Origin of the sequence: Streptomyces sp. NPDC048057, from assembly GCF_040653095.1 — a bacterium.
GTDB lineage: Bacteria > Actinomycetota > Actinomycetes > Streptomycetales > Streptomycetaceae > Streptomyces.
Genome location: NZ_JBEZNF010000029.1, coordinates 56,918 through 114,588, shown reverse-complemented (window position 1 = coordinate 114,588; position 57,671 = coordinate 56,918). Strand labels below are relative to the sequence as shown.

Annotated in this window: 39 protein-coding genes and 1 pseudogene (2 of these 40 running past the window's edge); 26 read left to right on the top strand and 14 right to left on the bottom strand. The window is 69.1% G+C overall.

What is annotated here, in order from left to right; genetic code table 11:
* On the bottom strand, window positions 1–1,442 hold the start of the coding sequence (locus AB0E05_RS29250) for a WD40 repeat domain-containing protein (RefSeq protein WP_361968877.1). The gene continues 3,040 nt to the left of window position 1, outside the view; 1,442 of the gene's 4,482 nt are visible here — the first part of the coding sequence; it begins with the start codon at window positions 1,440–1,442; its stop codon lies off the left edge, out of view.
* Window positions 1,443–1,486: 44 nt separating this feature from the next.
* Window positions 1,487–2,299 carry an alpha/beta hydrolase gene (locus tag AB0E05_RS29245; RefSeq protein WP_361968875.1) on the bottom strand — a complete coding sequence of 271 codons (813 nt, stop codon included), beginning with the start codon at window positions 2,297–2,299 and terminating at the stop codon, window positions 1,487–1,489.
* A 459-nt stretch (window positions 2,300–2,758) separates the two neighbouring features.
* Between AB0E05_RS29245 and AB0E05_RS29240 the strand changes: the two genes are divergently transcribed.
* From AB0E05_RS29240 to istB, 3 genes are all read left to right on the top strand, one after another.
* Window positions 2,759–4,348, top strand: coding sequence for a protein kinase (locus tag AB0E05_RS29240; RefSeq protein WP_361968873.1), 1,590 nt, complete (start codon window positions 2,759–2,761; stop codon window positions 4,346–4,348).
* A gap of 313 nt (window positions 4,349–4,661) precedes the next feature.
* A complete protein-coding gene (istA, locus tag AB0E05_RS29235) occupies window positions 4,662–6,203 on the top strand; it encodes an IS21 family transposase (RefSeq protein ID WP_361968871.1) in 1,542 nt (513 codons plus the stop codon).
* 73 nt (window positions 6,204–6,276) lie between these two features.
* Window positions 6,277–7,116: an IS21-like element helper ATPase IstB gene (gene istB, locus AB0E05_RS29230; protein ID WP_361968869.1), complete on the top strand. Its 840-nt coding sequence runs from the start codon at window positions 6,277–6,279 to the stop codon at window positions 7,114–7,116.
* 336 nt (window positions 7,117–7,452) lie between these two features.
* On the opposite strand, the gene AB0E05_RS29225 is transcribed toward istB, so the two are convergent.
* The 3 genes from AB0E05_RS29225 to AB0E05_RS29215 all read right to left on the bottom strand — a co-directional run bounded on the left by AB0E05_RS29225 (window position 7,453) and on the right by AB0E05_RS29215 (window position 13,076).
* Window positions 7,453–8,013: an XRE family transcriptional regulator gene (locus AB0E05_RS29225; RefSeq protein WP_361968867.1), complete on the bottom strand. Its 561-nt coding sequence runs from the start codon at window positions 8,011–8,013 to the stop codon at window positions 7,453–7,455.
* Window positions 8,014–8,023: 10 nt separating this feature from the next.
* Window positions 8,024–10,279 (bottom strand): helix-turn-helix domain-containing protein, encoded by a 2,256-nt coding sequence (locus AB0E05_RS29220; RefSeq protein ID WP_361968865.1) that lies wholly within the window; start codon window positions 10,277–10,279, stop codon window positions 8,024–8,026.
* A gap of 463 nt (window positions 10,280–10,742) precedes the next feature.
* A complete protein-coding gene (locus AB0E05_RS29215) occupies window positions 10,743–13,076 on the bottom strand; it encodes a Helicase associated domain protein (RefSeq protein ID WP_361968863.1) in 2,334 nt (777 codons plus the stop codon).
* A gap of 203 nt (window positions 13,077–13,279) precedes the next feature.
* Between AB0E05_RS29215 and AB0E05_RS29210 the strand changes: the two genes are divergently transcribed.
* From AB0E05_RS29210 to AB0E05_RS29190, 5 genes are all read left to right on the top strand, one after another.
* Window positions 13,280–14,254: a TniQ family protein gene (locus tag AB0E05_RS29210; RefSeq protein WP_361968861.1), complete on the top strand. Its 975-nt coding sequence runs from the start codon at window positions 13,280–13,282 to the stop codon at window positions 14,252–14,254.
* 165 nt (window positions 14,255–14,419) lie between these two features.
* Window positions 14,420–19,450 carry a hypothetical protein gene (locus tag AB0E05_RS29205; protein ID WP_361968859.1) on the top strand — a complete coding sequence of 1,677 codons (5,031 nt, stop codon included), beginning with the start codon at window positions 14,420–14,422 and terminating at the stop codon, window positions 19,448–19,450.
* 530 nt (window positions 19,451–19,980) lie between these two features.
* A complete protein-coding gene (locus AB0E05_RS29200; RefSeq protein ID WP_361968857.1) occupies window positions 19,981–20,727 on the top strand; it encodes a TnsA-like heteromeric transposase endonuclease subunit in 747 nt (248 codons plus the stop codon).
* A 21-nt stretch (window positions 20,728–20,748) separates the two neighbouring features.
* The gene (locus tag AB0E05_RS29195; RefSeq protein ID WP_361968887.1) at window positions 20,749–23,112 is read left to right on the top strand and encodes a transposase; all 2,364 of its coding nucleotides are present in this window, start codon (window positions 20,749–20,751) and stop codon (window positions 23,110–23,112) included.
* 184 nt (window positions 23,113–23,296) lie between these two features.
* Window positions 23,297–24,355: an ATP-binding protein gene (locus AB0E05_RS29190; RefSeq protein ID WP_361968856.1), complete on the top strand. Its 1,059-nt coding sequence runs from the start codon at window positions 23,297–23,299 to the stop codon at window positions 24,353–24,355.
* Window positions 24,356–24,391: 36 nt separating this feature from the next.
* Here the strand turns inward: AB0E05_RS29190 and AB0E05_RS29185 are convergent, their stop codons facing one another.
* Window positions 24,392–24,775 carry a hypothetical protein gene (locus AB0E05_RS29185; protein ID WP_361968854.1) on the bottom strand — a complete coding sequence of 128 codons (384 nt, stop codon included), beginning with the start codon at window positions 24,773–24,775 and terminating at the stop codon, window positions 24,392–24,394.
* Between the two features lie 81 nt (window positions 24,776–24,856).
* Between AB0E05_RS29185 and AB0E05_RS29180 the strand changes: the two genes are divergently transcribed.
* From AB0E05_RS29180 to AB0E05_RS29160, 5 genes are all read left to right on the top strand, one after another.
* Window positions 24,857–25,672 carry an SAVMC3_10250 family protein gene (locus tag AB0E05_RS29180; protein ID WP_361968852.1) on the top strand — a complete coding sequence of 272 codons (816 nt, stop codon included), beginning with the start codon at window positions 24,857–24,859 and terminating at the stop codon, window positions 25,670–25,672.
* 613 nt (window positions 25,673–26,285) lie between these two features.
* Complete coding sequence (locus AB0E05_RS29175; protein WP_361968850.1) at window positions 26,286–27,656, top strand: Wadjet anti-phage system protein JetD domain-containing protein; 1,371 nt, start codon at window positions 26,286–26,288, stop codon at window positions 27,654–27,656.
* The gene (locus tag AB0E05_RS29170) at window positions 27,649–28,929 is read left to right on the top strand and encodes a hypothetical protein (RefSeq protein WP_361968848.1); all 1,281 of its coding nucleotides are present in this window, start codon (window positions 27,649–27,651) and stop codon (window positions 28,927–28,929) included. Before AB0E05_RS29175 ends, AB0E05_RS29170 begins: the two co-directional genes overlap by 8 nt.
* Window positions 28,919–30,196 carry a hypothetical protein gene (locus AB0E05_RS29165; RefSeq protein WP_361968846.1) on the top strand — a complete coding sequence of 426 codons (1,278 nt, stop codon included), beginning with the start codon at window positions 28,919–28,921 and terminating at the stop codon, window positions 30,194–30,196. The genes AB0E05_RS29170 and AB0E05_RS29165 overlap by 11 nt, the downstream gene beginning before the upstream one ends.
* Complete coding sequence (locus AB0E05_RS29160; protein ID WP_361968844.1) at window positions 30,193–33,345, top strand: hypothetical protein; 3,153 nt, start codon at window positions 30,193–30,195, stop codon at window positions 33,343–33,345. Before AB0E05_RS29165 ends, AB0E05_RS29160 begins: the two co-directional genes overlap by 4 nt.
* A gap of 509 nt (window positions 33,346–33,854) precedes the next feature.
* On the opposite strand, the gene AB0E05_RS29155 is transcribed toward AB0E05_RS29160, so the two are convergent.
* Window positions 33,855–34,421: a helix-turn-helix domain-containing protein gene (locus tag AB0E05_RS29155; RefSeq protein WP_361968842.1), complete on the bottom strand. Its 567-nt coding sequence runs from the start codon at window positions 34,419–34,421 to the stop codon at window positions 33,855–33,857.
* 66 nt (window positions 34,422–34,487) lie between these two features.
* Between AB0E05_RS29155 and AB0E05_RS29150 the strand changes: the two genes are divergently transcribed.
* From AB0E05_RS29150 to AB0E05_RS29130, 5 genes and pseudogenes are all read left to right on the top strand, one after another.
* Window positions 34,488–36,107 (top strand): bifunctional NAD(P)/FAD-dependent oxidoreductase/class I SAM-dependent methyltransferase, encoded by a 1,620-nt coding sequence (locus tag AB0E05_RS29150; RefSeq protein ID WP_361968840.1) that lies wholly within the window; start codon window positions 34,488–34,490, stop codon window positions 36,105–36,107.
* A 139-nt stretch (window positions 36,108–36,246) separates the two neighbouring features.
* Window positions 36,247–36,541, top strand: a pseudogene (locus AB0E05_RS29145) (transposase); the annotation flags it as partial.
* A gap of 514 nt (window positions 36,542–37,055) precedes the next feature.
* On the top strand, window positions 37,056–39,812 hold the full coding sequence (locus AB0E05_RS29140) for a DNRLRE domain-containing protein (RefSeq protein ID WP_361968838.1): 2,757 nt from the start codon (window positions 37,056–37,058) through the stop codon (window positions 39,810–39,812).
* 28 nt (window positions 39,813–39,840) lie between these two features.
* Window positions 39,841–40,374 (top strand): hypothetical protein, encoded by a 534-nt coding sequence (locus AB0E05_RS29135; RefSeq protein WP_361968836.1) that lies wholly within the window; start codon window positions 39,841–39,843, stop codon window positions 40,372–40,374.
* Window positions 40,375–40,814: 440 nt separating this feature from the next.
* Entirely contained in the window at window positions 40,815–41,237 is a 423-nt protein-coding gene (locus AB0E05_RS29130) for a hypothetical protein (protein ID WP_361968834.1), read from the top strand.
* Window positions 41,238–41,418: 181 nt separating this feature from the next.
* Here the strand turns inward: AB0E05_RS29130 and AB0E05_RS29125 are convergent, their stop codons facing one another.
* On the bottom strand, window positions 41,419–42,585 hold the full coding sequence (locus AB0E05_RS29125) for a serine hydrolase domain-containing protein (protein WP_361968832.1): 1,167 nt from the start codon (window positions 42,583–42,585) through the stop codon (window positions 41,419–41,421).
* 742 nt (window positions 42,586–43,327) lie between these two features.
* Here AB0E05_RS29125 and AB0E05_RS29120 point away from each other — a divergent pair.
* Together AB0E05_RS29120 and AB0E05_RS29115 are read left to right on the top strand one after the other, a co-directional pair.
* Window positions 43,328–44,344 carry an SGNH/GDSL hydrolase family protein gene (locus AB0E05_RS29120; RefSeq protein ID WP_361968830.1) on the top strand — a complete coding sequence of 339 codons (1,017 nt, stop codon included), beginning with the start codon at window positions 43,328–43,330 and terminating at the stop codon, window positions 44,342–44,344.
* Between the two features lie 219 nt (window positions 44,345–44,563).
* Entirely contained in the window at window positions 44,564–45,583 is a 1,020-nt protein-coding gene (locus AB0E05_RS29115; RefSeq protein WP_361968828.1) for a carbon-nitrogen hydrolase family protein, read from the top strand.
* 30 nt (window positions 45,584–45,613) lie between these two features.
* Here the strand turns inward: AB0E05_RS29115 and AB0E05_RS29110 are convergent, their stop codons facing one another.
* A complete protein-coding gene (locus AB0E05_RS29110) occupies window positions 45,614–46,798 on the bottom strand; it encodes a HAMP domain-containing sensor histidine kinase (RefSeq protein WP_361968885.1) in 1,185 nt (394 codons plus the stop codon).
* Window positions 46,795–47,457 carry a response regulator transcription factor gene (locus tag AB0E05_RS29105; protein WP_361968826.1) on the bottom strand — a complete coding sequence of 221 codons (663 nt, stop codon included), beginning with the start codon at window positions 47,455–47,457 and terminating at the stop codon, window positions 46,795–46,797. Before AB0E05_RS29105 ends, AB0E05_RS29110 begins: the two co-directional genes overlap by 4 nt.
* 191 nt (window positions 47,458–47,648) lie before the next feature.
* On the opposite strand from AB0E05_RS29105, the gene AB0E05_RS29100 reads away from it, so the two are divergent.
* From AB0E05_RS29100 to AB0E05_RS29085, 4 genes are all read left to right on the top strand, one after another.
* Window positions 47,649–48,935: an ABC transporter permease gene (locus tag AB0E05_RS29100; RefSeq protein ID WP_361968824.1), complete on the top strand. Its 1,287-nt coding sequence runs from the start codon at window positions 47,649–47,651 to the stop codon at window positions 48,933–48,935.
* 57 nt (window positions 48,936–48,992) lie between these two features.
* Complete coding sequence (locus tag AB0E05_RS29095; RefSeq protein WP_361968822.1) at window positions 48,993–50,372, top strand: ABC transporter permease; 1,380 nt, start codon at window positions 48,993–48,995, stop codon at window positions 50,370–50,372.
* Window positions 50,373–50,378: 6 nt separating this feature from the next.
* On the top strand, window positions 50,379–51,086 hold the full coding sequence (locus tag AB0E05_RS29090; RefSeq protein WP_361968820.1) for an ABC transporter ATP-binding protein: 708 nt from the start codon (window positions 50,379–50,381) through the stop codon (window positions 51,084–51,086).
* A 252-nt stretch (window positions 51,087–51,338) separates the two neighbouring features.
* Window positions 51,339–52,133 (top strand): SAM-dependent methyltransferase, encoded by a 795-nt coding sequence (locus tag AB0E05_RS29085; protein WP_361968818.1) that lies wholly within the window; start codon window positions 51,339–51,341, stop codon window positions 52,131–52,133.
* A 159-nt stretch (window positions 52,134–52,292) separates the two neighbouring features.
* Here the strand turns inward: AB0E05_RS29085 and AB0E05_RS29080 are convergent, their stop codons facing one another.
* The 3 genes from AB0E05_RS29080 to AB0E05_RS29070 form a co-directional block, all read right to left on the bottom strand.
* Entirely contained in the window at window positions 52,293–52,766 is a 474-nt protein-coding gene (locus tag AB0E05_RS29080) for a hypothetical protein (RefSeq protein ID WP_361968816.1), read from the bottom strand.
* A 161-nt stretch (window positions 52,767–52,927) separates the two neighbouring features.
* Window positions 52,928–53,431, bottom strand: a complete 504-nt coding sequence (locus AB0E05_RS29075; protein ID WP_361968814.1) for a dihydrofolate reductase — start codon at window positions 53,429–53,431, stop codon at window positions 52,928–52,930.
* Window positions 53,428–54,225 (bottom strand): thymidylate synthase, encoded by a 798-nt coding sequence (locus AB0E05_RS29070; protein ID WP_361968812.1) that lies wholly within the window; start codon window positions 54,223–54,225, stop codon window positions 53,428–53,430. The genes AB0E05_RS29075 and AB0E05_RS29070 overlap by 4 nt, the downstream gene beginning before the upstream one ends.
* Window positions 54,226–54,599: 374 nt before the next feature.
* Between AB0E05_RS29070 and AB0E05_RS29065 the strand changes: the two genes are divergently transcribed.
* Window positions 54,600–55,874, top strand: a complete 1,275-nt coding sequence (locus AB0E05_RS29065; protein ID WP_361968810.1) for a right-handed parallel beta-helix repeat-containing protein — start codon at window positions 54,600–54,602, stop codon at window positions 55,872–55,874.
* A 201-nt stretch (window positions 55,875–56,075) separates the two neighbouring features.
* The gene (locus AB0E05_RS29060; protein ID WP_361968808.1) at window positions 56,076–56,984 is read left to right on the top strand and encodes an NUDIX hydrolase; all 909 of its coding nucleotides are present in this window, start codon (window positions 56,076–56,078) and stop codon (window positions 56,982–56,984) included.
* Between the two features lie 205 nt (window positions 56,985–57,189).
* Here the strand turns inward: AB0E05_RS29060 and AB0E05_RS29055 are convergent, their stop codons facing one another.
* Window positions 57,190–57,671: the 3' end of a hypothetical protein gene (locus AB0E05_RS29055; RefSeq protein ID WP_361968806.1), read on the bottom strand. The gene runs 1,702 nt beyond the window's last position; the window shows 482 of its 2,184 coding nt (coding positions 1,703–2,184); the start codon falls outside the window, past its right edge; its stop codon occupies window positions 57,190–57,192.

Sequence of the window (57,671 nt, the reverse complement as noted above, 5' to 3'; positions counted from 1 at the left end):
TCCCGGCGGGCGATCCACTGGGGATCGTCCAGGTCGAGGAGAGCTACCGTTTCGGACCCAGTGCTGTTCTCGAAAGCCTCGGGGCGCGCTCCTGCGAGCACGCGGAAGTACGGTGCATGGTGCGTCGCCCGGCCAAGAAAGCTGTCGATGTTCACGGCCTCGTGGGCACCACCGGTCCGCGCGGCTTCGTCGAGGGCGTCGATGACGAGGGTGAAGGGTTGGCTCAGTGCCGTAAGAGCCTTCATTACGTCTGCGGTGTCGGCCGTGGGCGCTTCCAGGGCGTCGGCGAGTGCGCCAAGGACGTCGGTGAGCCGCTTGCCCGCCGCGTGGACGGCGAGATCGACGGTGCCTGGGGGCACGTCCGTGGAGACGATGACAGTGTCGTCGGGAATCCGGTGGCGGGTGGCAGGGTTCGAGCGGGTGACAAGGCGCCCCAGCACCGACGACTTTCCGGTTCCCGGTCCTCCCGTCACCCGGAAGAGGCGGACGTCCCGCTCTGAGTCGCCGCGCAGCCATCCGGCGAGCCGGGTGAGAACCGCGGTACGGCCGGTGAAGTAGTGGCCGGTCTCCTCAGGGCCGTGCGCCCCGACGCCCCGGGGCGCGAAGTGCTCCACCAGATCCTTGCGTCGCAGGCGGTGCTGCTCGGAGGCCACGCGCTGTTCGGCCAGGTCCAGGTCCTCGTCGAGTCCACCGACGTGACGGGGGTTGGGCAGAAAACCCGTGCCGTCGTCGTGGACGACGGCTAGGTCGGCGCGTTGGGTGAGGGACCGCGCCGACATTTCCCGGTTGACCTCTCGAACGACGTCCGAGAGGTGGATGTACGGAGGGCGTTCTCCCACGAGGACACGGTCCTTCTCCACCGCCCGCCCCAGCACCGCCGCCAGCGTCTCGGCGAACGCCCCGTCCTGTGCCTCCTCGCCGCTCCGGGCGGCGCTCAGCACAGCAAGGGACTTCCAATGCATCCGCTGGTCCCTGCGCGAGGCGCAGACCGAGAGGAGGTGGCTCTTGGCCGTCTGTGCAAGCACGTCGGCGGCACCGTCGCCGGCGTAGCAAGCGTCGATGACGACCAGCAGGCGCTGCACCCCGGCGTCGGCAGCCAGCTCGACCAGCCGAGCGGTCGCCAGGGCTGTCACCTTCAGGGCAGCGGGATCAGACTCGGTATCAGAACAGATCAGGTAGTGGTCATACTCCTCAACGCCGTGACCGGCGCAGTAGACAACGAGAACGTCGTCCTCGAAGCCGAAGTGCTCCCGCAGCCAGCGCAACATGGACAGTTCCACGTCCCGTGACTCCAGGGGATCGAGCATTCCTGTGAGGTGGGAGGCGGCCGGCGCGTATCCGAAACGGTCCAGTGTCTGGATGACGGTCGCAACGTCCGGGTGGACCTTGGGCAGGGGGGACCAGTACGCGTCCTTGTACTCTGCCGTACCGATGGCGAACACGTGGCGCCCGGGACCGCGGCCGTCGGCAGAAGGCCCTGGCTCCGTCACCGGGTCCCCGGAGAAGGGACGTCCGTGAGGCGCAGCGCCGAGACCATCGCCTGGCCGGTGCTCGCGTCGGTCAGATGGCGCCCCAGGTCGTGCACCTTCCATCCGTTGTCCACCACTCGGTCGTCGACCGCGCGCCAGCCGCCCGGTACGTCGAACAGTGGCCCGATTCGCTTGACCGACGCCACGACGTCGTGTCCGTCGCACAGGTTGGTCCAGGATCGGACCCCCTTCGGCCAGGCGCCGCGGCCGTCCACGGGCGCCGGGTCCAGGCGGTCGAAGACCAGCTTCGGCATGCCCAGGGGAGAGCCGAGCGTCACCAGCGCCCGCACGTTCCCCGGGTCCGCGCAGAGGGCCTCGTACGCCACCACTGATCCCAGGGAATGGCCCACCACCACCGCGGTGTCCGGACCGATGCGCGAGGCGACCGCGTTCCGGGCGTGGCGGCGGACGGCGTCGTCCTCCAGGTACCTGCGGACCTGACGCAACGTCCCCAGGAGGAAGCGTTCCGCGACCGCGCCCGGCATGCAGCGGGACCGCAGGAGCGCATTCATGGCCCGCTGGACCGTGAGAGGCGTGGGCGCACGCGTCCCCTCGGCCGCAGGCGCGGCAACACGGTCAGGTTCCGCCGTAGCTGCCGCCTCCCAGAGGGCCAGCAGAAGGTCCTGCTCCAGTCCTTCGTCGAGGTCGGCAACCCGTCGCGGCTCGTCCGCGCCCCTGGTCTGCCGGGGCACGGCCCTAAACGCGTCGCCGTAGAAGGCGATGTCCACATCCTCCGGTGAGAGCAGCCCCTCAGCCCCTGTGCGTTCCACACCGTCTACCACGGCCGCCGCAAGAGCGGTGTGCAGGGACCAGCGTCCCAGGTACTGCTTTCCCACACCATGTACGAGCACTACTCGCGCCATACGTCTTCCACCCCCGAACATCGGCAACTCCCCGAGCTTAGAGCTTCTCCGTCAACGAACACCTCCGTCTGGCCCAGGTGGCCCGCTCCGCCGTCGCCTGCACCCAGAAGGTCGCTGGCGGACGCTGCGTCTGCGGAGCGTCGCACTTTCTCGGCCCCAAGGGTTGCCCAATAGATGACCTCGAGAAGACGTCCCCGCACCTTGTGGCTCCAGCCAGCTGGAAGCAGTTTTCCGCTTCCTTGCTGGCGCCAGCTGCGGGTGGCGGGACTGAGTGGAAAGCATCAGGACCGCAACTGCTGGTCCATCACGGAGGCTCGGTAGCATTCATCGCCTCTCACCCGAGCCGATCACACGTAAGGAGCGGTCGTGTCCAGCCGTATCCAGCCGCTGCTCCCTGGCGATCCGCGCCGAATAGGTGCCTGGCGTGTCATCGGCCGGCTCGGGAGTGGCGGTATGGGCGTCGTTTATGCGGCTGTCGATACCGTCGGGCTACGCCTGGCTGTCAAGGTCATCCACCCTGCGCACGCTACGAACGATGAGTTCCGGGCTCGCTTCCGTCGCGAGGTCCAACTCTCCCAAAGGGTGACAGGACCGTGCCTGGTCTCGGTCCACGATGCCGACACCGATGGGGCTGCTCCATGGCTCGCCACCCTCTTCGTGCCTGGGCCTACACTCGCCCAGTACCTCGATGCAAACGGCCCTGTACAGGACACACATCTGTACGCGCTCGCTGCTGGGACCGTGGCCGCGCTCGCCTCAATGCATGAAGCCGGGGTTATCCACCGGGACATCAAGCCCGGCAATGTCATCCTCTCTCCGTCCGGCCCCAGGGTGCTGGACTTCGGCATCTCCCACGCCCTGGACGGCACGTCGGTGACACGGACCGGGGCCGTCACTGGCACTCCGGGCTGGATCAGTCCCGAGCATTACCAGACGGGTGCGGTGGGTCCTGAAGGAGACATCTTCGCCTGGGGCGCACTGGTTGCTTATGCGGCCACAGGCCGTCTCCCGTTTGGCACTGGTGCTCCAGATGCCGTGGCTTTCCGCGTCATGTCCGCCCGGCCCGATCTTTCAGGTCTTCCTGGCGACCTTCTGCCTCTGGTCCAGCAGGCTATGGCCAAGCAGCCTGGAGACCGGCCTACTGGGGCAGAACTCACCCGTGCATGCTCAGCGCTGCTTGCCGCACAGGCCACTACAGTCACACCCGCAAGCAAGCAGCCAACCCTGGCTTCCGACCTGGCGAGCGTGTCTTGGGGTGTGGCGCAAGAGAACGATCCCGCCTGGCGGTCCGCTGGCTCGCGGCGAAAGCGTCCTGGGGTTGTTGCGATGGCCGCCGTGGCCTCCCTCGTCGCAGGAACCATCGGCGGAGCTGTCGCCGTGAAAGCCACCGGGACGCCCAACCAGGCACCGGCTGCGGCGCCAAGCGAATCGATCGCGCCACCTCGCACGGTCGCGCCAGCAGCTCAGCCACCCGCGGAGGAGGTTGTTCGCCCGATCCCCTCGCCCACCTCTCTGGCTGCTGCGGCGTCTTCAGCTCCGGCCGAGGAGGCGAAACCGTCCCCTTCTCCTTCGCTGCAGCCGCCGCCGTTCACCTACGTGCCTGCCGAGGTGGACTGCGTTCCGCGGAAGCAGGCAGGAGTCGAGGGGGCGTGGCAGATTTTTGTCCCGGGTGAAGTTCGGGCTGGGGACGCGGTGGAGCTCGCGCTGCGTAACAAGTACGGCAATTTCGATCCCGTGCAACCGGAGATGAACGTCTTGGCCCGCGTGTATGTGCCCGATGGAACGTCACGGCTGGCTCGAGGCAGCCTGCAGTCCGACACCTCAGCAGTCGTCACCTGGCCGGGAGACTTCTCCGGGGCTGATGCCTCCTACGCCCCAGGCACGTATACCGTGGTGTGGTCGGTCGGCGACGGCTCACACCGCTACATCGCCTGCACCGGATTCCTCGCAAGCTGACCTGCCCGGTGAGCAGGAATCGGGTGTCCTCACGCTGATGGATCAGGCAGGTGCACAGCGCGTCAGGCCTGACTCGCGCACTGCCGAATGTCCGCCTCAATTTCGGCAAGGCTTCGTAAAGTTGAGAGCGGACAGCGCAGAATCCCTATAAGCGGACAAGTCGGATCCTGCTCTGCGGACAGTTGATCTCCCTTTCCGTGGACCCATTCGTGTCGGTTCCGAACAGGTGATCCCTCCGGGGGTTGGCTCAGTGCTGCCTGGCATTGAGATCAACCGATCCGGAGGGACCGTGAAGAAGTCTGACAGGGAGATCATGGAAATCTTCGAGGCTCTCGACGCCACCGATTGCGCGCATTCGGCGGCTGCGCTGGCGGGGGTCGATCCGAAGACCGTGCGCCGGTACGCACGAATGAGGGACGCGGGTCGCCCCACGGGTGGTCCGGTGAGCCGGCCGAAGGTGATCGACCCGTTCATGCCGAAGATCGAGGAGTGGGTCGAACGGTCGCAGGGCACGGTGCGGGCCGACAAGCTCCATGAACGCCTTCAGCTGATGGGGTTCGCCGGGGACGAGCGGACGACCCGGCGGGCAGTCGCCCGGGCGAAGGACCGCTGGCGGGCCGGCCACCGCCGTACTTACCGGCCGTGGATCACCGAGCCCGGTCTCTGGTTGCAGTTCGACTGGGGATGGGGCCCGAAAGTGCCTGGTCCGGGCAGTGGTGATGAGCGCGAGACGCTGTTGTTCTGTGCGTGGCTGGCCTGGTCCCGGTTCCGTGTGGTCATCCCGGTCTGGGACCGGACCCTGCCCACCGTGATCTCGTGCATCGACTCCACGTTGCGGGCGATCGGCGGAGCACCGACCTATGTGCTCACCGACAACGAGAAGACGATGACCATCGACCGGGTCGCCGGGATCGCGGTCCGTCATCCTCAAGTCGTCGCCGCGGGACGCCATTACGGCCTGCAGGTCCACACCTGTGTCCCGTTCGATCCCGAGTCCAAGGGCGGCTCGGAGGCCACCGTCCGCATCGCGAAGGCGGATCTGATCCCCACCTCGGCGAACCTGCGGGAGAAGTACGGCAGCTTCGCCGAACTCCGCGGGGCCTGCGCGATCTTCTGCCAACAGGTCAACACCCGCGTCCACCGCGAGACGGGCAAGACCCCGGCCTCCGCTCTGGACGTCGAGCGCACCCGGCTGCACCCGCTGCCCGAGGCCCCCCACACCCTCGCGCTCGGCGAGTCCCGGCAGGTGCTGCGGGACCAGACCGTCCGCTTCGGCTCGGTCCGGTACTCGACCCCGCCGGGTCTGGTCGGCCAGGAAGCCTGGGTCCGCGCGGACGGCGAGGAACTTGTGGTCGTGGTGGACCTGTCCCGGCTCGCGCACCGGCCGGAGTGGATGCAGGGCCCGGCCGGGCTGATGGAAGTCGCCCGGCATCCGCTGTCGCTGCCCGGACGTCCCGTCATCGACCTGGCGCACTATCCCAACCATCCGCAGGAGATGGACGGCTCCCCGCGCCAGCCCAGACCCAAGCCCGTCAACGACGCCGAGGAAGCCTTCCTCGCGCTCGGCCCTGGGGCGAAGTCCTGGCTGATCGAGGCCGGGGCCGCGGGCACCACCCGGATCCGGGTGAAGATGGCCGCCGCTGTCGAGCTCGCCGCCCTCATCGGCCCCGCCGAAGTCGACCTCGGTCTTGGTCTCGCGGCGACCGCGGGACGGTTCGCCGAGGACGATCTGATGTCCATCGTCCAGCACCGCCGCCACGGCACCCGGCCCGCCGACCTCGTCGTCGCGGACGAGGCGCACTCCGTCCAGCCCGGCACCTCCGCCTGGGCCGACTTCGGCCGCCCGCCCACCTGACCCCCGGTCCCGGGCCGCTTCGCGGCCCGGGACCGCCAAGCCCGAACAGTCCACCGCAGAAAGGCAGTCGATGATGAGCACCACCGCCGTTGCTGATCCGCCCGAGATCGTTCCCGCCCCGTCCCCGGTCCCGCCGTCGCCCACGCCGCCGCCCATCCCCATCGAGCTGGAGACCGTCCTGAAGCGGATGCGGTTTCCGTACTTGCGCCGGGCGGCACCCGAGATCCTCGCGACGGCCCGCTCACAGCGCTGGGACCCGGCCGAAGTGGTCCGGCTCCTGCTGGAGGAAGAGATCAAGGGCCGGGACGAGGCGACCCGCCGCAATCACCGCCAGCAGGCCCAGCTCCCGTCGGGCAAGACCTTCGACTCCTGGCGTGAGGCCGACTCCTCCATCCCAGCCCCTACCCAGCAGGCCCTGATGACTCTGGAATGGGTCGGCCGCGCGGAGAATCTGGCGGTCGCCGGCCCCTCCGGCACGGGCAAAAGCCACCTCGCCGAGGCCCTCGCGAACAAGGCCATCGACGAGGGGATGAAGGTCTCCTGGTTCACCCTCGAATCGCTCACCGCCCATCTGGGGCGGGCGACCGTCGACAACACCGTCTCCAGGGCCGTCGCGAAGATCACCCGATGCGACCTGATCATCATTGATGACATCGGGATGCTGCCCTCCGGACAAGCCGCCGCCGAGGCGTTCTACCGCGTCATCGACGCCGCCTACGAACGCCGGTCCGTGATCGTCACCTCGAACCTGCACCCCTCAGGGTTCGACTCGATCATGCCCAAGACCCTGGCCACCGCCGCCGTCGACCGGCTCCTGCACCACGCTCACATCGTCCTCACCGAGGGCTCCAGCCTGCGACTGACCCAGGCCACCACAGGCCAGGGCGTCGTCCCCCTGAGCCCATCAACCTGACTGAGCCAACCGAGCTACGAAAAGTCATACCGGACAGGGAGATCAACTGTCCGCCCACGAGGACCTGAAAAGTCCGCTCACCCGGACGGCCCGCTGTCCGTGGACAAAAGTCCGGGCTCGCAGCTCGTCAAGGGTCCTCAACGTCAACAGTGTCTTTGCGTCGGTCTCGAGGAAGCCGCGCACCATCAGGCTCTCGGTGACCTGATGAACCGAGTTGAGGGCCAGGCTGGCAGGCTCCATGAGGCTTTCGTTGGTCTTGCCGGTTCGGAAGTAGGTGGTTCCCTGAGAGGAAGAAGTGTTGAGGAGCAGTCCGTGGGCTCCTGGTCCGGGGCTGGTCTAGAGGCCGAACTCGATGTGCTGGACGTCGAACAGGCGCACTTCCTCCAGGCTCCCGGCCCGCGTCCCTTGGTTCTGGAAGTACGTCTCCTTGAGTCCTTCGGCAGCAATCTGCTGGAGTTGGTACTCAGAGGCGCCCTGCTCCTGCGCGGCGAACAGGCGCTCGGCGAAGCGCGGCGGCAGCGCTACGGTGAGGTGGCGTTCGCGGGCCTCGTCCGTGGTGCCGACGGGCGCACTGTAGCCGAGGCGGCCCTGGACGTCGATGATGAGGCCGCTGCTCGTCCCGGCGGTCTTCTTCGCTTGCGCCTTCACGCGGGGCTGCCATCGCTTTTTCACCTCGCCGGACAGCCGGTCGGCGAGGTCCGGGCGCGGTTTTTTGAGCTGGTTCTTCATGTACCGCTCAACGGTGCGCTGGGAGATCCCGAGGGCCTGGGCGGCGGCCTTGGTTCCTTTCAGTTGCTTGACCAGGTACCGCATCTGCGCGCCCGCGCTCTTGGGCGCTGGGCGTGTGACGGCCTGCTCCAGTGCGTTGTCGAGTCCCTCGCCGACGGACTTGGTCATCTTTGGTGCCCTACTCCTCTGTGTCGGCGGTGGTGACGTCGCCGGTCTTGATGTAGCGGGCCAGGTTCAGCTCCGGGGCCTGAGCCCGTTCGCGGAGCTCCTCGGCCCACAGAGTCGTCTGGGTTCCTTCGTGCTTGACCATCCCGGGCGACACCCCGAGCCGGAACGACCCGGGTACCGTCTTGCCCGCGTCGTCGTAGGGCAGGACGTCGAGTGGTGAGGGTCCGTCGGCGGCGTAGACGGCGCAGTCGGACAGCACGGCGACCGGGTAGCGGCCGGTAGCGGCGGCCAGTGCCACCATCTTGCGGTGCATGCCGATCCGGGCGCGGGAGATCACGACGGCGCGGATGTCCGGGCGCCACGTGGGGCGTGCGAGAGCCGGCCAGGGCTGTCCCGGCCGCCAGCCTCCGCCGCGTGCCCTCTCCTGGAACTTGCCGATGCCGTTCTTCACCGTCGACTTGATCGCGTCCAGGACGATCGCCGTCTGCGGGTCACGCTGCTTGTAGCCGTCCATCGCCGCGAGCAGTCCTGGTGGCGTCAGGTTCTCGGTGACGCCGAGGTCGGTCATCGTCGACACGTAGGCGTCGCGCAGCCGCTTGTACCAGCCGTCGAGGTAGCGGCCCGACTCCGGGCGGATGAAGGCCTCGAGGGGGGCGACGTCGTAGCCGAGTTCGGCGGCGTAGGCGACGGTCGGGGTCGCATACCAGGCAGGCCCTGCGGGGCGCTTACCGGTCGGAGTGAAGGGGCTGGGCAGCAGGTCGCCGTCGAGGGTGTGCCACTGCTTGCCGACCTTTATGCGGGACAGGTCGACATGGGAGAGGTCGACCAACCACGAGCCCGGTGTCTTCGCGTCGAAGGCGGGGTTGGTGACGTGGACCGGCGCCGTGGCGAGGCCGACGACCGCGCCGTTGGCGCTGGCGGCGAAGGCCATGTTCACGTCGATGCCGACGAGATGGCGCCGCATGCACTCGTCGTCGGTGAGTGGGCGCGCCCAGTCGTACGCCTCCTCGAAGAGCTTCTCGGCCGGCGTCCGGACATGGAAACGCGGCAGGTGAGCGAGGACCGGGTGGCCGTCGGTCGCCTCGCACGGCGGTGGGTCCATCGGTTCCTTGCCCAGGGAGCCGGGGTTGTGTTCGCTATGCCGCTTGCCGCTCTCGTCCGGGGCGGAGGCCCGGGTGGGCGGGTGCAGGGCGGTCATCAGTTCCAGGCCGGTGACGGCGGTGGAACCTCGTGGGGTCATGACCCGCGTGGCGTACGTACCGAGAACAGCCGCAAGTTCGGCAGGAGGGAGGTCTGCGGCGTGGCCCCAGCTGCGGGCATCGAGCGCGTTCCAGGACGGAATGCACAGCTGGACGCAGGAACGGCGGCCGCCCTGAGCGGGGCGGTAGATCCGCGCCCAGGGGCCGAGACCGCGCTTCGTCAGCTGCCACTGCGCCCGGGTCAACTGGGCGATCGCCTTGTGGGCGTCCGGCAGGCGCCCGGCCAGACGCTCCTCGTCGGTCAGCTCGACGGGCAGGCCAAAGCGCTCCAGAGCGGTTTTGGTGAGGACGAGGAGCGGGTCGGCGTCCTTGCCCGAACCGTTCAGCCGCTCCGCACCGAGCTGCGCCTCCGCCAGCGTCCACTCCACCAGCGAGGGCAGTGTCTTCGCGGGCACGTCCAGGACCAGACCACCCACGCAGTACGCGTAGACCTGGCCCTCATCGTCGACGTCGACGACGGCCAGCGGCCCATTCACAAACCTCGGGTCGCCAGCGATCGGTGCAGTGGCCACAGGCTTCGAAGCGGCGGTCTTCTTGATGCCCGGGCGCCGCACTGTCGTCGGATGGGCGGGGGCCGCCGGGCTGGGCGCTGCCTCGAGCCGCGGGGGCTCCTCGGCCGCCGGAGCAGCAGGTGCCGGGGCCGCGGTCGTCTCCGGTGCTGAGGCGCTTGCTCCTCCCGCGAGTCCCGGAGGCTGCTCGACTGCCGGAACAGCCGGCGCTGGGGACGGAGCCGGGGCGGCGAACATCTCCGGTGCTGGGGCGGGATACTTCTGCGCCCATCCCTCCAGCAGCCGCTGATACGGCGCGCGGCGCGGGGCCCTCGGCTCGCTGCGGCCCGCCTCCCAGTTCTTCACCGTCTGCGTACTAGTCTCCAGAACCTGCGCGAGCCGCGCCTGCGTGACCCCGGCCGCCTCACGCAGCCGCGCCCGCTCCGTCGGCGGCGGCATCGCCGGCTCCCCCGCCAGCAACGCATCCACCGCATCGAACAGCTCATCCTGGGTCGACATACCTCAGAACCTAGCAGATTTATCTGCAGATTTATCCTCTAATTTACCCTCGTTCGAGTGATCCCGCCGGTTCGCTTTCGCTGGCCAGGACCGCACGACGACATCCACGCCCCATGGGGTGCCGCCAGCGGCGGGTCCACCGCATCTCGAGGGCCTCGCGCGCTGAACGTTGCCGGTGAGCCAGAGCTGAGAGGCACTCGGCTCCTGCTTCGGCGGCACTCCAGTCATCAGCTGTGATCTCAACCTTGATCACGCTCTGGCGGTCACGATGGTCGGTCATGAACCGTTCAACGGTGCCGGATCCTGAGTAGCGGGTGCTACGGGCCATCCCAGGGCGCGGGAATCACCGCAGCGCTGCACTCAGGAAGACGAGCACAACAAGCAACACGAATCGTCTTCAGGCTCAGCTGCAAAGACAGTTCGGCATGCCCTCGGGCCGGCTTGATCGCAGGCCACGTACCGGTCAGCGGATCCAGCGGAAGTCGAGGGCTTCGAGTGCGTGGCGTTGTTCGGGGGTGAGCCGGAGCGGGTCGCGGCGTTTGTCGGCGATCCAGGAGGCGAGGTGCAGCCCGGTGTCGGGGCAGAGGTAGTCGGAGGGGACGTCGAGGTGCTGGTGGCTGCGCCAGAAGGCACGTGCCGCGAGCAGTCCTCTGGCGAAGGCCCATTGTGCATGGCCGCGGGGGCGGCGCAGGAGCAGGGCCAGGGGGTGGCGCAGCGGGAGGGCGCCGAGGAGTTCGTGCTGGTCTTTGTGGAGGGTAGGCAGGGCGTCGATCTGGTGGTCGAGCCAGCGGGTGAGGGGGGTCTCGTCGATGTCGGGGCGCAGGTCGGGGAAGGGCAGGTTGCCAGCGCGGGCGGCCGTAAGGACCTGGGCGTAGGTGTGGTGCCAGTGCTTGGGCCAGCGGGTGTTCCACCAGGGGTAGATCTCGTTGAGGGCGCGCTGGTAGCCGTAGGGCAGGGTGCGTTTGTTTGCTTCGCGGCGGCGGTCGGCGATCCAGCGGCCGAGGCGGATTCCACCGAAGGTTTCTTCGCGGTGCGGGGCGAGGTGGCCGTGGCGGTCTTTGTAGTCGCGGGCGATCTGCAGCTTGTGTTCGATGCTGTGCGGGGGGTGGGGCCAGATCATGCCGAGGGTGTCGAGCTGTTCGATGCGTTCGGGCAGGAGCATGCGGTTGATGCGCAGGGAACGCTGCCGGCCGAGCCACCAGCCGAGGTAGAAGTGGTCGGGGCCGAGGTAGCGGCTAGGGACGTTGAGGTGCCCGTAGGTGTCGAAGAAGCGCTGGGCGCTTTCAAATCCGATCCGCCATACCCGGTTGGGCGCTCCGGTGGCCTGGAGGTCGAGCAAGGGGATGATCTCGTCGGCGCGTTCGGGCCGGGCGGCGACTCCCGGGTTGTCCTCGGAATCGTCGGAGATAGCCCAGTCGACACGGTGGATGACGTGCTCGTCGTAAGTGCTCAGGGCGATGAGGACCTGGTAAAGGAGACGGTAACGGGTTCCTTTGACTCCCTCTTCCAGTTCTTGGCCGGGTTCCATGAAGACGGGGACGATGATGGTGGAGATCTTGTCGTCGCCGGGGTTCTGGCGCAGTGCGCGGCCGACGGCCTGGGTGATGTCGAGGGAGCTCTGCTTGGAGTCGGCGAAGAGGATCGAGTCGGTGCTGGGGAGGTCGATGCCCTCACCCAGGCAGCGGCAGTTGGTCAGGACCGCTCTTTGGGGCGCGGCGTCGGGGCTGGGGCTGTTGATCGGGACGGACCCGAAGGTTTCGATCATCTTCCTGCGGACAGCGGGGGCCTGGTCGGCGTTGACGGTGCCGACCAGGAGAGGCGCCTGCGTCCCGGAGGGCATGAGCGCCGCTGTTTCGTGAAGGGTCTCGGCGAACATGCCGGCGGAGACGATGAGGCGATGGAAAGTCAGGGTCCGCCGCAGGTCGTATCGCTCCTGGGCACGCAGCAGGGCGATCTGGGCGGCTGCCACCCGCAGGGCTTCGGCGCCGACGGAGTCGATGGAGGCGTATCTGAGGACGCGGTGCAGTTCGGCGTCGCTGATCTCGACCGCGACGATGCGGTAGTCCGCGAGCAGGCCCTGGTCGATCGCCTCGGCGAGGGAGATGCGGTAGACGACGGGGCCGTAGAGGCTGGGGTCGTCCATGGAGGCCACTTCGCAGCCAACTGCGACCTGGGAGCCGGCTTTCTCGTCGAAGACGCGCGGGGTGGCGGTCAGGTAAAGGCGGTGGCGAGCGGGCAGGGCGTCGTTGTCGTGGATGACGCCCCAGGCTTTGTGACGGTTGCCGGCGGTGCGGTGGGCTTCGTCGCAGATCACGATGTCCCAGCGCGGCAGGTGGTGGTCGCGGTGGGCCCGGGTCAGGTTGTTCAGCGAGTGATAGGTGCAAAAGACGTTCACCGGGCCGTCGGCCAGCGAGGCACGGCGGGCGAGTTCGCCCGGGTCGCGGATCATGGTGAGAACGCCGCGCAGCGGCCGGACCTGGGGGCCGTCGCGCCCGCAGTAGCCCAGGTAGATTCCCTGACGGCCTTCGCTCTGCCAGACGGCGGCCGTCTGCTCGAGAAGATCCAGGGTGGGCATCACGATCAGCGCATTGCCCTGGGGGGCGGTCTCCTGGACGGTGTTGAGGGCGACGAGGGTCTTGCCCGTTCCGGTGGCCATGACGACGCTCACGCGGGGCGCGCCGTCGGTGAACTCGTGGACGCAGGCGTCGACGGCGAGTGTCTGGTGGCCGCGTAGCGGTGTTCTGAGGCCGTTGCTCATCAGCGTGGCCACGATGCCCTCCCGGCAGCGGATCGTCACGTTGCGGATCAAGGTTCAGACCCGTGCCGTGCAGGCTGTTGGGGTGTTGCCGTCGGGTTCACCCGAAGGAGTTAAGGGACCTTGACCGGGCTGCGGGGCGGCTGGCGACGATGGAAACGCAGGTATGCGGGGCGGTCGCGGAAGAGGGGGCTGGGCTGGTGCTGCAGATGCCGGGGCCCTACGGTCCGCGTCAGCCTCTGCCGATGCGCATTTCGCCGCTGCCCGGGGAGTCGACGGGGTCGTTCGTGAACCGGCTGGCGCACGCCAACGGGCTGGGCCTGGCGGACTTCCTCCAGCGCGTGGGCCAGGGCACGGGATCGTCGTCGCAGGGTGCTGCCCGGGTGGCGAAGTACCCGCAGTGCACCGAGATGTACGTGAACGGACCGGGCCTTGAGTATCTGGCCGTGCTGGCCGGCCAGTCGGCGGCCGTGCTGCGGCAGGCACTGCCGGCGCTGGCTGCGCGCCACCTCCTGCCAGGTGACGGGGACGCGGTGTGGAAGTGGCCCTGGCAGCCGTCGGAAGGCCATCTGGTGCGCTGCTGCCCCGGGTGTGCGCAGGGCCTCGGGGTCAGGGAGCCGGCGTGGTGGCTGGTACCGAACGGCTGGCGGGTATGCGCCCGGCACGGGCGGTGGTGCGACGACTCCAGGACGCAGCCGGAGGGCGGGCTGTCCCTGCAGGAGCTTCCCGAGGTCGTCGACGCGCACCGGGAGCGGGTCCGGCTGCAGAGACGGTTCGGCCGGTCGGGCGAAGAGTTGTTCGCCGACGCCTTCCAGGTAGCGGCGGAATGGTGGCGGACGATGCCCATGGTGCCGCGCTGGGGCCACCGGGCGTGGGCCTGCGGGCTGGAGGACCGCAGCAGCCGGGTGATGCCGCTGGTGATCTACCCGGAGGCGGCGCGGCTTGCGCAGCTGATGGCCGGGTTCGAGCAGTCGGACGTCCGTGACGCCCAGGCCCGTGGCCGGTGGCTCGGCCAGGCCGAGGCGCTGATGGAGGCGTGGGAGGTGGACGCCCAGGCGGGCAGGGCCGCGTTGCTGGACTGGCTGCACCGCCACCGGACACGGGCCGCCCCCGCAACGCAGCCTGCCGTCGGGCGGCGGGGGCGACTGCCGCTTGCCCCGGGGCACCGCCGGCTCGCCTCGCCGACCGGGCCGCTGGAACAGCGCTCGTGCCTGTCCTGAGGGTCTTGGCCTGCCCGCCGGCGGCCGGGACGCAGCAGGAACCCGGCGGCGCCCTGCGCCGGCCTGGTTCCCGGTCGAAAGAGCGGGCCCCGCTGTCAGTGCGGGCCTTTAGGCTGGCATCCGGCGCGCACGCTGTGGGGCGGCGGAACGGGTCAGAGGGCGGCAGTGACAGCGAACGACAGCAGGGCTCACAACTGGCGGAGCATCCGGGAGTGGGACGGAAGCCAGCATCGTGCCTTCGAGGAACTGTGCTTCCAGCTCCGCCTCGACGCCCCCGCGGGCTGGGAGACGATCAAGACCGCGGCTCCGGACGGCGGCGTCGAATGGTACGACCAGGCCCCCGACGGCAGTGCCGCACACGGATACCAGGTCAAGTTCGTCGACGACATCGACGACCTGCTCCCCCAGGCGAAGAAGAGCGCGGCGACGGTCGGCGAGAACATCGCCCACCGGAAGATCGTCCGGCTGGAGTTCCTCACCCCCATCGACCTCACCGACCCCACCCCATTCACCCCGGCGGGCAAGCGGCGTAAAGGCGGGCGGGAGCGGTGGAACAGGGCCGTCGCCTCGTGGAAGAAGACGCTGCCCGGTCTCGCTGATGTCGACATCCGCTACATCGGGGGCGGGGATCTGCTGACGCGGCTGAACCGGCCGGGAAACGAGGGGCGCCTGTGGTTCTTCTTCGAAAAGCGCGCGCTGGGCAGCCAGTGGCTCAAGGAACAGGTCACGCTGGCTGAGCGTCTGGCTGAGTCGCGCTACACCCCCCAGCATCATGTGCCGCTGCCACTGGCCCAGGTGGCCGACGCGTGTGCGCTGCCCGCGGAGTTCGTGCGGCACAGCGCCCAAAGGGCCCGGGACCTGCAAAGCGACACCGAAGCGTTCCTCACCCAGCTGACACAGTGGGACGTCTCCCATCCCCCCTCGCCCAGCAGTCCGGCACACCAGGAGCTGTCGCGGTGGGTGCGGTCGTGGGCGCCTGCGATACGACAGGGCGCACAAGAGGCCGTTGACGGCCTCTCCGCCGCGTCTGCGGCATCCGGCTTCCCTGCCGAGGAGACAGCCGCTGTCGCTGAGGACATGGCGCGCCTGCTGGATGACTTCGCGCAGCTGGCCGACCGGTTCGTCACGCATTCCCGGCACGCCGAGGCTTCCGCTTCGCCTGCGATGCCGGGGCACAAACGGCCGGCCTGGGAGGGCATCAAGGCGCTGGCCGAGGGTCCTGTGGGACGTGCGCACAGCGCCTGCGAACGGATGACGGCGCTGATGCGGGACACGGCGGCCCAGGCGGCGCAGAAGGGAACATGGCTACTGAAGGGAGCGGCCGGGCAGGGCAAGACGCATCTGCTGGTCGACGCCGCACGCCGGGCCGTGGACGCCGGCCGGCCGGCGCTGGTGGTGTTCGGCCAGGAGCTCAGCGGGCGCGATGCGTTGACCGAGATCGCGCAGAAACGCGGACTGGGCGCGATCGCCGAGCGGGACTTCCTTCAAGCGATGGACGCCGCGGGAGCCGCAAGCAACTGCCGCTTCCTGTTGATCATCGACGCACTCAACGACGCCGACGATGCCACGCGCTGGAAGGGCGAGCTGCTCGCCCTGCAGGGGCGCATCGCCGCGTTCCGGCACATCGCCCTGGTGGTGTCCTGCCGCTCGACCTTCGCACCCCTGGTCGTACCCGACGGTTTTGAGGGTCCCGCCTCGGACCATCCCGGTTTCGCCGGTCGGGAGATGGAAGGCCTTGAGAGCTACCTCAAGGGAGACCCTGCGGCTCTTCCCAGCACTCCCCTGCTCTCCTCGGTCTTCACCAACCCGTTGTTCGTGAAGCTGTATGCGGACGGTCTGGAAAAGAGCCGAGGCCGCGGTTCAACCGACACCGCCGGGCAGGCCCGTGACCGCAGCACCGTCTTCGACGCCTACGTCGAGCACCGGGCAGAGGTGATCTGTGCGCGCCTTGGCCTGGATCCGCTGACCCGGCCGGTCCACCGTGCGGTGGACGCCCTGGCCGCGCACATGGCCGCCACCGGGGTGTCCGTGCTGGGCCGGGAACAGGCCCGTGCCCTGGTCGACGCGTACGCGCCTGCGGCCGCGAAGTGGCCGGACACCATGCTCGGGGAATTGCTCCTGCAGGGCATCGTGTCGAGCGAGCGGACTTACCGGGCCGAGGAGGAGACGGGGATCGGTTTTCCCTACCAGGCGTTCGGCGATGACCGCGTCGTGCGGTCGGTGTTCGCTGCCCACCAGGGCGAGATCGACCGCTTGCGTGGGGGCCGGGGACTGGGCGAGGACTCGGCTGTGCGGGCCTGGCTGGCTGCGGCCGCCCCGAACTACCAGGAAGCCGCCTCGATTCTGCTGCCCGAGCAGACGGGAACGGAACTCATCGATCTTCTGGTCTCCCCTCCCCCGCCGCTGGCGGGGGAAGACAGGCCCACCGGCCGGGCGGAGGTGCGCAGCCGTCAGCTGGCCCGGAGCTTTGTGGCCACTCTCCCGCTGCGCAGCACCCGCAGCGTCAACGAGCGCACCGTCGAGCTCCTCAACGAGACGGCAGCCCGTCACGGACGTGTCGGCGATGTGCTGGAGGCCGTGGTGGCGGTCACCGCGGAGCCGGGGCATCTGCTCAACGCCGACCGTCTTCACGCGACGCTGGCGAAGATGCCGCGGCCCGAGCGTGACGCGTGGTGGGGTGTCGAGACGTACAACCTGCTGGGGGAGGTCACCGCGCTGCACCGGCTGCTGCGCTGGGCCGAGCAGTACCCCACGCCACCCCATCTGCGACCGGCCTCGCGCCCTGCCCGGCCCCGTCTGGGCCTGCGGGCCCGCCCGCAGGCTAAGGCGTCGGGTCCAGCGCAGAAGGAGGCTGTCCGCCTGGCGGCCACGACCCTGGTGTGGACTTTGACGTCGTCCAACCGGTTTCTGCGGGACCGGGCGACGAAAGGACTGGTGCAGCTGCTCCTGGGGCACGGAGAGGTTCTGGAGTCCTTGCTGGACAGGTTTCTCGATGAGGACGCGGAGAAGGTCGACGACCCCTACCTCTTCGAGCGCCTGGTGTGGGTCGCCTACGGGGTGGTGGGCCGGAGCGGGCAGGGCGAGGACCAGGATGCGCTGGTGGGCCGGATCGCCCGGCGGCTCATCGATCACCTCTATGGGGACGTCGGTTCGCCCGCCCACGCCTCACGCAACGCGCTGCTGTGCGATGCGGCCACGCGCCTGGTCACCCTGGCGCACGGCGCCGGATGCCTCACCGATGAGGAGGCAGCCACCGTCCGGCATCCGCACACCTGTGCCGAGCTCGGGCCGGCGCCTGCGCAGGAGGAGCTCGATGTGCGCTTCCCCCGGACAGAGCAGCCGGAGTCCTCGTGGGGGGCGGTCCTCTCTTCTCTATCGTCGCTGGGCGACTTCGCGCGCTACGAGGTCCAGCCCGCAGTCCGCCACTTCAGCATGCTGCCGTTGCCCTGCGCCTATCCCAGCCGGCCGTCGTGGAAGCGGAGACATGATCCGGTCGTGGTCGACCCCGCTGGCATCCCGGCTTTCGCCGAGAGCCTCCCGCCCGACGTCCGGACCGCTTTGAGCACGCCGGAAGCAGTCGCGCAGCTCCTCGCCGGTGGGGAGGGCAGGCGGGTCCTGGAACAGGATCAGTACGCACTGCTGCAGGGCTGCCAGGTGCCGCCGACCAAGGACGAACGCCTCGCGCAGGACCGCGTGGATGCCGAATGGGCGTCCCGGTGGGTTTTGGGCCGCGTCGCCGAACTTGGCTGGTCTCCCGAGCTCTTTGCCGAGTTCGACACCTACCGGCGTCGTCTGCCCAGCTCCCCTCTCTCCCACAAGGGCGAACGGATCGGCAAGAAGTACCAATGGATGGCTCTGCACGAGCTCGTGGAGCGCCTGGCGAATCATCACCACCCTCACCGGACCAATGAGCAGGACCCTGCCAGGTATCCCGGTGCGGCACAGCTGTTGCTGCTCGACATCGATCCCTCCCTGCCTCCGGCCCGGCACCCGTTCTCCGTCATGGACGACGACACCAGCCCCGACGAATCCGACACCGCCACGTTCCCGCCCGCGGATCCCTCGCACCCCCTGGCACCTGCCGTGCCGGCTCTGCCGGACGACGACGGCGCGGCCGACTGGATCACCGCCGGGGACCATCTGCCCGATCTGGAGGAGCTGGGCCTCAGGACCGACGGTGAGGGCAGGCAGTGGATCGTCCTCCACGAGCAGTCCACGGACGACCACGACGGCAGAGGCTGGAGCGCCGGCCGGGGCCAGGCCGAACAGTGGCACCACCTCTACAGCTGGATCGTGCCCGACCAGCAGTCCGCGAGCCTGCTCGCGTGGCTTGAGGGCCGCCCGTGGACGAACCGGCTGTTGCCCGAGGGCCCCGACCGTCACAGTCTGCTTCTGGCCGACTTCCCCACACCTCCCGGCCCCTGGACCGATCCCGAACCCGATACCTGGCATGTGGCCACATTCGTCTACGAAGAGGACGAACCCGTCCAGCAAGCAGAACCCGCCTTGGACAGCCTGCTTGTCCCAGGCAGCGACGAGGAATCCGATGACGATGCACAGACGCTGGATCCCGATCCTGAGCCCGCTGACCTGAGCGAGATCGGCGACGTCTACACCCGCTGGCGTGAGCAGCAGGCACGGAGGAGGGCGGAGAGGCTCGCCGATCTCGCGCGGCGGTGGGCGGAGGGTCCGGTCGAGGACAATGACGAATGGGCGGAGCGGCTGCTCACCACGCCGCAGGGCCGGCACGACCGCGCCACGGACACCACCGGCAAGCCCGTGACGGCCATCCCGACCGACCAGACCTACCAGTGGAGCGGACAGGGGCCGGACTGTTCCCTGAATGCCTCCGTCTGCGTCACCCTGCTCAACGACCCACTGCTGAGAGGGGCCGGACTGCGACGCGACCCCGACCAGCCCCACTGGTACGACGCCGACGGGCTGCTGCGGGTGCAGTACCTGACATGGGTCCGTCCCAGCGGCAAGGCCAGCACCCTGCTGGTCTGCCAGCAATGGCTCGAGCAGCAGCTCAAGCGCCTGGGCTGCGACCTGATCCACGCTCTGCGCGGAGAACGGCAGACGCTGTCTGAACACCCCCGTTCCTGGCGAGAGTTCAGCCAGATCAGCGGTCACAGTGCCCAGGGGAACCGAACTGCAGGAACGCCTGTGACCGCCCTGAAGAAGAGCTTCCGGTAGAAGCGCGGGGCCCGGCAGGCAGGTGTCTGTTCTCTGGGCCCCGCCCCTGTGGCGCCGGGGCGCTTCGACGTGGCTGGACGTCCCGCCATATCCGCGGTGCGGCATAGGGGTGCAGGGGTTGCCTTGCCCGGACAGGCGGCAGCGAGGCATCTTGCGCGGTGGCCCGGCTGCGGGCCGGGGTAGCCGAGGCGGCCTCCTTCTGAAAGGCAGGATCGCTTCTTGTGCGTGGGCGTGTAGGTCACGGGGGCAGCCGACGGCAGCACACCGGCGCGTTCACCCTTTCGGGCGTATCGGGCCGCCGGGCAATCCTGTGCGCACCGGCACGGAGCAGTATGGCTGCCTGGGCTTTTGCGGTACTTCCAGCCGTCAGAAGAGGGGCAGGGCAAGGGCGTGTTGCGAACCTGTCGGTCCTCGCCTGCTCCGTCGTGGTCGGCAGTAAGCCGACCGGGATGGGGGCGCGCCACCCGTATGGCGCCCGGGCGGGTGCGAGAAGAGCCGGCGGGACACGTACGCGGCGGGCGGTGGTCTGCGTGAGCGCGGCGACGTCCTCTGGTGGGCTGCTGGACAAGCAGGCGGGCCCAGGTGTCGTGGCGCTGTACCGCGAGCCGTACGGGCCGGTGCGCGCGTGCCCCGCGACAGCGCTGCGTGGGTTGGCCCTGGAGGAGTTCGGGCCGGTGAGCGAACCGGTGCCATATCGGGGCCGCAAGGGCATCATCACGTACTGGCCGATCGCGACGCGGGAGCAGACGGTGGTGTGCGGCAGCCTGCGGCAGTGGCGGCTGGCGATGGAGCTCGACTTCGAGCCGCAGTGGGTGGCGTTCAGCGCCGGCCCGGTGGAGCTGAGGTGGCGGGCCGGTGGGCGCGAGCGCCGCTGGCGGCCGGATTTCGTGGCTCGCAGAGCCGATGGGGTACGCGAGGTGCTGGTGCTGAAGCCGCCCGGCAAGCAGGACATGCCTGCGTCGAGGTCTCAGGTGCTTGCGGAGGTGGCCCGGGAGGCCGGCTGGCGGGTGCAGCAGGTCCGTGAGCCCTCGGGGGTCCGTGGAGGGAACCTGGCCTGGCTGGCGGGCTACCGGTTTGCCTCGGGCGAGGAAGAGGGTCACGGATGGGCTCTGCTGGAGGCTTTCAGGTCGGCGAGGGGGCTGCGGGCGGGGGTGGCGGCAAGCGGGTTGGACAAGCTGTCGGGGCTCGACCTTGCCTATCGGCTGCTGTGGCAGCAGCTGCTGCTGTTCGACAATGCGCGACCGCTGCTGCCCGATGCCGAGGTGTGGACAGCCTGAAGGCCGGAGAGGGGCGTGGCGATGACGGGCAAGGGCGGGCGTGCACAGTCACTGTCCATCGGGGCACAGGTGCGCTGGCAGGGGCAGGAGTGGGAGGTGGCGGAGTGGCGGGGGCCTTTGGTCACGCTGGTGGGGCAGAACGGCGAGGAGCCACCTCGCGCGGTGTCGTACCGGTGGCTGGTGGGAGCGGACGACTTCGCCGTTCTCACCGGTGGTGCGGCGCAGGCGACGGACGGAGCGGCCCTCAGGACGACGGGACTGCAGGAGGGACGGGAGGAGGAGGCCGCCCTCTGGCAGGCTCGCATGGTGGAGATCGACACTGGTGTGGCGCCGGGCTGCAGTGAGCGTGCGCAGGGGTTCGGGCCGGAAACGACGCTGGCCCAGAGGTGTGCTGCGATGTCGGCGCGGCTGGCGGGCGAGGGGCTGCGTTACTCCGCCCATACTCTCGCTGACAAGCGGCGTAAGTGGAAAGCGGCCGGGGAGAACCCGGTCGTTCTGCTGCCTGCGGCGCGGGAACGACGGCCGGGAGGGTTCACTGATCCGCGCTGTCTGACCGCCATGCAGGACGTGGTGGCGCGGCGCGCGAACGATTCGGACGTGACCATCGACCTGATCCGTGAAGAGGTCGAGGACCTGCTGCACGCGCGCCATGGCAAAGAGCTCGGCGGTCGGGCGGCCGTGGCGGATCTGTTGCCTTCCCGGTCCACGTTCTATCTGCGGATGAAAGAGTCCGGGCTGGCTGATGTCCTGGACCTGCCGACTCGCGGCCGTGCCGCTCTGGCCTCCACTCCGCCGCTGCCTCATGGCGGGCGTGAGGCTGTGCTGCGGCCGGGGCGGGTGACGCAGGTCGACACGACACCGCTGCGGATCCTGGCCCGCGGCGACAGCGGCCGGCCCACCGCCACGGAGATGACCACGCTGATCGACGTGGCCAGCCACAGTCTCTGCGCGCTGATGATCACTCCCAGCCGTCCCAGGGACGCCGAGACCGGGCAGGCAGGCCAGGCGACCCGCGCGATCGATCTGACCTTAATGCTGGCCCAGGCTTTCGCGCCCTGGCCCGTCATGCCCGGCTGGGACCCTCTCAGCGCGGCCGCCACCTCGAGTCTGCCGTTCGAAGCGCTGGCGGCGGCGGATGAACGGTTCACGGAGGCGACCGCCGCCCGCCCGGTCATCCGCCCCGAACTGATCATCTACGACCACGGCAGCCCCTATGTGAGCCAACACTTCACCGAGGTCTGCGACCGGCTGCGTATCGCCCGTCGCCCCGCACGCAAGAGGACCGCATCCGACAAGCCGATCGCCGAGCGTTTCTTCATCACCCTCGCGGTCCGCTTCAGCCAGTACGTTCGGCACGGCTGGCAGGGCCGCAGCCACAAGAAGCGCGGCCGCGGCATCGACCGCATGCCGCTGTTCACCATCGCGGAGCTTCAGCAGATGGCCCAGGAATGGGTGGCGCTGGAGTACCAGCAGAACCCGCACTCGGGGATGCGTGATCCGTTCCGCCCGGGCATCATGCTGTCCCCCAACGACATGTATGCCGTCCAGGTGGCCCGCAGCGGCTACCGTGCCGTACCGCTCTCCCCCGCCGAGAACCGCTTCTTCCTGCTGACGCGGTGGGTTACTCCCGGCAAGGGCGGATTCATGATCAACCGCCGGACGTATCAGCCCGTCGCGCAGGACGCCGGGCACTACCGGGAGATCCTCCTGCAAGGCGGGTCGAAGCTGCCCGGCCGCAACGGCCAGTGGGAGTGCCGCTTCAACCCGTACCGTCCCGAGCGGGCGTGGCTGTATGACCACACAACGGACACCTGGGTTACCTGCGATTTCCGACTGCGGCACCTGCTGACCGATCCGTGGACGGCGGACATGTGGCGCGAACGCGCAGAGCAGCACCTCGCATCCGGCGACAGCAAGCAGGACGAGGAAGCCATCGCCCTGTCCCTGGCGCAGCGCGACCGCCGGCGGCGCTCCTCGAAGCCGCCGCCCAAGCGCACCGGGAAAGAACCGATCTTCCAGGGACTGGAGCTGGAGACCGAGGAACCATCCCGGGATCCTTACGCGGGGCTGGAGGAGTTCGACCTGTCGACGCTTCGGCCCTATCCGGCACAGCCCATCTCTCCCTGGTCGCCTCCGGCCGCGGACGCTTTGCCGGCGCTGCCCGCAGGCGCAGGTGGCACGGAGGCGTCACAGGACGGGCAGGCCCCGCATCCACTGGCAGCACTCTTCTCCGACGACGAAGACGACGGCTACGAACCTGCGGACGGCGCCGTGGCCCAAGAACCAGACGATGTCTACGAGGTCGTCGAGGCGGAGCTCGTCGACTACGTCGATCCGGATGGTGATGTCGGTGAGGAGAGCGAGGGCGACGCGTGGGAGGCGTAGACGACCTGCGGCAGCCGTGCACAACGCGGCACCACGTCAGCCGGCGCCCCGGGCAGGACGTCCTGCTGCGGGCCGGTCTGCCGGTGCAAGGCCGGACCGCGATGAGAGAGGTGTGATGAAGGCATCCGTCGAACTACGCAACAAGCGGGAAGCACGTCTGCGCCAGCAGCTGCAGGACACCCCCATGCGGCCCCTGCCTCTGTTCCAGCTCACCGGCTGGACGCACTTCGTCGACGAGGACGTGGTCCCGCCCGCTCTGGCGCCGGACAGTCCACCCGCCGCGAACAGGAAGGAGGATGAACAGGCCATCGCCTACCACCGGCATCTGCGCATGGTGCCCACCGACGCGATGACCCACATGCAGGAGATGGTCGTCAAGGCGGTCCACGGCAACAGCGGGCGCCGTGACGGGCTGATGGACCACGTCATCGACGGCCCCTCGGGCACAGGCAAGACGTGTCTGCTGCGGGCGATCGGACGAACCGCCCAACGAGAGATCGAATCCGCCATGGGCGGCAGGCAGGCGAACACCATCCCGGTCGTGCACATCACCACCCCCGCCGACCCTGAACAAAGGGTGAACTGGATCTGGGAAATCGGCTCCTACCTGGGTCTCAACCCCGAGCCGAAAAGCCTGACCGAGGTTCTGGAGATGCGCCGCCACCAGGACGTGACCCTGTCGGTCAACTACGTCCTGGAGACCGCACAGACCCGCCTGCTCCTCATCGACGACATCGACCGCGCCTCCCCCCAGCACCTCGCCAACGTCCTCCCCTACTTCGACTACCTGCGCAACAAGCTGGGCATCTCGCTCATCTTCTGCGGCACCGGTGCCAGCCACCGCCTGCACCAGGCCCGCATCCTGGCCCAGGACCTCACACGGGTCAGTGAGGAGAACAGGATCCGGCTCGAACAGGCAGGACAGCCGGCCGAGCCCGTCTCGTCCTCCCCCACCGCCCTGCTGCCGGTGACCTGGCTGCACCCCCTGCCCCTGGGCGCCAAAGCCGAGGAACAGGAGCTGTTCCGGCGCGTGCTGACGAGCTTCGAGGCGGACCTGAGCCTGTACCGGCTGGAGGAGAACGCCCTCAGTCAGCACGCCGCCGAACTCCACCGGCGTACTGGCGGCTACTTCAAAGCCCTCACCTACGTCGTCTCCACCGCCGCCGTCCTCGCGATCCAAAGCGGCAGCGAGAACATCACTATGAAGGAGATCGACGCCGCAACAGCCCAGATCCGCTACTGAAACGAGCCAGAGCGGGCAGCGGGCCGTTCACCTTGTTCAAGGAAATACCCGGTGGATCTGGTCTCGCCGCCGCCTGCACAGGTGCCATTTGCCGGAACTTTTGGTGCAATCGACGTCAGGAAAGAACCGGACGCGACTCTCATCGACGCGGGTTCTGGCTGGCTGCGGAGCGTCGACCGAGAGGCGGCACAGCACGTCCGCTTCACGGCGGCCGTCCCTGGTGGTGTGCCAGGATCGGAACTGGCCGAAGCGGCGTTTCCGGTCGGCGGTCTCTACGAGCACGGGCGGGTCCGGTGCGCGTCCCGATCCCTCGGTGGCCTGGGCGAAGAAGGCTTCCTGGCGCAGTGGGGTGCACAGATCCACCAGCGAGGATGCCTGGGTTCTTCCCAGTTTCATGCCGATCTCGAACTTGGCGTGCATGATACCAGGGTTGGCCCCGGTCCGCCGATACAAGGACCCAGCATCACGACAGCGATGGGATGGCATGAGAGTGGGGCACCTGTGCGGGAACTACAGTATCTGACCACGGCCAAGCTGGACGACTTCTACGAGCCGCCTCGCAGGGGGCTGGTCAGCCGGTCCATGGAAGCGGAAGCCGGCGCACTTGGTATCAGTGCCCGCCTTGCGCTCGGCCTGGGGAACGCTGTGGAGCCCACGGTCACTGAGAGGGATGCCGAGCGGCTGGAGAAGGTCCTGAGGCATCTTCGGGAGAAAAGCACGGCTCACACTCAAGAGCCAGCAACGTGCGAGGAGCTGGGCGCGGGCGCCTGGCTGGAGTTCTGCGGGCGCTTCCTCTATGGCGCGGCAGCAAGAGATCTCGGGCTCCGCGACCACGGCGTTTTCACCTGGAGGTCGCTGGAAGAAGGCCACTGCCAGCACCGTGACGACGAATTCTGCAGCCGTATCCAGCTGTTCCTCTGCGGTTCGATCCAGCACGTGCGGGACCACCGTGACCATCCGCCCAGCAGGATGGGGTCCGGCTCGGACTGGCTGCACGACCTGGCAGCGGATCTGGTCGCCCGTGAGGCCCGGGACGATACGTCGCTGCCGAGCCTGTTGGACTCCACCGGGATCAGTGACCAGGAGTTCGCGGCTCGTTCCGCGTTCGCGATGCTCTCCGACCACCGGACCGCCGGCTATCTGAGCGGGCACGCGCGGGTACTGTGCAACTTTCCGCCGGAGCGCCTGCGGCACCGGCTGATCGTCGCGACCCCCTTGTACGTGGAGACCGGGCTGCAGCCTCCGTCGGTGGGGGTGACCTCGGCCGCGCCACCCACGACGGGGTGGTTCGGACGCTGGCGCCGTCGGCGCGCATGACTCCTGCAGGCGCGAAACGGGCCCTGGCAGCTTCGCGGAGCAAGGAGGGAGACTCCTCCCCCAGCAGGATCACGACCTTGACGCTGTGACCAGTCCGGCCCAGGCTCCCGGGGTCTCCTCCCGCGTGAGGGGTGGCGCAGTGCGGGGCAGCGGCCTCTCTGGGCGAGTGATGACGAACCAGGCGGAGGAGGCGTCTGTTCGAGGAGGGAGCTCTGCCAGATATGCGCGAAGAGCCGATCGAGGGTGCTCCGGACTGCCTCGTCGTCGGATCAGTCGAACATCGGCGCGATGCTGCCAGCTAGCCGAACCTGGCTCTGACCCCTCCCAGATACAAATCTACCCAGGGCCGGAATCAAAGGGACGGCGTGCGGACAGTGTCTGGCCCGTGACAGGTACAGCGTTGATTCTCCTCGCGGGCAGTCTGGGGCCCAGAGCCCGTAGCAGGTGACGGTACGTTGCTGTGCCCACTTTGGGTCAGTGTTGGATTGAACTCATTTTGTCTGCTTGTGGGACGCAAGAGGCCTTGTACATGCCTTCCTAACAGAGTGGACCTGCCTGGGTCCAAGATCCGATGTGTCTCTGGGGAGGGCATGTGAGTGCCGGGGCGGGCGCTATGGCCCTGTTGTTCAGTGAAGCGGAAGGCCGCATCCGGGTATCGCTGGCTGAAGTGCCGGAGGGCACACATGCTCTGTCCGTGCCGGTACGCCGTGAGGGGATGAACCGCGCACCGCGTAATCGCCGGGGCTTGCTGCGCATTCGGGAAGTCGACCTGGTGACTGCGCGGGAGCAGCCGGCCTATGAACCTCCGGAGACTTTGGATAGCCGGCATCTGGTGTGGGCGCTCTCGGCGCAACGGCGCTCTTGGGCCACGGTGGAGTCCCGTTTCGGAGACAGGGCGTGGGATGTAGCTCTGGCGCTGGTGCGGTGCGGAGGCGTGGTCCTGCGTTGCGCGGTTGATGACGATCTCGAACTCGCCGGGCCGTTGGCATGGCGTCTGTCTCATTCGTGGGCATTGCAGGCGGATGAGTTGTTGCAGGAACTGCGCGGATGGCGGGACCCGGATGAGGTACGCAAGGAACTGCTTGCGTTGCTGGCGCCGGTACCGGAGTTGGAGCGGGAGCAGGTGCTGCTGGATGCCTGTCCGGCTGGTTCGCCGCTGAGGGTGCCGCAGGACAGTGCGGTCGCGACCGAAGCGTGGACTGCCTATGAGGCGGCGGTGCGCGCGGCGTCTGTGTGGTGGCCGGCGCACCGGGACGGGGAGCGGTTGTCCGCCAAGGAGTTGGCTGGCCTTGCGTTGAGCGGGTCGAAGAAGTGGACCCCTCCACGGCAGGTGGCTTTCGAGAACCTGGTCGGGATGAGCTTTGACCTGGCGCTCGATGAGGCTGATGTCGATATTCGAGTGCGGGGGCCTTTGCGGTGGCGGGTGGGGTCGGTGGCTGCCGACGCTGCGGTGGCCAAGCCGTGGATCGCTCTGCCTGCTGGTGCTCTGCGACTGGTGGGGGAAGTCGAGCACGGCGGGCGGGGCGTCTTCTTGGTTGAGAATTCCGACACATTCGAACGCGTGTGCGCGATCCCGGAGATTACGTCGCAATGGCTGTGCATCTGGGGCAAAGGGTACGTCACCAACAAGCTGGTTGCCCTACTGGGGTGGATGCGTCCGGATCGGCTGGCCATCTGGGGAGACCTGGATGCGGATGGGATTGCCATCATCGATGATCTGTCCCGGCGCTTGGACCGCAAGGTGCATCCGGTGGGGATGGAAGTGGAGATGTGGCGTGCTGGCCCCTACCGGGATCAGGAGCCGGAGCAGTATCCGAAGGCGCGCGCTCTGGCGGAGAGGATGGCGGCGGAGGGGCCGGTGGAACTGCGGGCCCTGGCGGCGGAGATCGCGATCTCGGGCGAATCGTGTGAGCAGGAGCCGTTGCACCGGAAGGTGCTTCCTCGCTTGGTTGGGCTGTTGCAGGCGGTGCCGGCCGGTGGGTGAACAGCTCGCTTTCGGGGACGGCGATCGGGAGGATCTGGCAGCCGCTGTTCAGTTGGCCAACTGGCGGGCGTTCATGGCTCCCGTTGCTGAGGATGCTGGTGCTGTGGCGCAGCACCCGGAGGTGGCGCGGGTGGCGCTTGCGATCTTGAAAGTGTTTGCCGAGCACGCCGGGGCGCACGGGCTATCGAAGGCTGAAGTCGTGCAGGCGTTGAAGGGCAATCCTCAGGGGTGGCCGGAGGAGCTGATCGATCGGCGTTTGGCTGTCCTGATCCGGCTGGGGTTCCTTGAGCCCTATCTTCTGAAATCCCATCAGGACCGGTACGTCGTGCGGCCTGCAGGGCTGGCGGGCGCTTTGGCAGCTGAACGGCTGGCGGAGCACGGGGGCGTTGATGAGTTGATCTTGCTGTTGGATCGGGCGAGGGCGGTGTTCGATCGCAGCAATCCCGACCCGGAGGCGGCTCTGAACTATCTGGTGTCGTGCCGGAACGCGCTGCGGGTTTTCGCTCTGGATTTGCAGCGGCAGATCGCTACCGGCACGACGGCCGAGTTGATGGAATCTCATCGACAGCATGATCATCAGGGGTTCACGCGCCAGGTGAAGGAACTGAACAAACTGGTCACGGACCGGTTCAGTGGTGACTGGGCGCTGGAGGAAGCTGGTTCGGCTCTGATCGAGGCGGAGCAGTTCTACCGTCTGCAGGTCATGGCCGCCGCAGACAAAGTGCTTGAGCAGGGCGGCGGCAGTCTGAACTTTGACGTGCTGACCGTGAAGGAGTACGACCACGCCGCGGTCCAGGGTGACGTCGAGCTGCTGTCGCAGGTGGGTACGGCACTGGTCGCCGACGTGCCAGCAGTGTGGATCGAGCCGGCTCAGCTCCTGGAGACAGTGGAGGGCTTCGCCCCGCGCTCGCGGGCACGCGTGCGGCCTCTCGTGGTCGAGGGCGACGACAATGATGAAAACGATCCTTTGCAGTGGGCCGAGGATGCACACGCGCATCTACGGGAGCGGCGTCGGCTGCGGGCCGATGAGCTGTTAGAGGCAGACGAGGAAGTCGATCTCACGCAGGCGCTGTACGAAGCGGGATGGCCTGCGGCTGCGTCGATCATCATCGATGTTATGGCGCTGAGTGACGATCCTGACGAGCCCTATACGGTCGTGGTGGAGGACGGTTTGCTAGCCGATCCAGAGGCCTCCGTCACCTATCTGCATCCCCTGCGTCTTCGGCGCCAGAATGTGCCTCAGAGGGCCGATGGGGGTTCGGATGGCTTCTGAACAGGACGCCATCCGTGAGGCGGATGAGGACAGAGCCTTTCAAGCAGCCTTGCTTCTGGGGCGGTTGCGGGCCGCTGGAGTGACATCGGCCGAGACGACCGGTCCCGTGGCGGCTGCCGCTGCGGCTGCGGCCGCCCGGATCGGACGCCGGGTGATCCGCGTGCACGGGGTGGGCCGGCTGGCCGATGTGCTGGTCTTGGGGTGGGACGGCGAGACGGCACCGGCTGCCGGCCTGGCGCCAGCGCTCCGGATTGGTTTGTCGCCGGTGCCGACCCTGGTGTGGGCGGCCTGCCTGCGCGCGGCATGGCCGCGGCCTGAGCGCGCGCCGTTTCCGGGCGGGCCGTTTCGGCGTGCCGCCATTGTGGCGCTGTGTTCTCAACTGGGCGCGGACCGCGAAGCAGTGGAGCGGGCACTCGAGCGGACCTTGCCGGAGGCCGGCCTGATATCCGTGGACAGGGACGAACTGCGGCTTGGGGCAGCCGTTGCGGCGTTCCCTGCTGTGGTGGTGGAGGGCCTGCGCCGCGGACACCATCAGCTGCCGGCTCCCGGGGCGGACGAGCAGGCGAGCGGGGAGCCGGATTCGGCGGTGCCGCCGCATGAGGTCCGGGCCGATGCCGAAACGGCACTTGAGATGTCTGATGGATATGTGGTGCGGTCAGTGATCGCCACACTAGAGACGGCTCGTCGGCCGGTGCCCCGGGGTGAGCTGCCGATGCTGGCCGATCCGGCGATACGGGCCGCGGTGGATCAGGCCTTGCTGCCGTGCGGGCGGCAACTGCTGCAGACAGCGGAGGGCAACTGGGTCACCGGATTTTGCGACCCGCTCGCCGACGCCCTGGTGGCCGAAAAGGTCGGGACCCTCGCCGCGGTGGACCGGGCCGTGCTGGCCCTGGTCCTCCTGCACACGGTGGCGATTCCGAGAGCTCAGGGGCGGCACCGGCACAACCGTTGGACGGGGGAAGCCCACACCGTCACCCTGGCGGAGCTCGCCTCCAACCGGCGGATCTCCAAGGCCGCGATGAGAACGGCGCTGCGCAGGCTGCGGGCGGCAGGCATGGTCGCGGAGACCACCACGGGCCGCTACCTGCCCGGCCCCGCGCTGGAGCGCATGAGCGAGGCCCGCAGCAACCTGCTCTGGGAAGACCTGATCCTCGTTGGCCGGCCCGGCGGGCAGCTGGCCGCCGCCATCCGCCGACGGCGTGGCCTCGAGGTCCCGGCGTCTCGGGGCGAGTTATCTGAGATCCCGACAGAGACGGACCGCATGTGAGTCAGCAGATCCATAGCGCACGTGGCAAGCGGGGAGTGATCGGCACCCGTCAGCTGGTCGCTGTCCAGACGTTCTCCATTGCCCGTCTGACCTCCCACCCGGTGGCAATCGTCCCCGGCACATTCGTCGCGGTGACCGGGCGGGGGCCGAAGGACTCCAATGAGTCGGGAAAGACCAGCTTCCTGTCTGCCCTGGCCCTCTTGCTGGGAGACCCGGAATGGCGCATGACGGGCGGTGGCTCCGTGCACGCACCCAAGCTGCTGTTCGAGCCCGTCACCGCCGGCGCATCGCCAGAGGTGAACGAGGCCGCCACGATCGGCTATGTGGTAGGGGTCTTCGCCGAACCCGAGGATCCGCTGGGCAGCGCACACACCGTGTGGCTGCAGGTATCGGCCAAGTCACCGCACATCGAGGTACGGCACAAGGAAGGGGTGCACCTTCTGCTCAGCGGAGACGATCGCACCCAGCACGAGCTGGCTCCGGGGTTCTTCCGCGCCCTCGGTGGTAAACCCCTGGGGGCCACGGACTACGCGGAGATCCTCTACGGGCGCGCCCCGCGTCTGCTGGCCTACATCATCAGCCGCGGCGGCATGCGGTCGCGGCCCTCTTTGCTGAAGCTGGATGCGGGCACCTTCACGCCCGTGCAGATCGGGGAGGCGCTGCTCGATCTCACCGGCAAGGCCGGCATGCTCGCCACGGATGTACAGGCCCGCAAGGGTCTGGCTAGGACGCAGAAGAACCTGGCCGACAAACTGGCCGATGCCGAGAAGTCCTGGCACGAAGAGGAAATCATCCTTCACTCTGTCGAAACCCGGCAGCGGGCCCGGGTGGAGGCCGGCCGGGCTCATCTCTTCTGGCGACTGGCATCGGCACGCGCCGCCCTTGATGCCGTCGTCTACGAGCGCCGGATCGGCAGCAGCCTAGCCCGTGTCGAGGATGATCTGGCAGCTCTGGCTGCGCAGCATGATGCAGTGCAGGGCCAGCTCACCAAAGCCCGCGACCTCGGCCAGCTCCGGCAATCGGCCCGTTCCGCCCAGTTTCGCAGCGACGAGCATCAGCGGGAGGTGGAGGAGGCCAACGAGAAGGTGGGACTGCTTCGAGGCGACTTGAAACGGGCGCAGCAGGATCACCGCCAGGCGCGGCAGCAGGCCGAGGACTACGCCGGCCCCTCCCCCACCGAGCTCGCCCAACACGTCAGCGACCAGGAGGCACATCAGCTCGAGGTGAAAGCCGAACTCCTGCTGGCCGAGAAACGTGTCAAGGCGCTGGAGGGAGAGCTCGCCGAGGCCCGGGAGGGGCGCACCGGCCAGGCGGGGGCGGCGTTGCGGGCCCTGGAGGGGGCAACGTCCCACCGGAGGGTGGGGCTGATGGCCACCACTCGCGTCCGTCCTGAGGCGCGGCCCCAGTGGGAGGCCCGCCTGGCGCCGTGGAGGGAGGCGGTGTGTGTCGCCTCCGATGCCCTGGAGAATGCCAGCCGTGCGGTGAGCACTCTGCCCGGGACCATCCTCATCTGCGGGCCGTCGAGCGAACCGGAAGCGGCAGGTTCCGGCGCCCCGGATGGCTTGCCCGAGGGCATCGTGGACGCCGATCCCCTGGCGGTGCCGTTCCTGCGTGCCCTGGCCGATGCCACGGAGGTGACGGTTCCTCCGCATGCCTGGCTGTCTGGGCTGGGGGTCCGCGTCATCGGAGGCTTCGAGAAGCCGATCGCCGGCCAAGAAGACATCTGCGCCCACCTTGAAGGGCAGCAGGACCAGGCCCGGGCCCGGTGCGCTGCGCTGGAGACCGCAGCCGACCTGCACCGTCGCCGGATCGCCGAACTGCGCCGGGACATCAAACGGGCCGAGGCCCAAGAGCTCGCACAGCGGCTCGTTCCCAAGATCCGCGAACTCGAGGACACCCACGCCCAGTGCGTTGCCGCGCTGCCCGGGCTGCGTACGTTGGCCAAAGAGGCAAGCGAGACAGCGCATGAGGCCCAGACGGCGTTCCTCACAGCGAAGGAGCGCGCTGACAAGCTCGAGGGCGAACTGCGGAAGCTGAAGGACGAGAGGGCGCAGGCGACGCGGAGGAAGGGGAAGCTGGAGGAGCTCCGCAGGGAGCCAAGCACCGACCGGGCACGGATGATCTGGACGGGCTCTGAGGAGGAGGCTTTGGAGGAGCTCAACTGGAGCTGCCTGCCCGAGGATGAACCCGACGCAGAGCCGGCCGACGGTATCAGCTCCTACGCCGTCGTACCGCGCGACACCGAACACCCGCCCGAGGTCCGCACCTGTGCGGACCTTCGCAGCGAGAGCCGGTCCCGGCTGACGGCGGCACTGACGCGGCTCGCCGCAGACACGGCAACCACCGGTGTGGCCACCGTGGAGATCGCCGACGCCCTGCACCATCACGAGGCGCACACCCACGATCCGCACGACACCATCTTCCGTGGCTCGCTGACCGCGCTGAAGACGTGGCTGGATGAGTACGAGGAGCGGGACGCAGGAGCTCGGGAGCAGGTGGAGGTGAAAAGACGGGAGCGGGAGGACGAACAGAGCTACCTCCACGACCTCGTCGAGGAGTCACGCCAGGCCCTCGAGGAAACCCAGGAGTCCATCAAGGAACGCGTGCACAGTGCGCTGGACCGCATCAGCAACCAGCTCAACCTACTGCACAAAAAAGAGGGGTACGCAGCCGACCTGCTCTACAGCGTAAGCGCGCCAGAGAGCGCCGAGGGCCAGTGGATCTGTCATGTCGTGCCCCGGTGGCAGCGCAACCCGGGCGGCTCCTTGCTGGCCTACGATGCGCCCACCAACACCGCCCAGGAGAAGCTGTTCTCCATCCATCTGGTCCTAGCCGCCCTGCTGGCCGCACCCGACACGCGGGGCCGCGTCCTCATCCTCGACGAACTCGGTGACTCACTCGGCGCGGAGCACCGTCGCGAAGTGATCGCCGCACTGCGTGACGCCGCGCTGGAACACGGCATCACGGTGTTGGCCACCTGCCAGGACGGCCTGATGGCGGACGTGGGGCCGATGTGTGGCCAGGTACTGCAGTTCCGCTACTACTCGAAATCCGACCCCTTGAACCGGCCCACTGCCATGTACGGCTTCGACGCCAACCGGCGGCGCGTCAAGCTCACCTTGAATGATCTCGTGGTCAGCCGATCCTGAACGACGTGTGCGCATCCGCCGACGGTCGCTGACCCGACCTCGGCACCCGCAGCCGGAGCACGGCTCTCCTCGTCGTCTTCGTCCTTCCACCCCTCGTAACCCGTCATCAGTATCCTCGAAGTCGTACGGCACCGCGGGATGCCCGTGCCTGTAGATACGCAGGGATCAACCTCCTTGCACAAGGCCAGCCAACCAGCTTGTCACCACCGACCACGCCCGCAGCCACGCTCTTTGACCCACTCCGCTCCCCCACGCCTCCAGACCACCCCTGACCAGCACAAAATCGCTCCACCAAGCCACCCGGCAATAGAAAATCCCACGGAGATCACTACATTCTGAAATGATCACTGAATTCGCACTTCAGACGCACTTTCCGCCCCGGAGTCTCCACGAAACCCCAGCTCAGCCAGATACGACACAACGACTGACAATCCTGAAACGATCACTGGATTAGCAGCTCAGCGCATTGCGCAGACAGTGATCCTTAGCGGATTCTTCACCGCTGCTGATCACTCGTTCCCGCGATGCACGTGCGCGTGCTGACCGTCACGGTCGAAGATCGTCAACAGCTCGGCCGGGCCGTCGACCGCGGCGAACGCGTGCGGCGTCATGGTGGCGAACTCGGCCGCCTCGCCGGCCTCGACGGTGATCTCACGATCGCCGAGCAGGAGCAGCAGCCGCCCGCTGAGCACGAAGAGCCAGTCGTGGCCGGGGTGGACCCGCTGCTGCGGCCGGGCCGTGGTCGGCTCGACCAGCATCTTCACGGCGACCGTGCTGCTGTCCGGCCTGCTCAGCGCCCACGTCGTGCACCCCTTGACCCGGCTCGGCGTGGGGCGGATGACCACGTCGTCGTCGCTGCTCACGTCGAGCAGCGCGTCCAGGCCGACCTGGAGGCCGGCGGCAAGCGGAAGCAGTACGTCGAGGCTGATCGTTCGCTTCCCGGTCTCGACGCGACTGATCGTTGACGGACTCAGGTTGGTGCGCGCGGCGAGCTCGTCGAGGGAGAGCCCAAGCGTGGTGCGCAGGCTGCGCAGCCGGGTCCGGACGACGTGCTCGATGGTGGCGAGTTGGCTCACGATCCCTCCTTGCGGATTCTGCAAGGAGTCTGGCACATATCGCCAGGGGTTTCTACGGTGGAGGGCATGAGCCACCACCACACCGGCCCCGCCAGCTCCGGCGCACCTGCCGCTTCGACTGTCATCCGCCACTGCGACGTCGCCGTCATCGGCGGATCGGCCGCCGGCCTCGCCACCGCCCTGCAGCTCGGCCGGCAACGCCGGTCGGTGATCGTGGTCGACTCCGGCGAGCCGCGCAACGCGCCTGCGGCGCACATGCACGGCTTCCTGGGACGCGACGGCACAGACCCGGCGGAGCTCCTCGCCGCCGGTCGCGCGGAGGTGCGCAGCTATGGGGGCGAGGTGCTGTCCGGCCGTGCCGTGCGGGTGGCCCGGGACGGCGAGCTCTTCGTCGTCGAGCTCGCCGAGGGCACCTCCATCGTCGCTCGCCGGATCGTCGTCGCGACCGGCCTGGTCGACGACCTCCCCGAGGTCGAGGGGCTGGCGGACCACTGGGGCAGCACGGTGATCCACTGCCCGTTCTGCCACGGCTACGAGGCCCGCGACCAGCAAATGGTCCAGCTCATCACCCATCCGATGGGGCTGCACGTCACGCCGCTGCTGCGGCAGTTGTCCACGCGTCTGACCGTGCTCGTTGCGGACGGCGTGGAGGTCGACGAGTCCGAGGTCGCCACCCTCATCTCAGCGGGTGTCGACGTACGCCTCGCCACCACCGCGCACCGTGTCCTCACCGATGCCGACGGTCGCCTCACCGGGATCGAGCTGATCGATGGCTCGATGATCGGCGCCGACGCGATCCTGATCAACCCGCGCTTCGCGCCACGCGCCGAGCCGTTCACCGGACTTGGCCTGCAACCCTCGCCCCACCCGACCGGCACGGGCCAGGTGATCGAGGTCGATGCGATGGGCGCCACGGCCAGCGACGGGGTCTACGCGGTCGGCAGCATCACCGATCCCAGCCAGCAGGTGCTTTCGGCCGCCGCCCACGGCAGCCGCGTCGGTGGCGCCGTCGCGATGGGTCTCGCCGCCGAGGACGTGCGCACCGCGGCCCGCCCGTCCGGTTCCGTCGCCGACTGGGATCACCGCTACTCCGGCGACCCGATCTGGAGCGGCAACCCGAACGGCTCGCTGGTCGCGGAAGTGGCCGACCTGCCCGTCGGTCGTGCGCTCGACGTCGGCGCCGGCGAGGGCGGTGACGCGATCTGGCTGGCCGAGCAGGGCTGGGAGGTGACCGCGAGTGACATCTCCTCGCGCGCGCTCGACCGAATCCGGGTCGAGGCCGAGCGGCGCGACCTGACTGTCACGTGCGAGCTGGCCGATGCCAACGCCTGGGAACCGTTCGCCCAGGAGGCCGCACAGGGCGGGTTCGACCTCGTCTCGGCGGCGTACGCGTCGATCCCGCGTACGCCCGATCTGCGCGGCGCCCACAACGTGCTCGACGCCGTCGCCCCCGGCGGTTCCCTGGTCATCCTCAGCCACGACCTCGAAGCGATGCGCAACCCACAGCACGAGCATCGCCCGTTCGACCCCGACGCCTACCTGCACATCGACGACTTCGTGACCGCAATCAAGGCCACGGCCGGCTGGACCATCCAGGTCGACGACAAATGCCCCCGCCCCCCGGGCTCAGCCAGCGCATCCCACCACACCCACGACCGGGTCCTGCGCGCCCGCCGGGCGAGCTGAGCCAGCACCACCAGCACATGGCAGCGGCCCCGATGCCAGGCCAGCGACCGACCCGGCCGGATCAGCCTGCACCCAGGAGAACGCCTCGCCCGGGAACTGCCGCGCGCTCGCCGCGTACCAGGGCCCGTCGGGGCGGCCCAGAACCGGGCCGAGCCCGGTCGACCGCGCCCGGCCCGGCTCAAAGCACCACATCATCACCGACGCGGGCGGCACACGCCATCCCCCTGACCGGCGGAAACCGCCACGACGTCACCCAGCTGCTACCCCTGCTCGACGCAACTCCCCACATCCGCGGGACCACCGGCCCCGGCAACTGTTCGCCGACCGGGGCTACGACTACGACAAGTACCGCCGACTCTCGTGGAAGCGCGGCATCAAGCCAGTCAACGCTCGCCGGGGCGTGCCACACGGCTCCGGAGGGCGTCAGCCGGTGGCCTGGTCGTCGCGCTGTCGCGTTGTGGCCGTGGGTGACCCGGTGCGGGCGGTCTCGCCGTGGCGCCGACCAGGGGTTTACGGGCCAGGAGACAGGCGTGTGGCCTGTTGACCCGTTCATTGGGCTCTGGCTCCAGGCGTTTGGTGACCGCGAGTCCGACCTGTTACAGCAGACCGACCATGTGGAGCAGTGGGAGTGCGACCGCATCGACGTCTCATTCGGTGTTGCGGAGACCGTCCGTACCTGACAGCACGACGAAGGTTTTCGGGACCTCCCCGCCCAACATCAGCGAATGATATGGGAGTTCCGGGTTCCGCGGTCGACACATCACGCTATTACCGTGAGATACGGCGTGGACACGGCAAGTTCACGGCTGGCAAGCTGCCGCGCGTCTGTTTCCTCTTGACTACAAGGAGTACAGCGTGCGCAGAACCACCGGCCGGTCCCGCAGACCGGCTCGGCACAGCAGACCCCGGCCCCTGGCCTTGATTCTCGCTCTGGCTCTGCTCTCCCCCGTGGGTGTGCTGGCGACCGGCCCCCTGTCGCCGGCGGCGGCATCCCCAGCGGCGGGGGCCACGAAGGCCTCCGCCGCGACCTCGGGCGCGGAGGTGAACGCGCGGCTCACCGCCCAGGCCCAGGGCCGGCGGATCGAAGTCGTCGAAGCCCGTACCGAGAGCACGACCCTGTGGGCCAATCCCGACGGCACCATGTCCGTCGAGTCCTACGCCGGTCCCGTGCGCTACCAGAAGAACGGCCGCTGGGTCGGAGTCGACCTCACGCTCGTGAAGGACGCCGACGGCGCCGTGCGCCCCAAGGCCCACCCGCAGGGCCTACGTCTCGCGGGGCGCACCGGAGCCGCCGGCGGTGACCTCGTCACCCTGGGGCGCGGCGAGCGGGAGCTGGCCCTCGGCTGGAAGGGCGCGCTGCCCGAGCCGCGGCTGAGCGGCTCGAAGGCCACGTACAAGAACGTCATGCCAGGCACCGACCTCGTCGTCGAGGCCACCCGCACCGGCTTCGAGCAGTTCCTGGTGGTCGCCGACCGGCAGGCCGCCGAGCGCGCGGCGGCCCTGACGCTGCCCGTTCGTTCCCAGGGGCTAAAGGTCCGCAAGGGCCCGGACGAGACGCTCATCCTGACCGATCCCCGCACCGGCGCCACCGTCGGACGGGGCTCCACCCCGTACATGTGGGATGCCTCGGCGGGCGGTGAGAACGCTCCTGGCGCCCGCACCGCCCGTGTCGACCTGGACGTCACCGACCGGAGGCAGGGCGTCGACCTCACGGTCAGGGCGGACCGCGCCTTCCTGGCCGACAAGGCCACCCGCTATCCGGTCACCATCGACCCGGCCGTCTACTTCGGCACCGACTTCGACACCTACGTCCGCAACGGCGACGCCGCCGACTTCTCCGCCGGCGTCGACCTGCGGGTCGGCCGCGAGTGGCAGAAAGGCGAGGCCCGCTCCTTCGTCAACTTCCCGCGCAACCCCGCCGTCACCGGCCAGGACATCCTCAACGCGGAGCTGAACCTCTACGCCACCTGGTCCGACAGCTGCACCCCCCGTTCCTGGGAGATCTGGGACACCGGCAACGCGTCGGCCGCCACCCGCTGGAGCAACCAGCCCGCCTGGCGCTCCAAGGTGACTTCCTCCACCCAGACGCACGGCCACACGGACTGCGGCCCGCGCTGGATATCGGAGGACATCACCCCGCTGGTGAAGCAGTGGTCCACGACGACCAACACGGTCGACACCATTGGCCTGCGCGCGACGGACGAGAACGACCTTGCGGCGTTCAAGATCTTCGCCTCCGCCCAGACCACCACCGCCCCCTCGATCCTCGTCACCTACGAGCCCCCCGCGGACCCGGTCAAGGACCACGTCGTCTACTGGAACGACGTCCTGCAGGAGACCTACCGCCAGGTCGGAGGCGCTCCCGGCCCGCTCGCCCGGGCCGGTGCCATGGTGCACGGCGCGATCTACGACGCGGCCAACTCCGCCCGCTGCGCGGAAGGGCCGCTCAAGTGCCTCGGTGACGCCTACCTGGTGAAGGCCACGGCCTCCAACGGGGCGACGCCGGACGTGAACAGCGCCATCGACCACGCCGCCTTCGACGTCCTGCGCTCGCTCTATCCGACGCTCAACTTCGATGACGAGATCGCTGCCGCCCGCTCCACCATCCCCGCCGCCGTCACGGCCGCGCAGCGCGCCGCCGGCACCGAGGTCGGCCAGAAGGCCGCCGCCGCGATGATCGCCGCCCGGCAGAACGACGGCTCGGCGCCCGTCGGCCCGTACACCGGCTCCACCCAGCCCGGCTACTGGCGGCCCACCGGCACCGGTGACGGCGCTACCCCGCAGTGGGGCCTGGTCAAGCCCTTCGGCATGGCGAGCAGCGCCCAGTTCCGCACCGCCGGACCCGCCGGGCACACACAGATGAGCACGCTGCTGCCGAGCCAGGCATACGCGGACCAGGTCAACGAGGTGAAGAGCCTGGGCGGAGCGGGGTCCACCGCCCGTACGGCCGACCAGACCAAGGCGGCGCTGTTCTGGGCCAACGACCTCGACGGCACCTACAAGCCGCCCGGCCAGCTCTTCGACCACACCCAGATCCTGTCCCGCCAGTACGGCACCACCGTCGCCGGCAATGCCAAGCTCTTCGCCCTGACCGCCTTCGCCATGGCCGACGCGGGGATCGTCTCCTGGGATCAGAAGTACCAGACGAACGTCGACCTGTGGCGCCCCGAGAGCGCGATCCGGCTGGACGGCGACGGCAACGCCGCCACCACCGCCGACGCCAACTGGCAGCCGCTGTCGCAGGACCGCAACGGCCAGCACTTCTCCCCGCCCTTCCCTGCCTACATCTCCGGGCACGCCACCTTCGCGGGCGCGTGGTCGAAGGCGACGCAGGCGTGGTTCGGCACCGACCAGATCACCTGGACCGCCACCACCGAGGACCCCAACGCCCTCGGCGTGACCCGTACCTTCACCTCCGTCTCCGCCGCGGCGACCGAGAACGCCGTCGGCCGGGTCTGGCTCGGCGTCCACTACCGCTGGGACGGCACCGACGGCGTCACCGCCGGAGGCAACGCTGCCGCCTACGGGGTCGCGAACAAGCTCAAGCCGAACTCCGCCGCGACCTGGACCGCCTACGAGACGCTGCACAACCTCGCCGGCTGCCAGGAGGTCGGCAAGCGGCTCGTCGCCGAACACCGATGGGCCTCTTACCAGTGCACCCAGGTACAGGAACCCGGGCCCGACCACCTGCTGTACGTGAAGTAGCCGGCCGATGAGGAGAGGAGACAAGGACATGCGTGTGCGCACCCAGCAGCCCCGCAAGGGGGTGCGAAGGGCGGTCATCGCCCTGGTCACGATCTGCGCCGTCGGCGCCGTCGCGACACCGATCGCCTTCGCTGTCGCCTCCGCGGACCGCGCCACCGCGGCATCCGCCGGGGACGACCGGCTGCTGCCGACGCCCGAGGCACCGAGGATCTCGGACGGCTCGTACGCGGGCTTCCAGTTCTGCGGCGGTCCGGCCGGGGATCCGGTCGTCACGACCGGATCCCCGACCCTCGCCGCCACCCTGGAGTCGGTCGCCCCGCCCGGCACTGTCGAGCCGGTCCGGCCCGGCCCGCGCCGCAAGGTGGCCTTCGAGGTCGACACCACCGCCGGGCGGCCCGTGCTTCACCGGCAGCTCACCAGCGACACCAGCCACGACGCCGCCCTCCAACTGCCTGAGGGCACCCTGGCCGACGGCGCCTATCGCTGGCGCGTCCGCGTGAAGGACGGCAACACGTCCTCCGCCTGGACGGCCTGGTGCTCCTTCACCGTCAAGCGCGGCTGAACGCACCGCCGAACGACCGGTGCCCCGCACGCCCTCCGCGTTCCGGGGCACCACCGCGTCCGCTCGGCTACAGCGCCCCGAGCCGCGCCGCCGGCCTTCGAGTCCTGCGCCGTCTCCTGCTCCTCACGGCGGTGTGCGGCGTGTTCCACCTGCCGGGCCGTGGTCCGGGGCAGGGCGGCGCGGCGCTTCCCGGTCCGCAACAAGCCATTCGGCGTCGCTCCGTGGTTGTGGCACCCGGCACCAGCCCAGGAGGATTCGGCCCGACCAACTGGCTCCCGCACTCGGGGAGTCGCCGTGCCACAGGGGAAGCGCACAGGGCTTTACGTCGGACGTGTTCACGTCCGGCAGCCCGCTGTCGCGTCGGCACTTCATGAGTGCTCACGCGCGGAGTTCAGCTTCCTCTTGGCGCGGACGTGACATCCGTCCCGAAGGAGTGGATTGTGCGCATCACCCGTCTGCTGACTCTCTTCGCCAGCGTCCTGCTGGCCTTGGTGAGTGCGGCCGGTACCGCCACCGCCGTGCCCGCAACAGCCACGTCCGCCTCGGCCCCGGCCGCCAAAGCGGCCCCGGTCGCCAGCGGCTACGCCGCCCCGACCATGGTTCACTGCAAGCTCAACGTACGCTCCGGCACAAGTTCGACCTCCACGCTCCTGCGCACCCTGTACAACCGCAACGGAAGCTGCCCCGGCGACAGCGGTCACGACACGATCCCCTGTTGGATCGACAACTGCGGCGGCATCACCTCGGGCAGCAGCTACACCTGTCAAACGGGAGGACAGTCGTACAGCAGCTGGCTTCCCGTGAACCACAGAGGCTCGCGCGCCTGGGTTGCGATCAGGTGCGGCACGTACGTCATCCCGTGACGTGAGTCCCTCGTGAGTCCGGCGGTGCCCAGCGAGCCAGCTGCGCACCGCCGGTTCGACACGACCAGCAACCACCGCCCCGGCCGACCGGCCGGGCTTCGTGCGCCCTGGGGAGTTCGCGGTGCCCGCCTACGCGTAGCGTCGCCGTCCCTGCCTGGCCCGCTGGTCCCGCCGGTCCCGCTCAGCGCTGGGCGTCGGGCAGACCGCAGTACTCGGCGTTTGGCACCGCCCCGAACTTCTCAGGGGACAGCATGCCGTCGAGACCGTTGACGCTGTACGAGAGGGCGTGCTTGCCGTCGTCTGTGACGACGGCGTTCGCGGCCCAACCGGGGATTCCGCCGTCGTGGCCCCACAGCACGGTGCCGCACGAGCTGACCATCTTGAAGACGCCGAGGCCGGCTCCGGCGGAGCCGGGGTCGTACAGGGTGGTCTTCATCGCGTTGAGCTGCTTCTTCGGCAGGAGCTTCCCGCCGAGGAGCGCGCCGAAGAAGCGGTTGAGGTCCTTGGTCGTGGAAATCATGTCCCCCGCCGCCCCGCCGATGGAGGGGTTCAGCTCCGTGACGTCGTACACCTGCCCGGGGAGGGTGAGGCTGTCGTACGCTCGGGCGCTCGGCTGAGGGATCGTCACCGTGGTTCCGGGACTGCTGGTACCCCGCAGCTTCAACGGCTTGACGATCCGTCTGCGGATCTCCTCCGGATAGCTGTTGCCGGTGACCTTCTCGATGATCATCCCCGCGACGATGTACCCGGTGTTGGAGTACTCGTGGCGGGTACCGGGCGCGAAGTCCCGGCCACGCTCCAAACCCACGCGCAGCAGGTCCTCGGGGGCGTGCGAAGCGTAGCGGTACTGGAAGAAGCCGGGCGCTTCCCAGTGCTTCTTTCGGAAGGCGCGGTTGCCCAGGTAGTCGGGCAGGCCGCTGCTGTGGTTGAGCAGTTGTCGGACGGTGATGGTGCGGCCGTCGTTGCCGCCGTCGCGGATGAGCCCCGGTAGATGGCGCTCGACCGTGTCGTCGAGGCTCAGCTGACCTTCCGCTTCCAGTTGCAGGAGCACGGTCGCCACGAACGTCTTGGTGATGCTGCCGATCCGGAAGTGCTCGTTCGCCGCCCTGGGCTTGCCGGTCCGCCGATCGGCGACTCCCGCGGTTCCCTTCCAGACCTCGCCCTGCTTGTCCGCTCGGGCCGCGGCGCCCGGCACGCCCGCGGCGACCAGCTGTTCAATCGCCCGCTGCGTCGGGCGCTCTGTCCCTCGGCCGTCGGCCCGGTGGTCCTGCCCCTGTGCGGGTACCGCGAAGGCGGTCACCACCAGCGCCGCCGCGGTCATCCCCACCACACCTGCACGAATCGCCATGGACGCTCCCCTTTTCGTTACGGCAGAGGACCGGAGCACGGGAGCGAAGGTTGACAACCGTTCACGTTCAGGTCGCTTCTTGGCGTAAACCGTGTGCGGCGCTGCGCCGGGCGCTCGTTTTGATACCGACCGCGGACCAGTACCGGACATCCGCTCCTGGGCTTGCGCGGGGTTGGTGGAGCAGGGGCACAACGTCCACGGTGCGCCAGCCTGGTGGTCGGTGAACAGCGCCTCCACGCCGTCTGGTCGGTCGTACGGCCCAGGTATTCCTGCGGCATTGCAGCCTGTTCGTGGGCGCGGACGGCGACGGCCCGCGGCCCCGGAGGACGGCGTACAGGCCGGGAGATCGATGGCGTACGACTCCTGCGTCGCCTGGGGGTGGTGTCGTGGAGCCCTCAGTGAGGACCGGCGCCGCCGCACGGGCCCGCGACGGTGGTGACCAGTGCCGTGGCCACAGCGCAGCAGCCCGCCCCGGCTCGTCGGCGATCGAGCACTCGCGTCCACTGCCCCGACGGCTCCGTCTCGCGCGCGTGAATATAGCAGGCAATGCGGGGAGTTGACTCGAATATTCGACCAATTAGCCCGATCGAGTGACGGTAAACCGTTTCACCGGACGGGACGGGGTAACGGCGCAGATGATCTCGGCTGAGGTGCATTCCGGCCCGGGCGTCGTAATCCGGCCGTCCGGACGTCTTCCACTGATTCTGGAGGATCCATGCGACACTCCGTCTCCCGCCCGCGCATGCGAGCCCTGACTGTCGGGCTCGCGCTCGCCGCGGCCACGCTCTTACCTTCCGGCTCCGCCGGTGCGGCCGACCAGTACGAGTGGGCCGCGCTCGGCGACTCGTTCACCGCCGGCGTCTTCGTCGGCGACCCACAGCCCCCGCTGGGGGATCCGTCGCAGGACGGCTGTGCCCGGACCAGCGGCTCCTACCCCAGCCTGGTCGAACGAGGGCTCAACCAGTCCCCTCCGGGCAAGAAAGTCCGCCTGACCAACGTCGGCTGCAGCAGCGCCGTCATCGCGAACATCGCCAAGGTCAAGCAGACGCCGATCAGCCCGGTCGAGACCCCTGTTGGCGGCTGGCCCGCGGTGGACACGCAGATCAAGCGGGCCGGGCTCAATGCCGGGACCGACATCGTCACCGTCGCCATCGGCGGCAACAGCGTGCCCTTCGGTGACATCTTCCCCAAGTGCCTCGAACTGGGCGCGATCGGCAAGTCCTGCAGCGAGTACTTCACCAACCCGCCCGCGGGGGTGGAGAACATCCGGGAGAGGCTCGCCCGGGTCAAGGCCGAATACACCGAGATGCTGGCCGAGGTGCACAAGGCCGCGCCCAACGCCAAGGTGATCACCATCGGCTATGGGGCCATCATGCCGGCCAGGGCCAGTGACTGCGACCGTGGGTCCCTCACCGAATTCGACACGACCGCCCACGCCGACATCGACTGGCTCCGTGACGGCGTCCTCAAGCCGCTGAACAAGACGATCAAGCAGGTCTCGGCGTCCGCCGGCGACCGCTACGTCGACGTCTACTCCTCCAGCGTGGGCCACGACGTATGTCAGCCCGCGGGCACCAAGTGGATCGAAGGAATCTGCGGCGACGCCGCAGACTACTGGCCCGCCACGTTCCCCGGCACGACGCTGGACTGCGCTCCCATCCAGAAGCGCGCCACGATGATCCACCCCAACGCCGCGGGACACGCCAACAACGCGGTCCACGTGGAACGGGCGATCCGCAGCGCCCTCCGCCAACACTGACCCACCGGCCCGAACCCCGACGCCGGAGCCCGGCCCCTGGCCGACGGCTCCGGCGTCGGCGCGTCTCCGCGGTGCGGTCGCTACCGGAACGCCTGCGAGCAGCACGGCGAGGCGTATTGCGGCCGTTCCACCGGGCGCGGACGCTGTTGTTCATCCGCCTTCCGCCCGCGAGTTCGCCCATCGGGACCGCCGGTAGGCGCCGTTCCCAAGGAGGATCCCATGCCCTCTCCCGCCACGGGGAAACGAACGGTCGCGGCGGTCCACGCCGCACCGGTGTTCATGGACACCGACGCGACGGTCGACAAGGCCGTCGCCCTCATCGAGCAGGGCGGTCGGGAGGGGGTGGACCTGCTGGTGTTCCCGGAGACCTTCGTGCCCGGCTACCCGTACTGGATCGAGGCGTACGCCCCGCTGGACCAGCAGGCCGCCAACGCCGCCTACGCCGGGGCGTCCGTCGAGGTGCCGGGGCCCGAGATCGCGCGGATCCAGGCAGCCTGCCGACGGGCGGGCGCCGGAGTGGTCCTCGGCGTCAGCGAACGCCTTGAGGGGACCCGTACCTGCTTCAACAGTCAGGTCTTCATCGACCCCGACGGGTCCCTGCTCGGCGTGCACCGCAAGCTCCAGCCCACCTACGCGGAACGGATCGTGTGGGCTCAGGGCGGCGGGGCCACGCTCCTGGTGTTCGACAGCGCGCTCGGCCGGGTCGGCGGACTGGCCTGCTGGGAGCACACCATGAACCTGGCCCGGCAGGCCCTGATCGCCCAGGGGCAGCAGATCCACGCGGCGGCCTGGCCCGGGCTGTCCACCATGGCCGGCTTCGAGGCCGTCGCCGACGTACAGATCGACGCGATGATGAAGGCACACGCACTCACCGCCCAGACGTTCGTGGTCTCGGCGGGCAACCCGGTCGACCAGACCTGTCTGCACTGGATGGAGTCCACCCTCGGTCCTCAGAAGCACATCACCGCGGGCGGCGGCTGGTCAGCGGTGATCCATCCCTTCACCCCGTACCTCGCCGGCCCGCACACCGGCCCCGAAGAACGGCTCGTCACCGCCGAGATCGACCTCGACGACCTCAACACCGTGAAGGTCTGGGTCGACTCCCGCGGCCACTACGCACGACCGGAAGTCCTCGGCCTGACCGTCGACCGCCGGCCGCTCTGGCACGACGAGAGCAACCGCCAGTGGCCCGCCTCCCCGCGCGACGACGACTCCGAAGCCACAGACGGAACGAACTGACCCACGGACGTAGCGCCGCCCGGGGCGCGTTCACGGGAAGCACAGGGTGACGGCGAGGCCGCCCTCGGGGCCCGGTTGCGCCGTCAGGGCGGCGTGGTGCGCCTCGGCGATGGAGGCGGCGATGGACAGCCCCAGGCCGTGGCCTGTGGTGGCGGTGCGGTCGGCGTCGAGGCGGCGGAAGGGCTCGAACAGGTCGGGGATCCGTTCGGCGGGGACGCGTGAGCCGGTGTTGGTCACCGTCACGGTAGTGATGTCGAGTTGTACGCGGACGTCACCGCCGGGGCGGTTGTACTGGATCGCGTTGCGGATCACGTTCGTCAGCAGGTGGCGGAGCAGGACGGCATCGCCGCGGACGACCAGCGGGGTGTCAGCGCTCAGATCGACGTGCACGCCGTGGGCGGATGCCTGCGAGAAGAGCTCGGCCGTCACGAGTCGGGCGACGGCGGTGAGGTCCACGTTCTCGGGCTCGTCCAGGCCGCGGTCGCTGCGGGCGAGGAGCAGGAGCGCGTTGATGAGCTGTTCGGCTTCGTGGTTGGTGGTGAGGAGGTCCTCGCGGACGTCGACGAGGCTTGCGGGGAGGGGGTCGGCGAGGCCGACCTGGAGGGTGGTGCGTTGGGCGGCGAGGGGGGTTTTGAGTTCGTGGGAGGCGTTGGCGACGAAGCGGCGTTGGCTCTCGAAGGCTCGCTCCAGCCGGTCGAGCATGCTGTCGAAGGTGTCGGCGAGGCGGTGGAGTTCGTCGTCGGAGCCGGTGAGCGACAGGCGTTGGTGCAGGTTCTGTTCGCTGATGCGGCGGGCGGCTTCGGTCATGGACGCGACGGGGCGCAGGGCCCGTCCCGCGAGCCACCAGCCGATCAACCCCGCCACCTGCGCCATCACGAGGAGCCCGACGCCGGACCAGAGCACCATCTGGCGGAGCGCGGTGTCCTGGACGGCTTGCACGGTCTTTTCGATCTTCTCGATCATGGCGACGTCGTCGACCGCCGGGGAGGTGCGGTCCGGCCGGGTGGGGCGTACCGGTTCGAAGGTGGGCGCACGGGTGGTCGACGCATCGCCGTACGTGACCGATATGCCATCCGCTTGCTGGGCCGTTCCGTAGCGCGCGAGGATCACGACGAAGGCGAGGAGTGCGATGCCGGTGAGCAGGAAGAGTCCGGCGATGGCCGCGGCCAGGCGGGCGCGGAAGGGCAGCCGGCTCAGGAGCGCCCGCGGAGTCATTCGCACAGTCGGTATCCCTCTCCCCGGTCGGCGGCGATCAGGCAGGAGTCGCCGAGTTTGCCGCGCAGTCGACTGACGGTGGCGCGGACCGCGCTGGTGCGCGCGTCGAGGTGTTCGTCCCAGACGGTGCGGACGAGTACGTCGTGCGGTACCGGTACGCCACCGGCGGCGAGAAGGAGGTGCAGGACGGCGAACTCCTTCGGGGTCAGCTCCAGCGGCCGGCCGGCCACCGACGCTTCGTGCCGTGTCTCGTCCAGCGTGATGTTTCCGAAGCTGAGCGTGGCGGACGGCGGCTTGGGCGCGCGGCGGCTCAGAGCTCGCACCCGGGCGACGAGTTCGGTGAAGTCGAAGGGTTTGGTCAGGTAGTCGTCCGCGCCGAGCGCGGTGAGGCCGTAGACCTTGTCCGTGAGTTCGCCGGCCGCGGTGAGCATCAGGATCCGGGGTGGGTCGGTGAGTTCGCTCAGCCGTCTGCAGACCTCGTCGCCGCTCATGACCGGCAGGTCGCGGTCGAGGATCACCACGTCGTAGGCGGTGAGCAGGCACATCTGCTCGGCCTGGCCGCCGGTGGCGGCGATGTCGACGGCCATCGCCTGGCGGCGCAGGCCGGTGGCGACGGTGCGGGCGAGAACGGGGTGGTCCTCGGCGACCAGAACTCTCATGCCCCCATGAAACCAAGGTCACCATTGCAGCCGGATAAGTGCGAGGTCCCGCTACGAACGGCGGCGGCCGGTCTGCTGCCGTAGTGCCGGGACGGCTCCTGAAAACCAGGTGAGGCTGGGGCCGGGCAGGTCCTTATGCCGCTGTAACGCGCTTATCCCGCTGCAAACAGCGGGCTGCTTCTGTCGTCGGCATGAACTTCGTCAAGCGCGCGGGAACGAGTCTTCGTGCCAGGAAGTCCAAGACCGCCGCCCTGCTGGCGATCTTCGTCGTCATCTGCACGCTGCTCCTCGGCGGCTTCCTGCTCCAGACCGCCGCCGCTCGCCAGGAAGCGGACGCGCAACGGTCCATCGGTGTCGACGTCACGGTCAAGCAGAAGGGTTTCACCCCTGTCCTCGCCGACCGGCTCGGCGCCTTCGAGTCGGTGAACCGCTACAACACGGAGCTTGCGGTGCGTGCCGGGGCCCGTAACGTCGTGCCGCTGACGTCCGACGCGCCGAAGCCGGGCAGCACGAAGGCCGGAGGGAAGGACCACGCACCGGAACCGCTGGCGGTGACCGGTGTCCGTGACTCGGGCATGCTGCTGCCCTTCTCGTACGGCTCGACGAAGATCACGGCGGGCCGCGGTATCACCCCGAAGGACGCGGACGCCGACGTCGTGATGGTCGAGCAACGCCTGGCCGACGCGAACCGCCTCACGGTCGGTGACACCCTCCAGGTGCGGTCGGCGGACGGCAGACGCACGGCGTCCCTGACGGTCGTCGGCGTCTTCCAGGACCCGACACGGGATCCTTCGGAGTGGGCACCGCCGCAGGAACTGCCCGGCAACGCGCTGTACGTGCCGGTGGGCACCGCGCAGCAACTCGGCGCCACCGGTAACCCGACGGTCGTTGAGGCGGTGTACCGGATCGGCTCACCGGAACGGGCCGAGCAGCTCCACGCCGAGGCCGAGCGGCTGCTCGGCGCCGGTGGCTTCGACTTCCGCGTCAACGACAAGGCGTACAAGGACCAGGTCCGTCCGATCCAGCAGGTGGGTGCCTTCGCCGGGCTGGTCGTCTGGGTGGTCGCACTGGCCGGTGCGCTGATCCTCGGCCTCATCGTGACGCTCCAGATCCGCGAGCGGCGCGCCGAACTCGGAGTGCTGCTCGCGCTGGGCGAGAAGAAGTGGAGGCTCATCGCCCAACACGCCGTGGAAGTGGCGGTCGTGGCACTGCCCGCCGTCGCGCTCGCCGCCCTCGGCGGCCACCTCGCCGGACAGCCCGCGGGTGAAGCGTTCCTCGGTGGCCAAGGCGACGAGCCCGTGGCAGCCGGCGACGCGCCGCATGCCGTGAAGGTCGAACCGGCCACCGTCGAGGTCGAACTCGCCGCCGTCGGCAAGGTCGCCGGCACCGGGCTCGGGATCTCCCTGGTCTCCACCGTCATCCCGGGCGTCGGAATCCTCCGCCTGCATCCCCGGTCCATCCTCACCGACACCGAATGACCAGCCCGCACACACCGACAGCCATCCACCGGCACGGACCCGAGAAGGCCGCACTCCATGAACTTCGTCAAACGCGCAGGGCTCAGCCTGTGGGCCCGTAGGGGCCGCACCCTGATCACCCTCGCCACCTTCCTCGCCATTTCCGTGATGGTGCTGGCCGGCATCCTCATCGACGACGCGACAGCCCAAGCCGAGCAGGACGCCAAGCGGTCCGTCGGCGTTGAGGTCAATCTCGGCATCGACATGGACGCGGTCGGCGGTGGAGGACAGCTCCAGGCACCGCGCATCGACGCCGCGACCGTCGACAGCATCGGGTCACTGCCCCAGGTGCAGAAGTACACCTATGCGATGTGGGACCGCGCCATCCTCAAGGGCACCTCACAGCTCGTCGACGGCGGGCCACCCGATCCCATGGGCCCCGGCGGCACCGTGGGCAGGGGCGTCCTCGACACCTCCCTGCTGTCCGACTTCCGCAACGGCACCTTCGCCCTCCTCTCCGGCAAGCACCTCACCGCCGCCGACAAGGGCACGAGGCGACTCCTGGTCGAGGAACGGCTGGCCAAGAAGAACCGCCTCACGACCGGCGACAAGATCACCCTGACCGGCAACGACGAGAAGTCCACCGCCGAGTTCACCGTGGCCGGCGTCTATCGCGACCCGCGCCCCACCGCCGAACCCGATCCCGAGTACGGCATCAGCCCGGCCAACATGCTGTACGGAACGGTGGGCGGCCTGTCCGCACTCAGCGCCGGCGAGAAGGCACCGCTACAGGTCGGCGAAGCGACCTTCCTCCTCCACGACGCCGACGTCCAGGGCGCGTTCAAGGACGAGGCGAAGCGGATCGCGGGCGCGGCGCTCGCCGGCTTCAAGCTGGACGCCAACGACAAGGCGATCCGGCAGATGACCGGCCCGCTCAAGAGCATCCGTTCCACCGCGACCGTCGCCATGTGGCTGATGGGCCTGGCCGGCGCGGCCGTCCTGGCCCTCCTGGTCAACCTCGCCGTCAAGCAGCGCCGCACGGAGTACGGCGTCCTGTTGGCCATGGGCGAGAAGAAGAGCAAGCTCATCGCCCAGCAGGCCCTGGAGATCGTCCTCGTGGCGGCCGTGGCCATCGGCCTGAGTTCGCTGTTCGCGCCGGCCTTGACGCAGAGCGCCGGCCAGTCGCTGCTGGGAAGGGAGGCCACCGCCGCCGAGCGGAAGATCGACTCCTGGAAGCCCCCGGCCCCCGGCAGCACCGGCCTCGGTGAAGGCATCGACTGGAACGACGAGCCCGTGGCCAACGCCGACCCCATCGACGAGATCACCGTGTCCCTCTCCCCCGCCGGCCTCGCCGCGGTGGCCGGGGTGGGTCTCGGCATCGGCCTGCTCGCCACCGCCGTCCCGGCCAGCGCCGTGCTGCGCCTCAGCCCCCGCACCATCCTCACGAAAGGCACGTGACCCGTCATGACCAGCGCCGCAGCCACCGCCCCGCCCGTCCTGCGCCTCGCGGACGTCAGCCACACCTACTCCGGTCAGCGCCGCAGGACCACGGTCCTCAAGGACATCAACTACGCCTTCGAGCGCGGCACGTTCTACACCATCCTCGGCCCTTCGGGAAGCGGCAAGACCACGCTGCTCAGCCTCGCCAGCGGCCTCGACACCCCCACCAAGGGCACGGTCAGCTTCGACGGACAGGACCTCACGAAGCTGGGTCTCGGCCGCTACCGCAACCAGCACGCCGCCACGATCTTCCAGCAGTACAACCTCCTCACCTACATGACCGCCCTCCAAAACGTCACCTGCGCCATGGAGATCACCGGCGTCACACCCGCAACCGGAAGCCGCAAGGCGCGCGCACTGCACCTGCTGGAGAAGATCGGCCTCGACAAGGCCATGGCCACCCGCAACGTGCTCCAGCTCTCCGGCGGCCAGCAGCAGCGTGTCGCGATCGCTCGCGCCCTCGCCTGCGACGTCGACGTCCTCTTCGCCGACGAGCCCACCGGAAACCTCGACGAGGACACCGCCCAGGGCATCATCGACACCTTCCGCGAACTCGCTCACGAGCAGGACAAGTGCGTGGTCGTCGTCACCCACTCCCAGCATCTGGCCGGCCAGTCCGACCGCGTACTCCACCTGCGCAAGGGCAAGCTCACGGAGCAGGTGAACGCCTGACGGGGGGCATGGGTGCGCGCCGGGTCCTGACGGCGGACGCCCCGCCGCCGCTCCCGCCCGAGCGGGGCCGAGAAGGAGCGGCGCACCCCGTGCTCGGCAGCATGCCCTTCACGGCGCTACGCACGGAGCCCGGCCCTCTGGTGTCCGGAACGGCACCGTCATCGCGACGCCTGCCGCATGCTGTTGCTCCCTGGCGCGTACCCGTACGCCCCCTGGCCCGGGAGCCCCGCTCCCTCTCCTCTCGGAGCACTCGTGACGGACAACACTCCGCGGCGACGCATCGACACGTCAGTCGCCCACTCCGCCCGTGTCTGGAACTACTGGCTCGGCGGGAAGGACAACTACGCCGCCGACCAGATAGCCGGCGAAGCCTACGAGCGGACCTTCCCTCCGTCCCGCGCCTTCGCGCAGGAGTCACGGCACTTCCTGCGCCGCATGATCGCCTATCTCGCGGGAGAGGCGGGAATGCGCCAATTCCTCGACCTGGGAGCCGGGCTGCCGACCGTCGACAACACCCACGAGGTGGCCCAGCGCATCGCGCCGGACGCCCGCATCGTCTACGTCGACCACGACCCCATCGTCATCCGCCATGTCGACGCCCTCCTCACGAGCACGCCGGAAGGAGCCACCCACTACGTCGAGTCCGACATGCAGGACACGGAGAAGGTCCTCGCGGGCGCGGCCGTGACGCTCGACCTGTCGCAGCCCGTCGCCCTGGTCTGTTGCGACGTCCTCGGACACATCGTCGACTTCGACGAGGCGCTCGGGCTGATCGACCGGCTCATGCGCCGCCTGCCCTCCGGCAGTCACCTGGCCCTCAGCCACTGCACGACGGACGGGCCCGAGCACACCGCGGCCCAGGACGCGTACAACGCGACCGGCGCCATCCCCTACGTCCTCCGCCCGCCGGAGCAGATCGCCCGTTTCTTCGACGGGCTCGACCTGATCGAGCCGGGGCTGGTGTCGTGGCCGAACTGGCGACCGGACTCCGCCACCGGCACCGCCACGGAGCGGGCCGGCTGGGGAGCGATCGGCCGCAAGCCGTAAACAGGGCCGGGCCCCAACCGTGCCGTGCAGTGGATGCCGTGTGACCGGGCCCGAGCTCTCACCCGTGGCACCGGACCTCTGGCGGGACCTACCGTTCTCCGCCCCCACCTTGCTTGTGCTGGGCGGCGTCCTCTCCATCTGCGGGGCAGCCGTCGGCGCTCAGTCGAAGTGCCGGAGGGCTTCCTCACGGGGAAGGGGTTCGACGACGGTCTGATCGCGGACGATGTGCCAGTCGCGGTCGGTGGTGCGCCGCCACACCAGTGAATTGCGGCACTTCAGGCAGGTGACGGTGCCGTCGGCCGCCGTGAGGATCGCGAGGAAGACCATCCGTCCGGCGGCGAGGTCGCCGGAGACCAGTACGTCAGGACCTTCGGGGATCGCGTGCGCCGCTGACCGCATGGTCATGAACGTCGGCCAGAACGCTTGTCCGTACGCGTCGACGGAGCGGAAGGTGCGGCGCTGCGGATCGGCCTCGTCGAAGAGGACGACGTCGGCGTCGAAGTCGTAGAACCGGTCGAAGACGGTGCGGAACTCGCGCGGTGCGGAGCCCTCCTTCTTGTCCCACTCGAAGATCCAGTCGCGCTGCAACGCAGCGACTTCTCGGACGTCGGCCTGTCGTTTCGTGTCGGACATTCTTCACCCTTCGGAGGCTCGTTCCCGGACGGGACAGAGCCTGCCGGTCGCGAGCGGGGCGAACCAGGGTGGCCTGTTCCTAGGTGCACCTCGCGGCGCCTGGACCCAGCGGGGCGATGTCCACGAGGTCGAGCAGCCTGGCCCAGGCCCCGACGCGGCCGTCAGCGGGCGAACCTACGGATGCGGTAGCGCAGCCCGGACGTGGAGACCCGCCATCCGCCGTCCTCCGCGACCTGCCACGTCGGGTCCAGCGTCGGGGCGTAGGTGTCGCCGCCGTTCACCGCCGTGTCGACTTCGGTCACCGAGATCGTCGTCGCGTAGTCCAGGGCCGCACGATAGATCTCCCCGCCGCCGATCACCCACACGGCAGCGTCGGCCGGCTCAGATGGCCGGGCCGCAAGCTCCAGTGCCTCGGTCAGGGAGCCGGCACGCTCCGCGCCGTCGGACGCCCACTGCGGGTCGCGGGTCACGACGATGTTGCGTCGGCCCGGCAGCGGACGGAAGCGCGGGGGCAGCGAATCCCACGTCCTGCGTCCCATCACCACCGGGTGCCCGAGGGTGACGGCCTTGAAGTGCGCCATGTCCTCCGGCAGTCGCCACGGGATGGTTTGGTCCGCGCCGATCACCCCGTCAGGGGTCTGCGCCCAGATCAGCCCGACGTTCATACCGCGACCGGAGCCTTGATGGCCGGGTGGTGCCGGTAGCCGAGGACTTCCACGTCGGAGTAGTCGTACGCGTAGAGCGAGTCGGCCTGGCGCAGTCGCAGCGCGGGGAAGTCGAACGGGGTGCGCGCGAGCTGCTCGGTGACCTGCTCGACGTGGTTGTCGTAGATGTGGCAGTCGCCGCCGGTCCAGATGAAGTCGCCCGGTTCGAGTCCGACCTGCTGCGCCACCATGTGCGTGAGCAGGGCGTAGCTGGCGATGTTGAACGGGACGCCGAGGAACAGGTCCGCACTGCGCTGGTACAGCTGGCAGGAGAGCTTGCCGTCGGCGACGTGGAACTGGAAGAAGGCGTGGCACGGCGCGAGGGCCATCCGGGACAGCTCGGCGACGTTCCAGGCGGAGACGATCATCCGGCGGGAGTCCGGGTCCCGACGCAGGGTGGCGAGGACCTCTTCGATCTGGTCGATGTGCCTGCCGTCGGGGGCGGGCCAGGAGCGCCACTGCGCGCCGTACACCGGGCCGAGGTCGCCGTTCTCGTCCGCCCACTCGTCCCAGATGGTGACGCCGTGCTCCTGTAGCCAGCGGACGTTCGAGTCGCCGCGCAGGAACCACAGCAGCTCGTAGACGATGGATTTGAGATGCACCTTCTTGGTGGTGATCAGTGGGAACCCCTGCGCGAGGTCGTAGCGCAGTTGGTGCCCGAAGACGCTTCGGGTGCCGGTGCCCGTCCGGTCGGCTTTGGCCGTTCCGGACGTGAGCACCAATTGCAAGAGGTCTTCGTACTGGGTATCCGCCACAGCCGGTGATTCTACGTCTTGCCCGCGGGTGCCCCGGCACGGGCCCGGGCACGTCCCCGCAGGTCACGGGTGGGCCGTCCGGCGTCGGCGCCGCGTGGTGTGGGCCGTGCCTTCCGAGACCCGTTGGGTGGGTGCCGAAGGAACCCCGGGTGTGTCGCGGCGGCCGTCGATGCCGGGCCGCTGCCCTATACAGGATTCCCAATGATTCAGTCAATCTTCACCCGCCTTTGGTCATTCCCCGCCGACGCGTGGCCGTCCTATTGCTTTCGCTCGACGCTGTGCGGGAGGCGGGCGGTCCGCCTCGGCCCAGCCCTTGGGGCCCGTACCCCGGCCCGCGGGGCTGGCCGCACGAGCCACGGCAAAGGAGCCACGGCATGATCCGCCATTTCAAGACCCTGTCGTCAGGGTGGTTCGCGACGGTGGGAGCCACCGCACTGTTCGGTGTGACGCTGCCGGCCGCGCCGGCGCACGCCGCGCCGCTCTCCTGCGGTCAGACCGTCACGACCAGCGTCGTCCTCCAAGCCAGTCTGCTGAACTGCCCCGGTGACGGTCTGGTCATCGGGAGCCACGGCATCACCGTCGACCTCAACGGGCACACCCTCGACGGCATCGGCTTGGGCGTCGGCATCCGCAACGACGGTTTCGACGCCGTCACCCTCACCAACGGCGCCACCACGCAGGGCCGGGTGCAGGAATTCGACTACGGAGTACGGCTCAACCCCGGCACGTCGGGCGCCGTCGTCGAAAAGCTCGCCCTCCAGGGCAACGAGTTCTCCGGCGTCGAAGTCAACGGCGCCGACACCAACACCCAGGTGCGCAACAACCTGATCGAGCGACAAGCCCAAAGAGGGGTGACGTTAACCGGTGGCACGAGAAACGCCGTGATCGTCAACAACACGCTCACCTCCAACCGGGGCGTGAGCGTCTTCGTCGAGAACTCCCCCGACAACCGTCTGGAGGGCAACCGGATCACCGGCAGCGGAGACGCCGGCCTCGTTCTGACCGGCTCCAGCGGGAACAGCCTGCTGACCAACAGCGTCGGCGGCAGCAGTGATGCCGCGATCCGTCTGCAGCTCGGTTCGAACAACAACCTCGTCCAGGGGAACACGTCCACCCAGAACGCCGATGCCGGGCTGACCGTCTCCGACTCGACCGGCAACCGTCTCCTCTCCAACGACCTCCGGGGCAGCGGTGACAGCGGCATCGTCCTGCAGTCGGCCCACAGCACCACGGTGACCGGCAACGACGTCAGCCGGAACACCGGCGGCGTCGAGCTCAGGTTCTCCAACAACAACCTCATCCGCTCCAACATCGCGAGCGACACCACCGGCGACGGGATCAGCCTGGCGCAGTCGATCAACAACGACGTGGAGTTCAACCAGGCCGACCGCAACGGCTCACGGGGCATCTACGTCGTCGGGGACGCGCCGGCCGCGTCCGGCAACGCGCTGGTGGGCAACACCGCCAACGCCAACAACGGCGACGGCATCATCGTCTCCAAGTCCGTGCACACCCTCCAGGGGAACACCGCCCGCACCAACAAGGGCTGGGGCGTCTCCGTCGACCCGGGCAACGTCGACGCCGGCGGCAACCGGGCGAGCGGCAACGGTCAGGCCGCCCAGTGCAAGGGCGTCGTCTGCACTCCCTGAGACCGGGCGGGCCCGGGCTTCGACCGGTGTGGGTCCGAGCGCCGGCCGAGGCCCCGGCCACGGGCGGCCTGTACGGCCGCCAGCTGTCCGGCGTCGTCCGAGGGCGGCGCCGGCGGCGTGATCGCAGCGTCCGAGGTGCGGGCCGCCGCCGCGGTGCGGCAGATTGACCGTCGTTCGACCGAGACACGACGGAGCCGCAAGATGACCACACCTCCGACCGGCACGGCAGCCCTCATCGTCAACCACGCCGGCCAGTACCTGCTGCACCTGCGCGACGACCGGCCCATCGCCGAGCCCTTCACCTTCGCCTTCCTGGGCGGGGCGCCCGAGGACGGCGAAAGCCTCCAGGAGGCGATCGTCCGCGAGTTGAAGGAGGAAGCCGGCCTGTCCATCGAAGACCTCCGCCCCTTCACGGTGGTGGACTCCCCCGCCCGGCGCATCCAGGTCTTCCTCGGGCACTGGGACGGCGACGCCGCCGCGCTGCCCCTGACCGAGGGGGTCCTCCTTCGCTGGTTCGACCACGCGAAGCTGCCCGACCTACGGCTGGCCCACGGCACCCGGGAGGCGATCGAGCTGCACCGGGCCCGTACGGTGGACGTCACCAGTGCCGGCACCACCACGGCGCAGCAGCAGCCGCGTCGGGTGACCAGCCGGCCACGGGCGAACCGTCCACCGGTGCCGCACGCGGCGGTCGGCGTCGGCATCGTCGTCCACCGAGACGGCCGGGTGCTGCTGGGCCGCCACCGCCGCGGTACGCACGAGTTGCCCGGCGGTTCGGTCGAACCGGGCGAGTCGCTGCCCCGGACCGCCGTCCGCGAACTCGCCGAGGAGACCGGACTCACCGCTCGGGAGGCCGACGTGCGCCTGGAGGGCGTTCTGCTGGACTCCGTGGCCGACGTCCTGCGGCTCACCGTCGTCGCCGTCGTCACCGCCTGGGCCGGCGACGCCTGCGACCAGCCCGGCGAACCCGTGGGCGACTGGCGCTGGTGGCCCCTGGACGCCTTGCCGGACGGCCTGTTCGTGCCCAGCGCGCAGTGCCTCACCCTGTGGCGTCCGCACCTTCAGGTCGACCATCCCCCGGCCCATCGCTATCGGCTGCGGCAGCCGTGAAGAAGTGGCCGCATAGCGCCCGGGGATGAGCCCCATCTGCGGTGGTCTGTTCATGCCCGGCCGCCTCGGGCCGGGCAGACGACAACGCCGGGTGCCCTGGGGGCACCCGGCGCGATGTCGAGGGCGAGGAAAGCGAAGGAACTAGATTCAGAGTGAGTTTGAGAAGGAAGTCCCTTCATGGCCTCGCCGGGGTCAACGGTAACAGTCAGGCGGGGATCACGTCGCGCAGGTTTTTCGGCGTGATGATCCGTGAGTCCGGGTGCAGTCCGTCCGGGCGTTCCAGCCCGATGTACGTGACCGGGCCCTCGGGCAGCGTCGTGCCGTCCCACAGTGTGGTCGCCGTCGCACGGTCGGCCATCAGGTCGGTGAGGTAGCGGACGGTGAGCTGCTGGCGCTCGACCATGGCGCGTACCAGTGTCGCCACCGAAACGCGGTTCCCTTCGACCCGGTTGGAGTTGGGGTTGCCCTTGAGGTGCAGGTGCAGCCACTTGGCGTGCCAGCCGCCGTCGTGACCGCGTACGAACGCCAGGGGCAGTGCGACGCGGCCGGGGCCGCGCAGCTCGGACTTCAAGCGGACCGTACGTGCCTCGAAGGGGCGGCCCTGTTGTTCGGCGTCGCGCAGCATGAAGCCGAAGAACGACTCCTCGGTCTCCTCGAAGCCTTCGCCCGAGTAGATGTTGACCTGCG

Coding starts and splice junctions, on each gene's coding strand:
- AB0E05_RS29150 (WP_361968840.1), top strand. CDS start 34,488: ATGAGCCACCACCACACCGGCCCCGCCAGCTCCGGCGCACCTGCCGCT.
- AB0E05_RS29185 (WP_361968854.1), bottom strand. CDS start 24,775: ATGCACGCCAAGTTCGAGATCGGCATGAAACTGGGAAGAACCCAGGCA.
- AB0E05_RS29080 (WP_361968816.1), bottom strand. CDS start 52,766: ATGTCCGACACGAAACGACAGGCCGACGTCCGAGAAGTCGCTGCGTTG.
- AB0E05_RS29165 (WP_361968846.1), top strand. CDS start 28,919: ATGGCTTCTGAACAGGACGCCATCCGTGAGGCGGATGAGGACAGAGCC.
- AB0E05_RS29090 (WP_361968820.1), top strand. CDS start 50,379: ATGACCAGCGCCGCAGCCACCGCCCCGCCCGTCCTGCGCCTCGCGGAC.
- AB0E05_RS29125 (WP_361968832.1), bottom strand. CDS start 42,585: ATGGCGATTCGTGCAGGTGTGGTGGGGATGACCGCGGCGGCGCTGGTG.
- AB0E05_RS29065 (WP_361968810.1), top strand. CDS start 54,600: ATGATCCGCCATTTCAAGACCCTGTCGTCAGGGTGGTTCGCGACGGTG.
- AB0E05_RS29210 (WP_361968861.1), top strand. CDS start 13,280: ATGCGCATTTCGCCGCTGCCCGGGGAGTCGACGGGGTCGTTCGTGAAC.
- AB0E05_RS29060 (WP_361968808.1), top strand. CDS start 56,076: ATGACCACACCTCCGACCGGCACGGCAGCCCTCATCGTCAACCACGCC.
- AB0E05_RS29110 (WP_361968885.1), bottom strand. CDS start 46,798: ATGACTCCGCGGGCGCTCCTGAGCCGGCTGCCCTTCCGCGCCCGCCTG.
- istA (WP_361968871.1), top strand. CDS start 4,662: ATGGAAATCTTCGAGGCTCTCGACGCCACCGATTGCGCGCATTCGGCG.
- AB0E05_RS29115 (WP_361968828.1), top strand. CDS start 44,564: ATGCCCTCTCCCGCCACGGGGAAACGAACGGTCGCGGCGGTCCACGCC.
- AB0E05_RS29220 (WP_361968865.1), bottom strand. CDS start 10,279: ATGTCGACCCAGGATGAGCTGTTCGATGCGGTGGATGCGTTGCTGGCG.
- istB (WP_361968869.1), top strand. CDS start 6,277: ATGAGCACCACCGCCGTTGCTGATCCGCCCGAGATCGTTCCCGCCCCG.
- AB0E05_RS29105 (WP_361968826.1), bottom strand. CDS start 47,457: ATGAGAGTTCTGGTCGCCGAGGACCACCCCGTTCTCGCCCGCACCGTC.
- AB0E05_RS29095 (WP_361968822.1), top strand. CDS start 48,993: ATGAACTTCGTCAAACGCGCAGGGCTCAGCCTGTGGGCCCGTAGGGGC.
- AB0E05_RS29190 (WP_361968856.1), top strand. CDS start 23,297: ATGCGGCCCCTGCCTCTGTTCCAGCTCACCGGCTGGACGCACTTCGTC.
- AB0E05_RS29100 (WP_361968824.1), top strand. CDS start 47,649: ATGAACTTCGTCAAGCGCGCGGGAACGAGTCTTCGTGCCAGGAAGTCC.
- AB0E05_RS29175 (WP_361968850.1), top strand. CDS start 26,286: ATGGCCCTGTTGTTCAGTGAAGCGGAAGGCCGCATCCGGGTATCGCTG.
- AB0E05_RS29225 (WP_361968867.1), bottom strand. CDS start 8,013: ATGACCAAGTCCGTCGGCGAGGGACTCGACAACGCACTGGAGCAGGCC.
- AB0E05_RS29195 (WP_361968887.1), top strand. CDS start 20,749: ATGACGGGCAAGGGCGGGCGTGCACAGTCACTGTCCATCGGGGCACAG.
- AB0E05_RS29120 (WP_361968830.1), top strand. CDS start 43,328: ATGCGAGCCCTGACTGTCGGGCTCGCGCTCGCCGCGGCCACGCTCTTA.
- AB0E05_RS29135 (WP_361968836.1), top strand. CDS start 39,841: ATGCGTGTGCGCACCCAGCAGCCCCGCAAGGGGGTGCGAAGGGCGGTC.
- AB0E05_RS29075 (WP_361968814.1), bottom strand. CDS start 53,431: ATGAACGTCGGGCTGATCTGGGCGCAGACCCCTGACGGGGTGATCGGC.